Genomic DNA, 55842 nt, shown 5'->3' with positions numbered 1-55842 from the left:
CGATATTCTTCTTGCCCGACTGGTGCGTCACCAGCGGGCGTTCGCCCTCAGGCATCAGCGCCAGCGCGGCAGGCAGGCTGTCGTTCAGCGCTTTCGCCCCCAAGCTGCCGCCCACCACCAGGATGCGCAGCGGCCCGCTGCGGCCCGCGAAACGCGCGGCTGGCGGCGCCATGGCGAGGATCTCGGCGCGCACGGGATTGCCCGTGACGACGGCCTTGCCGGCGGCGCTGCCGAAATCGGCGGGGAAACCGAAGCACACCTGCTGCGCCAGCGGCACCAGGGTCTTGTTCGACAGCAGCAGCGCGGCGTCGGCATTGACCAGCACCAGCGGCACGCCCTTCAGGCGCGCCATCAGGCCGCCCGGCACGGTGACGTAGCCGCCCATGCCCATCACCACGTCCGGCTTGCGGCGGGCGATGAAACGGCGGATGGCAAAGAAGCTGGCCAGCATCTTGAAGCCGCCCTTGACCGTGTGCGCCAGGCCCTTGCCGCGCATGCCGGAGAACGCGATGGCGTCCATAGGAATGCCGCTTTTCGGCACCAGCTCCTGCTCCATGCCATGGGTGGTCCCCAGCCAGCTCACTTCCCAGCCGCGCGCGCGCATCGTCTGCGCAATCGCCAGGCCCGGGAAGATATGGCCGCCGGTGCCGGCCGCCATGATCATCAGTCTTTTCGTCGTTTTCAAATTCGTCACGTTGTTCATAGCCGGCCTCCGCGCATCAGGATCCGGTTTTCGTAATCGATGCGCAGCAGAATGGCCAGGCCGATACAGTTAATCAGTACGCCCGTGCCGCCATAACTCATCAAGGGCAAGGTCAGGCCCTTGGTCGGCAGCAAGCCCAGGTTCACGCCCATGTTGATGAAGGTCTGCACGCCGATCCAAATGGCGATGCCCTTCGCCGTCAGGCCGGCAAAGGTCTGGTCGATGGCGATCGCCTGGCGGCCGATGTCGAAGGCGCGCTTGATAATCCAGTAGAACATGCCGATCACGACCAGCACTCCCACCAGGCCCAGTTCCTCGCCGATCACGGCCAGCAAAAAGTCCGTATGCGCTTCGGGCAGGTAGTGCAGTTTTTCCACGCTGCCGCCCAGCCCCACGCCAAACAGTTCGCCGCGCCCGAATGCGATCAGCGAGTGCGTCAGCTGATACGCCTTGTTCAGCGCATTGTCTTCCTGCCACGGATCGAGATACGCAAAAAACCGCTCGCGGCGGAATTTCGACAGGGCGATGATGGTGACGAAGATCGCCGTCAGCATGGCGCCGATGCCGCCGAACCAGATGGCGTTGACGCCGCCCAGGAACAGGATGCCCATGGCGATGCAAACGATCACGCCGAAGGCGCCCAGATCGGGTTCCATCAGCAGCAGCAGGCCGACGAAGCTGACGGCCAGCGCCATCGGCATGAAGCCCTTGGTCAGCTTGTGCATGTATTCCTGCTTGCGCACCGTGTAGTCGGCCGCGTACAGCACCATCACCACCTTCATCAGCTCGGACGGCTGCGGCCGCAGGCCCGGCAGGTTCAGCCAGCGGCGACCGCCGTTGACCGACACGCCCAGGCCAGGTATCAGGACCATCACCAGCAGCACCAGGGTGCCGATGAACAGCCACGGCGCCATCTTTTGCCAGGTCGCGACGGGGATGCGGAACACCAGCGCGCCGGCGATCACCGACACGCCGATGAACAGCGCCTGGCGCACGACGAAATAATTGTTCGTGTAGGCGGCAAACTTGCGCGCGTCCGACAGCGAGATCGACGCCGAATACACCATCACCATGCCCAGCAACATCAGCAGCAGGACCACCCACACCAGCGGCTTGTCATAGTCCATCATCTTCGACTGCCGCGCGCGGCCATCCAGCGGCTTGGCAGCCGAGCCGGAACCGAAGCGGAAGGGCAGCTGGAAGGCCATCAGAGATCCTGTCCGTTTTCCAGGGCGATGTCGCGCACGGCGTCGACAAACACCTGCGCGCGGTGCGCATAGTTCTTGAACATGTCCAGACTGGCGCACGCAGGCGACAGCAGCACCGCATCGCCGGCCAGCGCCAGGCTGCTGGCCCGCTTGACGGCTTCCGGCAAGGTGGCGCAGTCGATGAGGTCCACGCCAGCCGGCTCGAGGGCCGCGCGCAAGGCCGGCGCATCGCGCCCGATCAGCACCACGGCGCGCACGTAGCGCGAGACCGGTTCGGCCAGCGGCGAGAAATCCTGCCCCTTGCCATCGCCACCGGCGATCAGCACCAGACGCTGTTCCGCGCCGCCAAACGCCTTGCCCAGGCCAGACAACGCCGCCACCGTGGCGCCCACGTTGGTGCCCTTGCTGTCGTCGTAGTACTCGACGTCATTGACGGCCGTGATCAGCTCCACGCGGTGCGGCTCGCCCTGGTATTCGCGCAAGCCGTGCAGCAGCGGCGCGAACGGCAAGCCGATGGCACGGCACAGGGCCAGCGCCGCCAGCGCATTCGCCGCATTGTGCTGGCCGCGGATTTTCAGCGCGTCGGCCGGCATCAGCTTTTTCGCCATCGTCGGCACCGGTTCCGGCGCCGGATCGTTCTTCCTGCGTTTTTTCTCGATCACTTCTTCGCTCGGCACCGCTTGGGCCAGCCAGAAGATGCCGCGTTCATTGACCAGGCCAAAACTGTCCACTTCCGCCGGCTCGCCCGTGCCGAAGGTGATCGTCTCGGCCAGCGGATCGGCCATGTGCATGACCAAGGCATCGTCGCGGTTCAGGATGCGCACGGTCTCGTCGCCGAAGATGCGCGCCTTGTCCTTGGCATACGCGGCCATGTCGCCATGCCAGTCCAGGTGGTCCTGCGACAGGTTCAAGACCGTGGCCGCATCGGCCTGCAGGCTGAACGTCGTGTGCAGCTGGAAGCTGGACAATTCCAGTATCCACGCTTGCGGCAAGGTGCTGGCGGCGGGCTCGGTGACCTCTTCGCCTTCCAGCACGGGCTGCGGCGCAGGCTCGGCATCGAGCACTTCGCGCAGCACGTCCAGCGCGGCCGGGCTGATGTTGCCGGCCACGCGCGTGGCCAGGCCTGCGCGCTCGCACAGCAGGCCCACCAGGCTGGTCACCGTCGTCTTGCCATTCGTGCCCGTGATGGCGACGACTTTCGGCGCATAGCCGCGTTCCGCCTTGAGCGCGGCCAGGGCCTGCGCAAACAGTTCGATCTCGCCCCACACGGGGATATTTTTTTCCTGCGCGGCTGGGGCGATCTGCGCCAGCTCGCGGCTAGGTGCCAGGCCAGGGCTGACGGCGACGAAATCGACGCCATCGAGCAGGTCGGCCGTGAAGGCGCCGGCGATGAACTGCGCCTGCGGCACGGCGGCCTGCAACGCGGCCAGACGCTCGGGCGCCTCGCGCGTATCGGCCACGCGCACGCACGCACCGCTGCGGGCCAGCCACAGGGCCATGGCCAGCCCCGATTCGCCGAGGCCCAGTACCAGTGCGGTTTTAGCGTCGTACATCATCAGCGCAGCTTCAAGGTGGTCAGGCCGAGCAGCACCAGCATCATGGTGATGATCCAGAAACGCACGACAACCTGCGTCTCCTTCCAGCCTTTTTGTTCAAAATGGTGATGCAATGGCGCCATCAGGAAGACCCGGCGGCCCGCGCCATAGCGCTTCTTGGTGTACTTGAACCAGACGACCTGGATGATCACGGACAGCGTTTCGACGACGAAGATGCCGCCCATGATGAACAGGACGATTTCCTGGCGCACGATGACGGCGATGGTGCCCAGTGCGCCACCCAGTGCCAGCGCGCCCACGTCGCCCATGAACACTTTCGCGGGGTGCGTGTTATACCAGAGGAAGGCCAGGCCGGAGCCGGCCAGCGCGCCGCAGAAGATCACCAGTTCGCCGGCGCCCGGAATGTGCGGGATGAACAGGTAGCGCGCATAGGTGGCATTGCCCGTCAGGTAGGCGAACAGACCCAGGGCCGTGCCCACCATCACGGTCGGCATGATGGCCAGGCCGTCGAGGCCATCGGTAAAGTTGACGGCGTTGCTGGTGCCGACGATGACGCAATACGTCAGCGCGATAAAACCCCACACGCCCAGCGGATAGCTGATGGTCTTGAAGAACGGGACGATCAGGTCGGCCTTCGGCGGCAGGTCCATGGCGAAGCCGGACTGCACCCAGGCGTAGATCAGATTCCACACGTGGCCCGCGTCGGGCTCCGACACGGAAACGGAAAATGCCAGGTAAAACGCGGCGACGATGCCGATCAGCGACTGCCAGAAGTATTTTTCGCGCGAGCGCATGCCTTCCGGGTCCTGGTGCACCACCTTGCGGTAGTCATCGGCCCAGCCGACGGCGCCAAAGCCCAGGGTGACGATCAATACGGGCCAGATGAATCGGTTCGACAGGTCGGCCCACAGCAAGGTGGAAATCCCGATGGCGATCAGGATCAGCACACCGCCCATGGTGGGGGTACCGTGTTTTTTCAGATGCGTTTGCGGACCGTCCGTGCGCACGGCCTGGCCGACCTTCATGCGCGTGAGCATGCGGATCACGGCGGGACCGGCGCACAGGCCGATCAAAATCGCCGTCAAGGTGGCGAAGACGGCGCGGAACGTGATGAAGTTAAAGACCCTCAATGGGCCAATGTCGTCCTGGAAATAATGAGCGAGCCAGAGCAGCATGATTAGTGAGCTTCCTTGTTATTGTTGTTTGAACCAATCAAATGCTGCACGGCCCGTTCCATCTTCATGAAGCGGGAGCCCTTGATTAATACTGTTGCATCCGAACGGCCGGACAAATGCGCATCGAGCGCCGCCAGCAAACCGTCGAACTGTTCGAAATACTCCACGACCGTGCCCGATTCCTGGCTGGCGGCTGCCTGCGCCGCACTCACCAGATGGCGCGCCAGGCCGCCCGTCGCCAGCACGTGTTCGATGCCTTTGGCGGCAGCGTAGGCGCCGATCTCTTCGTGGAACTGCTGCCCCTGCGTGCCGACTTCGCCCATCTCGCCCAGCACCAGGATGCGTGGTGCCACGGCCTGCGCCAGTACATCGATGGCCGCGCGCGCCGAATCCGGATTGGCGTTATACGTGTCGTCGATGATGGTGGCGCCGTTGGCGGCACGTTTTTTCTGCAGGCGGCCGTTCACGGGCGCGAACGCCTCCAGGCCCTGCTTGATATGTTCGATGGCGATGCCGGCGCCCACGGTGCATGCCACGGCGGCCAGCGCATTGCGCACATTATGTTCGCCAGCCGCCTGCAGGCCGACGAAGAACTGGCGCATGGCGCCGTCCTGTGCGCGCACGCTGACGAACAAGTCGCTGCCGAAATCCTCTGCCGCGCGGTGCGTGCAGCTCACGTCCGCCTCTTTCGACAAGCCGAAGGTGATGACGGCGCGCGCGCCGGCCAGCTCGCGCCACAGGGGCGTGAATTCGTCGCCATGCGGGAAGACGGCCACGCCGTCATCGGCCAATGCCGCCAGCGCGGCGCCGTTTTCGCGCGCCACCGCTTCGACCGTATGCATGAATTCCTGATGCTCGCGCTGCGCGTTGTTGACCATCGCCAGGGTCGGCGCGGTGATCGCGGCCAGGCGGGCGATTTCGCCCGGATGGTTCATGCCCATCTCGATGACGGCCGCCTTGTGCTGCCCGCTCAGGCGGAACAGCGTCAATGGCACGCCGATCTCGTTATTCAGGTTGCCGCGCGTTGCCAGGCGCGCTTCCTCGCCAAAGGCCGCCGCCAGGATCGACGAAATCATCTCCTTGACGGTGGTCTTGCCATTGCTGCCGGTGACGCCGATGACGGGCACATTGAAACGGCCGCGCCAGAAATTGGCGATGCGGCCCAGCGCCACCAGGGTGTCGGGCACCACGATGGCCGCTACCTTGCCGCTGTCCCAGCCTGCGGGCAGGCGCTCGACCACCACGGCGGCGACGCCGTGCGCGGCCACCTGCTCGAGGAAATCGTGGGCGTCGAAACTCTCGCCGCGCAGGGCGACGAAGAGCGAATCGGCCGGGGCGCTGCGGCTGTCGGTGGAGACGCCGTCAAAAACGGCGTCGCCCGTCAGCTGCGCGCCGTCCAGCGACGGCATCAGTTCTGTCAGAGTTCCGCGCATCAGTTCGTCCTCATCATGGTCAGGCGCGCGGACAGGGCCAGCTGCGCATGGTCGGCGTCGGAGAACGGCAGTTTCTTGCCCTTGATTTCCTGGTACGGCTCATGGCCCTTGCCCGCCAACAGGATCACGTCCGGCTTGGCGGCGTGCTTGATGGCCGACAGGATGGCAGCGGCGCGGTCTTCGATGGCTTGCGGCTGCGGGCTGTCGGCGCGCATGCCGGCGACGATCTGCGCGATGATGGCATGCGGATCTTCGCTGCGCGGATTGTCGCTGGTCACTAACACGTGATCGGCCAGCTGCGCGATGGCGCCCATCTGCGGGCGCTTGCCCGGATCGCGGTCGCCGCCGCAGCCGAACACGCACCACAACTGGCCGCCCCGCTCCTGCGCCACCTGGCGCAGCGCGGCCAGGGTCTTTTCCAGCGCATCCGGCGTATGCGCGTAATCGATGACGACCATCGGCGCTTCCTGGCCGCCAACCTGCTGCATGCGGCCGGGGGCCGGCTGCAAGGATTCGATGCCATCGATGGCGGCGCGCAGGCCGGTGCCGTGCGCCAGCAAGGCGCCCAGCACGGCCAGCGCATTGCTGATATTGAAGTGGCCCACCAGCTGCGTCTTGACCAGCGCCACGCCCAGCGCGCACTCCAGGTGGAAGTCGGTGCCGGCATTGCGGCTGCGGAACTGGCTGGCGCGCAGCATCAGCACGCCTGGCAGGTCGGGCAAGGCAGCCGCATCCTGCAGGGTATAGCCGATGACAGGGTATTCGCCGGCCAGCTTGCCGTCCACGTGACGCGCCAGGCGCAGGCCCATGGGGTCGTCCAGGTTGATGACGGCCGTTTTCAGGCCGGGCCAGTCGAACAGCTTGACCTTGGCCGCCTCGTAGGCAGCCATGTCGCCATGGTAGTCGAGGTGGTCGCGCGTCAGATTGGTAAACATGGCGACGTCGAAATGCATGCCGGCGGCGCGATCCTGGTCCAGGCCGATGGACGACACTTCGATGGCGACGGCCTTGGCGCCTGCATCGCGCATGGCAGCGAGTTTACGCGCCAGCAGCACGGCGTCCGGCGTGGTGTAGCCGGTGACGTCGAATTCGATGGCGCCGCGCGGCTTGCACAGGCCCACACCCAAAGTCCCGATGACGGACGATGTTTCGCCCAGGCGCGCCAGGGCCTGCGCCAGCCACAAGGCGCACGAGGTCTTGCCATTCGTGCCCGTCACGCCGGCGCTGAACATGGCGCTGTCGGGCATGCCGTAGAAAGCATGCGCCACGGGGCCGGCCAGGCGTTTCAGGTCGCCCACCAGCAGGTGCGGCACGCTCCAAGCGGCGTTCCATTCCACGGCGTCATGCACGATGGCGGCGGCGCCCTGCGCGATGGCGGCGGCGATGAAATCGGTGGCGCCCGCATAGGCGAAAAACACGTCGCCGCGCTGCACGCGGCGCGAATCGGACGTCAGCTGCCCGGACGGGGCAGCCGCTTTGATCCACAAACTGATGTCTTGTATGGTCATGAGTGACTTCACATGGCCTCCGGGCCGGCATTGGCCGGGACCACGATTTCGGTAACGGAGGAATCGGGCGGTACGTTCATCGCGCGCAGCGCGTTGGTCGCAATCGCCGCGAAAGCGGGAGCGGCGACCTGACCGCCATAGTGGGCGGGGCCGGTCGGTTCATCGATCATCACGGCAATGATGAAGCGCGGCGCCGACATCGGCACCATGCCCACGAAAGAGCCGATATATTTGCGCGGCATCGCGTAGCGGCCGTTTTCCACCTTATAGGCGGTACCCGTCTTGCCGCCCACGCGGTAGCCGGCCACCTGGGCGCGCTTGGCCGAGCCGTGCGCGCCGGAGACCACCAGTTCCAGCATGGCGCGCATGTCGGCGGCCGTCTTCGGCTTGATCACCTGCTGGCCCACGGGCAGTTCATTGACCTTCTGGAACGACAGGGGAATCGTGTCGCCGTCGCGCGCGAACATCATGTACGAGCGCGCCAGCTGGATCAGCGAGACGGAAATGCCGTTACCGTAGCTCATGGTCGCCTGTTCCACCGGGCGCCACGATTTATACGGACGCACGCGGCCGGCCACGGCGCCGGGGAAGCCCCATTTCGGCTGCTGGCCGAAGCCGACCTTGGTAAACATTTCCCACATTTCCTGCGACGGCATGCCCAGCGCGATCTTCGAGGTGCCGATGTTCGACGACATCTCGATGATCTCGGAGACATTGATCACGCCGTGCGGCTTGGTGTCGGTGATCGTGCGGTCGGCGATCGTGTAGCGGCCCGGGCCCGTGTMGATCWAGGTGGTCGGCTTGACCCGGCCCGTGTCGAGCGCCAGCGAGACCGTGATCGGTTTCAGGGTCGAACCGGGTTCGAAGGTATCGGTCATGACGCGGTTGCGCAGCTGCTGGCCCGTGAGCTTGCGGCGGTCGTTCGGGTCGTAGCTCGGGTAATTGGCCAGGGCCAGCACTTCGCCCGTGTGCACGTCGAGCACCACGGCGCCGCCGGCCTTGGCGTTGAATTTCTCCACCGCTTCCTTCAGCTGCGTGAAAGCGATGTACTGTATCTTGCTGTCGACGGACAGGGTCAGGTCCTTGCCGTCATGCGGTTCGTGGATGAAGCCGATGTCTTCGACGATGTGGCCCAGGCGGTCCTTGATCACGCGGCGGCTGCCGGTGGTGCCGACGAGGGTTTTCTGCTGCGCCAGTTCCATGCTTTCCTGGCCCACGTCTTCCACGTTGGTAAAGCCCACCACGTGGGTCATCACTTCGCCCTGCGGATAGAAGCGCTTGTATTCCTTGCGCTCGTCGATGCCGTCGATGCCGAGCTTGGAAATCTTGTCGGCCACGTCCATCTCGACCTGGCGTTTCAGGTAAACGAAGCTGCGGTCCGAATCGAGCTTCTTGCGCAATTCGTTGACGTTCATTTCCAGCAGGCCGGCCAGCGCATTGATTTTTTCGGGCGACGCCTGCAGCACGTCGTCGGGAATGGCCCAGATGGCTTTCACGGGCACGGACGAAGCGAGCACCTGGCCGTTGCGGTCGGTGATCTTGCCGCGCGTGGCCGGCAGTTCCAAGGTGCGCTCATAGCGCGCCTTGCCCTGCTTTTGCAGGAATTGCGTCGACACGCCCTGCAGCCACAGCGCGCGCGCGCCCAGGCCGGCGAAAGCGAAGAACAGCAGGAACAGCACGACGCGCGAACGCCAGACGGGCAGACGCACCGCCAGTACGGGGTTCTTCGAGAATGGCACGCCTTTCGATGCCGCCACCCGGCCGTTGCTATTACCGCCCAACTTCATTATTCGCCCTCCGTCAGGTATTGCGTACGCGCCGCCGTCAACGGCGTCATGCTCAGGTCGCGCCGTGCGATCGATTCGATGCGTTCATGCTTGCCCAAAGTGGACTGGTCCAGCTGCAGTTGCGCCCAGTCGATGTCGAGCTGGCGCGACAGCGCTTGCGCGCGTTCCAGGTCGATCAGCAGGTGGCGCGACTGGTACTGCGCGTTCACCAGCGACAGACCGCAGCACACCAGCAGGGCCGACAGCACGACACACAGCTTGCCAGTCATCGGGCGCCGCCACTAACTGGAATCGGCAAACGCTGCGCCACGCGCATCACGGCCGAACGCGAACGGGGATTGCCCTCGATCTCGGCGTCGGACGGCTTCATTTTCGAAATCAGCTTCATTTCCGGCTGCGGCAAGTCGACCGCGCGGATCGGCAGACGGCGGTCAGGCTGCTCCACGTTCGCCTTCGAGGCGAAGAAGCGCTTGACCATGCGGTCTTCGAGCGAATGAAAACTGATCACGGCCATGCGCGCGCCGGGCGCCAGGCAGGCATACGCCTGATTCAGACCGATCTCGAGATCCTCGAGCTCTTTGTTAATGAAAATGCGGATTGCCTGAAAGGTGCGGGTAGCGGGGTCCTTACCCTTCTCGCGGGTCTTGACGGCGCCTGCCACGATGCCGGCAAGCTGTCGTGTGCTTGAAATTGGCTGGACTGCCCGGCCAGCAACAATCGCCTTTGCAATCTGAAAAGCAAACCGTTCTTCCCCATAATCGCGTATCACTTTCTCTAAATTCTGCTCGGTTTCCACCGCCAGCCACTCGGCCGCGGAGACGCCGCGCGTGGTATCCATGCGCATGTCCAGCGGTCCGTCGTTGCGGAAGCTGAAACCGCGCGCCGCGTCGTCGACCTGCGGCGACGAGATGCCCAGGTCGAGCAAAATGCCGTCCACCTGCTGCACGCCGCGTTCGGCCAGGCTGGCCGTCATGGTGGCAAAGCTGTCATGGACGATTTCAAAGCGGGGGTCGCCGATCTGTTCGGCCGTGGCGATGGCTTGCAAATCCTTGTCGAAGCCGATCAGGCGCGCGTCATCGGCCAGGCGCGACAGAATCAAGCGGCTATGGCCGCCGCGGCCAAACGTCCCATCGACGTAAATGCCGTGCGCGCGGTCGCCCGACAGGTCGAGCGCATCGACCGCTTCATCGAGCAGCACCGTGCGATGCTGAAATTCCGGCACCGTGAGTTGTGTCATTACGGAGCCTTAGAAAGAAAAATTGGAAAGTACATCGGGGGTGCCGGCATCGATCGCCTGCTGTTCTTTGTCGGCCAATTTGGCGGCATCCCATATTTCAAAGTGACTGCCCATGCCGATCATCATCACTTCGCGCGCCAGCCCGACGGCATTGCGCAATTCAGGCGAGATCAGCACGCGGCCCGCCGAGTCCAGCTCGACGTCGACGGCGTTGCCGAGGAAGATGCGCTGCCAGGCGCGCGCCGACATAGGCCAGGCGGCGATTTGCTGGCGGTGGCTTTCCCACACGGGACGGGGGAAAAACAGCAGGCAGCCATCGGGGTGTTTGGTCAAGGTCAAACGGCCTTCGCATTGAATCGCCAGCGCGTCACGGTGCTTGGCAGGGATAGACATCCTGCCTTTGGCATCGAGATTGATTGCGGACGCGCCTTGAAACACGGAAGACCTTTTTTTGAGCTTGGCTTGCAACGCTTGCGCATCGCGATGGAAAGGGAAAATTTCCCACAAAAACACACTTTTTCACACAGTTGCCCACTTTAGAGGAAGCAAAGATAGTGGTCAAGCGGTTTCCGATTGGCAAAACAGGAATTTTATTAATGAAATTAAGGACTTAGCGCAGATCGTTGAAGGAGTCTCAAATAAAAATATATCGATAAATTAGATACTTATGAAAGATAGTGAATGTGCTACCTCATCTGCACACATGTGTTTTCCTACCGTAAACATCGAAAAAAACGAAATCAAAAAATTGAATTTTTTACAGTTAGTTGACACATGACAATACTTTCGTCATCCAGACACAACAGCCAACAGCGGCAGAGAAAGACTTGGTTTAAAGCAAAAAACAATCGTCCATGGCGCATACCTGCCCTGTTTTCCGGGCCTGGCCTGAGACGGGAAAATTATTTTTGCACTGCAGCAATTAATTAGAAACAAGAAACTTTAACCAATTGTTCATCTTTAGTTGTATATACAACTTTATCTTCACCGCTATATTTTTAGAAACAAAAAAAGCCCCTTTGCGGGGGCTTTTGTTTGGTGCGCAGCATGCAAACTGCCGTGACCAAGGGACTCCCCCGGCAAGCCTGGGAGCAGGAATTCAAGTGAAGCAGGCCGATAGGCCGGATTTTGTTACGGCGCCTTCCCTCGCAGGTTGGCGCTATGACAGTCATTCCTCTAGGCGCCAGATTGCTCGGGCGCTCAAGCTTTCTACCCGCACGCTCCGCGAGCAGCATCATCGCGTGCCTATTTGAAATTGCACCAGGTGGAGGTTACCGCGTTTCACCGTAACTTAATACGCTCGTCTCTGTGGCCCTATTCCTCGCCTTATACCTTGCGGCTTTCGACGGACGGCCGTTAACCGTCACCCCGCTCTATGGAGTCCGGACCTTCCTCCCGCCAGCGCATTGCTGCGCCGGCCAGCGACTGTCTGGCCTGCTTCACCCGCCATTGTACCGCGCCGCAGCATGTTTCTGCAAAAGCGCGCCGCACCCGCCGGGGGATTGTGTAATTCGGTGTCGCCATTTCAAAAGCCGGGCCAAATCGACTCACATAGAATGAATGGGGCAAGCTGCCTGCACGCAGGCGCATGCGCACCGCTTGCCCCATTTCTTTGCCACCCAACTAGAATATAAAGAGCCGAATATGACGCAACAACCCCGTACCGGCGGCCAGATCCTGGTCGATGCCCTGCAGATCCACGGTGTCGACACCGCTTTTGGCGTACCTGGCGAAAGCTACCTGGATGTGCTCGACGCCCTGCACGACTCGGGCATCCGCTTCATCATCAACCGCCAGGAAGGCGGCGCCGCCTTCATGGCCGAAGCCTACGGCAAGCTGACGGGCAAGCCGGGCATCTGTTTCGTCACGCGCGGTCCGGGCGCCACCAACGCCTCGATCGGCGTACACACGGCTTACCAGGACTCCACCCCGATGATCCTGTTCATCGGCCAGGTGGGCAACGATTTCGTCGACCGCGAAGCGTTCCAGGAAATCGACTACCGCCGCATGTACGGACAGATGGCCAAGTGGGTGGCGCAGATCGACCGCGCCGAGCGCATCCCCGAATACCTGGCGCGCGCGTTCCAGGTCGCCACCAGCGGGCGCCCCGGCCCCGTCGTGCTGGCCCTGCCGGAAGACATGCTGATCTCCATGGCGACTGTCGCCGACACGCGCGCCTACCAAGCCGTGCAGGCGGCACCATCCGACGCCCAGCTGCAGCAGCTGCGCAGCATGCTGGCGGCCGCAAAGCAGCCGCTGGTCTTGCTCGGCGGCACCACATGGACGCCGCAAGCGTGCGCCGACCTGCAGCGGTTCGCGGAAAGCAACCACCTGCCTGTCGCCTGCGCCTTCCGCTTCCAGGACTTGCTCGACAATGCACACCCGAACTACATCGGCGACGTCGGCATCGGTATCAACCCGAAACTGGCCGCGCGCGTGAAAAACGCCGATCTGGTCATCGCCATCGGCCCGCGTCTGGGCGAAATGACGACGGGCGGCTACACCCTGTTCGACTCGCCCGTGCCGCGCCAGCGCCTGGTGCACATCCATACGGACGCCGAGGAGCTGGGCAGCGTCTACCAGGCCGAGCTGATGATCAACAGCGGCATGCCGCAAGTGTGCGCCATGCTGGCCGCCATGTCCCCCGTCGACGCATCCGCCTGGCAACATACGCCCGCGGACGCCAAGGCCGAGCTGGCCGCCTACCAGGAGCAGCCGCCCATCTTCCGCGATGGCCAGGCGCCGCTGGACCTGTGGCAAGTGACGCAGGAGATCATGGCGCAGGTGCCGGCCGACACCATTCTGACGAACGGCGCCGGCAATTACGCCTCGTGGGCACACCGTTTTTATCGCTACGGCGGCATGCGCACCCAGCTGGCGCCGACGAACGGCGCCATGGGCTACGGCGTGCCGTCCGGCGTGGCGGCGAAGATCGTGCATCCGGAACGCACCGTCATCACGTTCGCCGGCGACGGCGAATACATGATGAATGGCCAGGAACTGGCCACGGCCGTCCAATACCAGGCGGGCGTGGTCATCATCGTCTTCAATAACCAGATGTTCGGCACCATCCGCATGCATCAGGAGCGCGACTACCCGGGCCGCGTGTCGGGCACGACCCTGCACAACCCGGATTTTGCGGCGCTGGCGCAGGCGTACGGCGCGCATGGCGAAGTGGTGAATACGACGGACGAGTTCGCCCCTGCGCTGCAGCGGGCGCTGGCGCATGCCAGGGCGCACAACTTGCCGGCCCTGATCGAGCTGCGCTACGACGGCAACCTGATCACGCCGAACGCGACACTCGCCACCATCCGCGCGAATGCGGAAAAGGCGCAAGCGGCCAAATAAGCCCCTTGCAAGGCGAGAAATAACAAAGGCCCGGTCGATACCGGGCCTTTTTCATGGGCGAATCACAACCGCGTCAGGCGGCAGGCGCCTCGGCGCTGTCCTGCGCTGGCGCCTGCGCCGGCGTCTCCGGCATCGGCGGGCACGGCGTGCAGTTTTTCAGCGGACGGCCGAAATCGCGCACGCGGCTCAGCTTCATCGGCATGCGCACGTTGCCGCCGCAGTAATCGCCTTCCAGGGTCAGGGTCTGGCCATCTTTGGAAAACTTGCCGACGATGGTGCGCTCTTCGCTGTCGGCGCCGGCGATGGTGAAGTCGAAGGCGCCCGTGGCGGCGTCCAGGTTGACGTCGTTGGCCACGATAGGCCAGCTCAGGGCGCCTGCCGTGAATTCATAGATGACGGAATCGGCCTCGGCAAAGCGGTGCAGGGTGACGCGCTGGCCGCCGATTTCGCCGCTATCCTTTTGCAGGCACAGGTCGGAGTAGACGGCCACGCCATAGCGCTCCAGTCCGGCCGGCTTCTTGCCCTTGACGGCGGCAAAAGCGGCGCCGGTGGCGCCAGCGAGCAGCAGCGCGGCCAGCATGGCGGCCAGGCGCGGCGAGGTGAATGAATACATGGCATTCCTTTACTTGGGTAACGGCGCCATTATAACTGGCGCCGCACATGCAAAAACGCGCCGCCAGGACTAGCCTGGAGACGCGTTTCTTTGCTGGCAGACATCCCCGGAGGGATGACTGCAGCGGTACTAAGCTTCGCTTGCGCGAATATTAGAACGAGTGACGAACGCCAACGTTGAAGGCTTTGTCGCCCGTACCAACATTGCTGTTGTTACCAACGGTGTAGCCAGCGTTGTTTTTGTTCTTGATTTTAGCGTACGAAGCGTAGGTGCTGGTGCGCTTCGACAGAGCGTACGAGTAGCCCAGTGCCCATTGATCAGCATCAGCGTTCGTACCAGCTTTGTCGTTCGTGCGGATGAACGAAGCCATTACGGTGCCAGCTGGGCCAACAGGTACGGTAGCGCCAACCAGGATGTTGTTGCTGTCGTTGCTGTAAGCAGCGGTATTGTAGTTGAACGAGTTGACAGTCGAGAACGTGCCGTCAGCGTTTTCCTTGGCGTTGTTAGCTACAGCGCTGTTGTTACCTTTGTTGGAACCGTATGCGATGTAAGCTTTAGCAACTGCGAAGTCGTAGTTAGCTGCAGCCAACCAGTTACGTGCGCTACCGGATTCGGTCGTTGCGGTGTCGTTGCTGGTGGTGTTGTAAGCCAGACGTGCATTCAAAGGACCGTTCGAGTAGCCAACCGACGCGCCGATTTGACGACCGATTTTGTTCGACTCAGCTTTTTCGCCGAAGGTGTAAGCCACGTCAGCGTCAAAGCCGTTGAAGTTTGGCGTGGTGTACAGCACGGTGTTGCTGGTGCGGGTCAGTGCTTTCGATGGGAACAGGTTCTTGGCGGAACCAGCGTAGCCCACTGCGAATGGATCAGCAACTTTCGACAGGGTGTTGTACCAAGGGGTGTATTGACGACCCAGGGTCAGGGTACCGGTCGTTTTGCTGCTCAGACCAACGTACGATTGACGACCGAACAGGGATTCGTTTTTACCTTGTGCGCCGGTGTCAACGCCGAAACCAGCTTCCAGAACGAACAGTGCCGACAGGCCGCTGCCCAGATCTTCGGTGCCTTTGAAGCCCAGACGGGAAGCCGAAGCAACGCCGCTGTCCAGTTTGTTAACGTTGCCGTTAACACCGCCGCGCTCGCTGACGAAACCAGCGTCAACGGTACCGTAGATAACAACGCTCGATTGAGCTTGGGCTACGCCAGTGGCTGCTGCCAGGACTGCCAGGGTGATCAGAGTTTTTTTCATTGCGATTTCCTTTAATTTTGAAGCAAAAAGTAATACAGCCTATGCATCTCGAGCTGCGCTCTAGCAGAGCGCTTTTTATGAGTGAGGGCAAGGTCTCCACCTGCCACATTGCTGTTCCGGTCAGAGGAACATTCATATCGGTATCGGCACGCTATTGCACCGATAAGCTTGAAGGCTGCATAACGACCGTCATTCGTGCGCCGGTTCGGTGCTCAAACGGCACCGGAAGCGGCACTATAACGACCGTTTCACATTCCATCAAGTTCCAACATGTTACTTCCGGTACCAGGCCAGGGGCTTTTTCAGGCATCCCGACCATCGCCAACCGTACTACGCGACAGAGCCAGTGCCCCTTGCCAACCAATGCATTGGCCTGATTGACCATTCCATCATAGCGCATGCCTAGTCGACACTCGTTGTATTAGTGCAACAGTATCAGGCGAGTGATTAAAACGTCAACATGCTTTACCCCTCATTTGCCCTCCAATTTTTACGCGACAAAGCGCACAATTTGTCAGGCGATAATGGATAAACGGGACGAAGCATACACGGCATCGGCAATGTTTGCTGCCGAATGCCCAAAAACGGGAATGCATGCGCCCATTTTTGGTGCGTTGCCGCATTATTCAGGGGCGTAGGCGCTAATTTCGACGTCGGCGCACGCGTCGAAAAAATAGGCAGAGTATCAACACAATTACTGACTTTCCGGTAATTTAAATTGCTCACATAGAAATGTTTTCCATGTTTTCCAGACTACGTTTCCACCAGCCGCTTGGAACGGATGAGTACGACTCTTGCTTGCAAATTGCGCATCACTTGAAACAATTTCTTACAATGTTGCCTTCTCAATATTTTGATATTTTTGTGTCTAAAAAACGACACTTTGACCGAGATCAAGTTTTCGACACCCCCATTCCACGCCTTTTACCTTTTCTTTTTTACATTTTTTTCTTAAAAGCATAGAGAAACAAGCTTAGCGCTGGCTTGCGCGCCGGAGCAGGCGCATGAAAGGGCCCAGCAACGGCAGTTTTTCATACAATTCTTCCGCCACATCCCAATAATCGCGGTGCACGATCACCCGTCCCTGCGCATCGAAGCGCACATGGGTCGCGCCGCGTATGCATTGTTCGCCAGATACCAGTCGTTTCATGCGGAAGCGAAACTCCCAGGTCAGGAAGGCTTGCTGCCCCTGCCCCAGGCTTTCCAGCACGACAAACCGGGGCGCATCAACCTGCACGAACATGTGCTCGAAGATGGCCAGGATGGCGGCATGCCCCGCCACCTCGTTGAACGGGTCCTTGAAATGGGCGTCCGGCGCGTACACGGCACCCAGCTGGGCCAGGCTTTCCAGGCTCAGGTGCTCGTAAAATGCCACCAGACGCGCCACCGCCTGTTGCACGCCTTCCGTGTCCAGCATGCTTGTGTTCATACGCCCGTTACCTTGCGGACCAGCCAGAAATAGGCGCGGTACGGCAACAGCCGCGCCAGGCGCAGGGTATTGGTAAAGCGCTTGGGAAAGTGGATGTGAAACTGCCCCCGCTCGATGCCGTCGAGCATGGCAGCGGCCGCGTCCTGCGCCGTCATCAGGGCCGGCATGGTGAAATCGTTGTCCGCCGTCAAAGGCGTGGCGACAAAACCGGGGTTGATTTGATACACATCAATCCCGCGTGGATGCAGGTCCAGATACAGCGACTCCGTCAAATTGATCAGCGCGGCCTTGCTGGCGCCATATGCGAGCGCCTTGGGCAAGCCGCCATAGCCGGCCACCGAGGCGACGATGCCGATGCCGCCGCTGCCCTGGCGCAACAGCCACGGCAAGGCCTGTTCCAGGCAATTGAAGACGCCGCCCACATTCAGGGCCAGCAGGCCCTGCGCCGCCTCGAGGTCGAAGCTATCGGCGCGCATGGCCTGATAACCGCCAGCGACCACCAGTATCAGGTCGATATGCGTCCACTGCTGCTGCAACTCTACGCAGACGGCCCGCAGCTGCGCGTGCTGGGTGATATCGAGCGGCAATGCCTGCGCCAGCGGCTGCCCCTCGCACAACTGCTCGAGGCTGGCGCGGTGACGGGCCGACAAGGCCACGCTGGCACCCTGCTCCAGCAGCAAGGTGGCGCAGGCGGCGCCGATGCCGCTGGAAGCGCCGATGATCCACACGTGCTTGCCGGCCCAGCTGCTGATCTTGCGATTCATGGGGCCGCCTGCGGACGCTTGTTGAACGATAAAGTGACGGCGCCCAGGCTGAAGCCGAACTTGCTCATGGCAGCGCGGTTCAGCATGACCTTGTCATCCATCAGGAACATCCAGTCCTCGAAGTCGACGTGGTAGACCGTGCCATCGACGGGCAGCGCCAGCACATATTGCCAGCGCAGCGCATTGCCGGCCACTTCGCCGACGGCCTCGCCGATCACGTCGGGCGCCGTGCCGATGAAGCGCCCGGGTGCCGTCTTGCGCAAGGTCCATACGCGCCGTTGGCGGCTGCCGTCCGCATACGTGAAATCCTCGTCCAGGGTACCCGTCTCGCCCGCCCAGCTGGCCCGCATCACGACAGTGAAGCGTTTCACGACCTTGCCGGAGCGGTCCTGGAAGATGCCGTGCGCATCGAGCGTGCCGTTGAAGTACTGCTGCAGATCCAGCTTAGGGGTTTCCTGCGCGTACATAGCCGGCGTGGGCGGCGTGGAACAGGCAGCCAGCGCCAGCAGCAAGGCGGCGGCCATCATGCCGCGCCGGCAGCATGTCATGAGGTACATGGTCGATACTCCCCGGTTTCACTATATATATGTTGTAGAGGCGCGCGCCACAGCAGCAGTGCCGCCAGCAGTTTCAAGGCGCAGGGCAGCAAGGCATAGGCGGCAGCCAGGGCCGGCAAGCCGCCGCCGCTGTTGCCAGGCACATAGCCGAGCCAGGCCAGCAGGGGCAAGGCGATGCCGGCCGCCAGCGCCAGGCTCATTTGCACGCCCCAGTTCCACCAGCCGAAATATGCCGCTTCGTGCCGCCCGGCATGGCCGGCCGCGCCGATCAATCCCGCCAGCAAGGCCGGCGGCAAGGCCAGATCGGCGCCCAGCGCAAGGCCCGACAGCAGGCAGATGGCGGCAAATCCCCAGACGGCGCCCGCGCCCAGGCCATATGCCCAGACAAACACGGCCGCGGCCAGCAGCATGGCGCCGCCCCATGCGCGCGCCTCGCCAAAGCGGCGCGCCAGCGCCACCCACACGGGCATCGAGGCGGCCGCCGCGCAAAAATAGACGATCAGGAACGGTCCCGCGTAATGCCCCAGGCGCAAGTAGTCGCCGGCAAAGAACAGGAACAGGGTGGCGGGGATGGCGGCCGCCACGCCATTGACGAGCAGGACGGCAAACAGCCAGCGAAACGCGCGCTGGCGAAACGGCAGCTTCCAGCCATTGCGGGAAACCGTTTCCCCGGCGCTGCGCAAGGCGGGACGCGGCGCGCGCACCAGCAGTAGCGCACCCGCCGCCAGCAGGCAGACGGCAAAGGCCAGCGACAAGCCGTCATAGCCGAGCACGGAAGTCAGTCCGGCAGCCAGGATCACGCCCAGCAAGCCGCAGCCTTCGCGCACGGCCGCCACCCGCGCCCGTTGCGCGCGCAGCTGGCTCAGGGCCGCGCCCCAGCTCTGGTGCGCGATGCCGGCCAGGCCATAGGCGGCGTAGACGAGCAGCAAGGCGGCCAGGAACCAGGCCAGGGTGGCCGCTTGCGGCATCGAGGGCGGATGGAACAGGGCGCCAAAGCCCAGCAACAGCAGGGGCAACGCGGCGCCGACAAGCACGGCATAGCTGCGTCCGCTGCGCGCCATCCAGGCGCCCAGGGCCGGATCGATGAAGGCGGCGGCGATGCGGGCCGCCAGCAGCACGGCGCCGATCTGCGCCAGGTCAAGATTGCTGCGCTGCGCATAAAACGGCGCCACATAGATATAGATGGGCAGCGCCAGCATGGCCAGCGGCAAGCCGAACAGGCCATAACTGAACAAGGCAGGCAAGTTCAAGGCGCTGGCCCCGGCAGTCATGGCAGCGGCGCCGCATTCTGCAGCAAGGCCGCGCGCAGCTTGGGCGCCGTGGTCGACGGCGCGAGCCAGATGGCGAAGAAGGCGCGCGCGAAATCGCCATCGCTCACGTCGGCCAGCACCTTGCCATCGAGGTAAAAGCGCACGCCGGGCGCGATGCCGGCCCGGTAGACGCCAGCGATACGCTGGTCCTCTTTGACGTCAGGAAAGATGCGCTGCATGGTGGACAGCCAGGCCAGGCGCTGCTCCGGCGTGCCGGCACCGATTTTCTGCATCTGTTCATAACTGGCTTCGGCGATCTTCTTGCCGTCGAGCGAGCGCGCGTAGCGCAATTCCAGCATGAAAGGCGCCGTTGCCGACGCCGCGCCCTGGTAGCCTTGCGGTCCCACCCACAGTTGTGCCCGATAAATACGCATGCCGAACCACGTGTATTCGCCTTCCCCCGCCAGCCGGGCTTCGGGCACGTCGGCGGCGACAAACGCCGGCGGCGTGGCCGCGGCGCCCAGCATGGCCATGGACAGCACAACAGTGGCAAGCAGGCGGCGCATGGTCAGTCCTTCACCAGAGTAAATTGCATCACATCCGTATTGTGCGCCTGGAAGGCGGCCTCGCAATACGCGAGGTAAAACTCCCAGGTCAGCAGGAAACGGCCATCAAAACCCTGCTTTTCCAGCGCCGTGCGCTGAGCCAGGAAACTGGCGCGCCACTGGCGCAAGGTTTCCGCATAATCGAGGCCAAAGCGGAAGGCGTCTTCCACCCGCAAGCCCTGCGCCTCGGCGGCGCGGCGGAACTCGGCCGGCGACGGCAGCATCCCGCCCGGGAAAATGTATTGCTGGATGAAATCCGTGCTCTTGCTGTAGCGCTCGAACAAGTCGTCGGCGATGACGATGGTCTGGATGCAGGCGCGACCGCCCGGCTTCAGGTTGCGCGCCACGCAGGCGAAATAGCCGGGCCAGTAGCTTTTTCCTACGGCTTCGAACATCTCGATCGAGGCGATGGCGTCGTACTGGCCGGCGCTGTCGCGGTAGTCGCACAGCTGCAAGTCGGCCTGCCCTGCCAGGCCCGCGTCCTGCAGACGCTGGCGCGCATACGCCAGCTGCTCGGTCGACAAGGTCAGCCCCGTCACGTGGGCGCCGTAGCTGCGCGCCGCCGTTTCCGCAAAGCCGCCCCAGCCGCAGCCGATTTCCAGCACCTTGGCGCCCGGCCGCAGTTGCAGCTGATCGGCAATGCGCCCGTATTTCGCCCCTTGCGCCTGCTCCAGGCTGGCGCCTTCCGCAAACAGCGCACTCGAATACGTCATCGAGGGGTCCAGCCACAACTGATAAAAGGCGTTGCCGATGTCGTAATGGGCGTGGATATTCTTCTTGCTGCCGGCGCGCGAATTACGGTTGAGCAAATGCCGCAGCTTGTAGACCAGGTTGCCCCACCAGTTGCCGTAGATCAGCGATTCAATCTGTGCGCGGTTGCGTATCATCAGCTCGATCAAGCCCGGCAAATTGTCCGTGCGCCAGTCGCCGGCGATAAACGTTTCCGCAAAGCCGATATCGCCCGAACGCAGGACAGCCGAACACAGGCGCCAGTTGTGCAAGTCCAGGGTGACGGGATGGCTGCCATCGCCGTACAGCAAGATGCTGCCATCCGGCGTGCGCAGGCGCAGCGCGCCATGCTGCAGTTTTTGCAGCAGGCGCACGATCATGCGCCCGGAAGCGGGCATGTCCAGGTGCGTGTGGTCGGGCAAGTGCGCGGGACACGCGCTGCTGCGCGCATGCAGGCCGGTCGGCAGGGAGTCGGAACTCATCGGGACACCTTTTCTTGTGGGGGGTGGGGTTTGCTGAAAAACGGCACGCGACGCAGCCACAGGCGCAAGGCTTGCCAATGAATGCGCGCCATCACGCCAAACGTCATCAGCGGGTAGCGCAGCAGAGCCCAGGCGATGGCGCCATCGCGCAGCGGCCGCGCCGTGCCGGACAAGCTCGTCTGCAAAATAGGACCGTCGAGGTCGTCGTAATCGACCCGGGCCAGGTGGCGCTCGCCATCCACTTCACTGTTGCGCAGGAAACGGAAACGATAATTTCCTTCCACCTTGCAAAACGGCGACACGTGGAAAATCTTATTGGCGCGCAACTCACTGCCATAGGCGATGGGCCCGCCTTGTTCGAGCAAGTACAGGTGGCGCTCGCCGAAGGTATTGCGCACGTCGCAGAGCACGGCCCGCAGCGCACCGTCAGGGCGGTGGCAAAACCAGAAGCTGACGGGATTGAAGACGTAGCCGAACATGCGCGGCATGGTTTGCAGCCAGATTTCGCCACCCGCGTCCGTCACGCCGTGCTGGCGCAGCAAGCCGTCGATCCACTCCAGCAGCGGCGTGGCGCCATCGCCATGGTCGCTGTCGCGGAAGGCCAGCACATTGGCGCCGTTGCGCGAAATCAGGCGCGCAGGAAAATCGTGCGCACCCAGGCTGCGCAAGGGCAGGCGCAGATAAAACATGCCGTAAGCAAAAGCATGCGCGCGCGGACGCAGCCGCGCATGGCGCACCTGTCCCAGGCACAGCTGGGGCTGGGACAGCGGCTGGGCCGGCTGCACGGGATCACGCGGCATGGCCGAGCTCCGCCGCCGCCATGCCATTGAGTATTTGCGCCACGGCCAGGCCCGACTTCAAGCCGTCTTCATGGAAACCATAGCCCGTCCAGGCGCCCGCGAACCACGTGTGCTGCGCGCCCTGGAAACCGGCCAGGCGCGCCTGGGCGGCAATGGCGGCGCCATCGAACACGGGGTGGGCATACGAAAACGCGTCGATGACCTTGGCCGGGTCCGGCTCGTCGAGCGGATTGAGCGAGACGATGACGGGCGTCGTAAACGGCAGCGGCTGCAACTGGTTCAGCAAATAGTGGACGCATACCTGCGGCGATTCGCCCTCCTGCGCGACCGGCCGGCCCTGGTAATTCCAGGCCGACCATGCCTTGCGGCGCTGCGGCAGGCAGGAGGCATCCGTATGCAGCACAGCCCGGTTCGGCTGGTAGCGCACGGCTTCGAGCACGGCGCGCTCGTCGTCGCGGATGTCCGCCAGCAGGGCCAGCGACTGGTCGCTGTGGCAAGCGAGCACCACGTGATCGGCATGCTCGACGCCGGCAGCCGTGTGCAGCTCGACCATGCGCGCACCGCCGTGCGGCTGGCGGCGCACGGCCAGCACGGGACACGCCAGGCGCTGCTGCGGAATGCCTGCCAGCAGTTTTTCCACGTACACGCGCGAACCGCCCCGCACCGTACGCCATTGCGGCCGGTTGCTCACTTGCAGCAAGCCGTGGTTGTGGCAGAAACGGATGAAAGTGGCCAAGGGAAAGGCCAGCATCTGGCGCGCCGGGCACGACCAGATGCAGGCGGCCATCGGCAGCAGATACCAGTGACGGAACTCTTCACCATAGCCGTGCAGATCGAGAAACTCGCCCAGCGACAGGGCCGGCGCCGGCACGCTGGCCGTGGCAAGGGCGCTGGCCTGGCGGTTGAAGCGCACGATATCGCGCAGCATGCGCAGGAAGGCGGGGCGCAGCAGATTGCTGCGCTGGGTAAACACGGTATCGACATTGGCGCCCGCCCATTCCAGCACGCGGGCATCGGACGAGGTGCCCAGCGGCATTTTCACGGAAAACGACATGTCGCTGTCGGCCGCCTCGACACCGAGTTCATCAAACAGTTGCACCAGGTTCGGATAGGTGGCGTGGTTAAACACGAGAAAACCCGTGTCGACGCCATGCGTGACGCCATCGAGCGTGACATCGACCGTATGACTGTGGCCGCCAAAATAGTCGCCCGCCTCGTACAAGGTAACGTCCTGGCCCGCCTGCGCCAGGCGATAGGCACACGACAAACCTGCAATTCCTGCTCCGACGACGGCAATTTTCATGAATACACCTGTATTAAGTTTGTCCTGGACAAAATGAGCCTCATGGATAATCGATGAAATATTGATTCATGTCAATGAGCGCTCTCGACCGTTCAACAACTTATACGCCGGCAATTTCCAATCGGATTCAGCTATTTGGTCCGGGGCGGCGGAAGGCGTAAAATGCACTCCACGTTCTTTTTGGCATGCGAGCAAGCCACTGGTATGGATACTGACCTGCAACCTACTTCCGCCTTCAGCATCAGCGATGTCGAGCGCGATACCGGCCTGGCCAAGGAAACCTTGCGTGTCTGGGAGCGCCGCTACGCCTTTCCGCAGCCCCAGCGCGACGCCTTCGGCGAACGCAGCTACCCGGCCGAGCAAGTGCAAAAATTGCGCATGGTCAAGCGCCTGCTGGACCTCGGCTTTCGTCCGGGCAAAATCATGCAGCACAGCACCGTGCAACTGCAGCAGCTGGCCAGCGCCGGCAGTGCGGCGCCGTCGACGCCGCCTCCGCAGCTCGAACACTACCTGTCACTGTGCCGCGGCCACCAGATGGCGGAACTGGGCGACGCCCTGCGCCAGGCGCTGGCCGTGCTGGGCTTGAAAGCCTTCACCATCGACGTGATCGCGCCCCTGACGGGCATGGTGGGCGAGGCGTGGGCCTGCGGCGACCTGGCCGTGTATGAAGAGCATCTGTATAGCGAAACCTTGCAGACGGTGATGCGCCACGCCATCTTTTCCCTGCCACAGGCAAGCAGCCCATCGACGCGCACGCCGCGCATCGTGCTCAGTACCTTGCCGCAGGAGCGCCACGGCCTGGGGCTGCTGATGGCCGAGGCGCTGTGCGCGGCGGCCGGCGCCCATTGCATGTCGCTGGGGGTGGAAACGCCGCTGACGGACATCGTCGCGGCCGCCCGCGCGCAGCGGGCCGACATCGTGGCGCTGTCATTTTCCAGCGCCAGCAAGCAGCGGCAGACGCGCGACAGCCTGCAGCAGTTGCATGCAAGCTTGCCACCGAGCATGGAATTGTGGGCCGGGGGACGCAGTCCCGTGCTGACCAAGCAGCCGCCGCCCTTTTTGCATGTGCTGGACTTGCGGCAAGTCGACGAAAGCATCGCCGACTGGCGCCGCCGCCATCAGGCACGCGCCCTGCAAACCCATTGACCCCGTTGAAAAGCGCGGCAACTGCGGCGATCTCCGTGGATAGCGGCGCAATGTTGCCAATCGAACAGTAAAGCATGAAGGGCCGGGCGCGCTCTGGTAGAATAGCCCGTAACACAGTGTCCGGCGCCGCCGGGCCTTAGGTCAGCACCCGCCACCACACATCCATGTTTAGTTTCTTCAAGAAAAAAACCATCGCTCCCGAGGCTGCCCCAGCCGAGCCCCCCGTCCCTCCCGCCGCCACGCCGCCTGCCCCGCAGCCAGCCGCTACGTCCCTGAGCGGCGCGCCGGCCGAGCTCGTACCCGTGATCGTGGCCGCCGAGCCCGAGAAAAAATCGTGGATGACGCGCCTGAAGGCAGGCCTGTCGAAAACCTCGAACACCTTGTCCGTGCTGTTCGTCGGCGCGAAGATCGACGAGGCCCTGTACGAGGAGCTGGAAGCGGCGCTGCTGATGTCCGACGCCGGCATTGACGCCACCGACTACCTGCTCACGGCGCTGAAGAAAAAGGTCAAGGAAGACAAGCTGCTCGATGCCGCCGCCGTCAAGGCCGCGCTGAAAGTGCTGCTGATCGAGCTCTTGAGCCCGCTGGAAAAGCGTTTCGAACTGGGCCGCCACAAGCCGCTGGTGATGATGATTTCCGGCGTCAACGGCGCCGGCAAGACCACCACCATCGGCAAGCTCGCCAAGCACATGCAGTCGAACAACCAGTCCGTGCTGCTGGCCGCGGGCGACACCTTCCGCGCCGCCGCGCGCGAACAATTGATGGTCTGGGGCGAGCGCAACAACGTCACCGTGATTTCGCAGGAGTCGGGCGACCCGGCCGCCGTGGCCTACGATTCCGTGCAATCGGCGAAAGCGCGCGGCATCGACGTGGTCATGGTCGACACGGCCGGTCGCTTGCCGACGCAGTTGCACCTGATGGAAGAATTGAAGAAAATCAAGCGCGTGATCGGCAAGGGCATGGAGGGCGCGCCGCATGAAACCCTGCTTGTCATCGACGGCAACACGGGCCAGAACGCCCTCACGCAAGTGAAAGCGTTCGACGATGCCCTGCAGTTGAGCGGCCTGGTGATCACCAAGCTGGACGGCACCGCCAAGGGCGGCGTGCTGGCGGCGATTGCCCGCGTACGCCCCGTGCCCGTGTATTTCATCGGTATCGGTGAGAAAATTGAGGACTTGCAGCCTTTCGTGGCTGCCGAATTTGTCGAAGCGCTGCTCGGATAAGCCCCTACATGATTGAATTTCAGCACGTCTCCAAGCAATACTCCGCCGACGCCGTGGCGCTCAGCGACATTTCACTCAATATTGCCAAGGGCGAGCTGGTCTTCCTGGCCGGTCCGTCCGGTGCCGGCAAGTCTACCTTGCTGAAAATGATCGCCGCCATGGAACGCCCCACCTCGGGCAAGCTGATCGTCAATGGCCAGGACATGGCGAAGATCAAGCCGGCCGGCGTGCCGTTTTTGCGCCGTAACATGGGCCTGATCTTCCAGCAGCAAAAATTACTGAATGACCGCTCCATCCTGGCCAACGTCATGCTGCCGCTGCTCGTCGTCGGCGCGCACAAGGCGGCCGCCGAGCAGCGCGCACGCGCCGCCCTCGATAAAGTCGGCTTGCTGGACCGCGCCATGGCGCGCCCGCTGTCGCTGTCGGGCGGCGAGCAGCAGCGCGTGTCGATCGCGCGCGCCATCGTCAACCGGCCGCAGATCATCCTGGCCGACGAACCGACGGCCAACCTGGACCGCGCCAGCGCCAACAAGGTACTCGACGCCCTGAAAGCATTCCACTCGGTGGGCGTCACCTGCCTCATTTCCAGCCATGACGAACAGATGCTCGACGCCGCCGCCCGCGTGATCCACCTGAAAAACGGCCAGCTGGTCGCCATCGACAAGGCCACGCAGGCGCCCGTCTTCGCCCCGCCCGATCCCGATTTTGCGCCCGCTCCCGACCGGGACGACGCGCAGGGAGAACAGGCATGAGAGGCTGGTTCCGTCAACACCGCTTCGCGCTCGGTTCGGCGCTGATTCACTTGCGCAAGTCGCCAGGCGGCTTTCTCTTGAACGTGCTCGTCGTCGCCATCGCCCTGTCGCTGCCGTTCGCCGGCTTGACCATGCTCGACAATGTGCGCCCGATGTCGGAGCAAATGTCCGTCGACCCGGAAATCAGCGTCTTCCTGAAGATCGACACGCCGCGCGAGCAAGCCGCGGGCCTGGCTGGCGCGATGCGCAAGATCGTCGGCAGTCAAAAGGCGAAGATCGTCTTCATCCCGCGCGAACAGGCGCTCGACACGCTGAAAAACAAGAACGGCCTGGCCGACGTGCTCAGCACCCTGGGCGACAATCCCTTGCCCGACAGCTATGTGCTGAAACTCGACGCCTTCAGCAGCGCCAGCGAAGCGCAGGATGTCGATGCCGTGGCGGAACAGTTGCGCCACCTGCCCGGCGTGGAATCGGCGCAAGTCGATTCGGCCTGGGTCAAGCGCCTCGCGGCCCTGCTGGGCGTGCTGCGCCTGGTGCTGCTGTTGCTGGCCATCACCCTGGGTGTGGCCGTCATCGCCGTGGTCTTCAATACCATCCGTTTGCAAGTGATGCAGCAACGCGATGAAATCAGTATCTCGAAACTGATCGGCGCCACCGACACCTTCATCCACCGCCCCTTCTATTACACGGGCGCCCTGCTGGGCCTGTGCGCCGGTGCGCTGGCCCTGGGCGCCGTGGCGCTGGCCTTGCAGCCGCTCAATACCGCGATTGCCGAGTTTGCACGTCTGTACGCGTCCGAATTCCAGCTGGTGCCGCTGGCGCCGCTGCCGATGGCAGGTTTGCTGGCCGTCAGCGCCGGCCTGGGCCTGATCGGCGCCTTCCTCTGCGTGCAGCGCCACCTGGCGCGCCTGAACTGACCTTCCCTCCCATGGCGGCGCCTGCGGTGCCGCCATGCGCGCCCCCCATCTGCTGTTATCTTGATATTAAGCAAGTATTCTTAAGGTTCGCTTCAGCCAGAGGCCGTAGACTGGCTACGTTGTCGTAAAGCGCTATCTCGCGCTGTTAAGAGATATATATCAAGCATTAAATCACCATAGTATTTAGGCTATCAGGGCGATTAAATGTGCTGATTGGCACTCTCAGGCAGAGAGTGCTAATATAGGGACATACCAAGAGCAGAACCGCCATGGACGCCAGATGAAGATGGTGCCGCGATCTGCAAAGTGCAAGACCGAATACGCAAAACAGAACAGACAATCGGGCCATGTCGTGTGATGTGGCCAACTGGAACACAGCAAGATTACGAGGGAGAAAACATGACTATGATGTCCGCTACATCCGCATTGGTTCCGACCAAAAGTAATGCGCTGGGCCTCGGGTTCACTGGCAATCTGGGCAATATCGACGCCTATATTTCGGCCGTGAACCGTCTGCCCATGTTGACCCACGACGAAGAAATTTCGCTGGCGAAACGCCTGCGTGAAAAAAATGACCTGGCCGCCGCGCAAGAGCTGGTGCTGTCTCACTTGCGCCTGGTGGTCTCGATTGCCCGCGGCTATCTGGGCTATGGCTTGCCGCACGCCGACCTGATTCAGGAAGGCAATATCGGCTTGATGAAAGCCGTGAAGCGTTTTGATCCGGACCAAGGCGTGCGCTTGGTATCGTACGCCATGCACTGGGTGAAAGCCGAGATGCATGAGTACATCCTGAAAAACTGGCGCCTGGTCAAGGTCGCGACGACGAAGGCGCAGCGCAAGCTGTTCTTCAACCTGCGCAGCCACAAGACGGGCCTGGACGCGATGACGCCCAAGCAGATCGATGCGCTGGCCAAGCTGCTCGACGTGAAGCGCGAAGAAGTGATCGAAATGGAAACGCGCTTGAGTGGCCGCGACATCGCGCTGGAATCGCCGACCGACGATGAAGACGACAAGTTTTCGCCGATCGCCTACCTGTCGTCGGAGCAAAGCGAGCCGACCAAGGTGCTGGAAGCGGAACAAGTGACGCGCCTGCAATCGGAAGGCCTGGAAACGGCATTGTCCAAGCTCGACGCCCGTTCGCGCCGCATCATCGAAGCGCGCTGGCTGGCCAACGATGACGGCTCGGGCGCCACCCTGCACGCCTTGGCCGAAGAGTTCGGCGTATCGGCCGAGCGCATCCGCCAGATCGAAGTGGCGGCGCTGAAAAAAATGAAGGGCGCCCTGGCGGCCTACGTGTGATCGCAAGCAATGCCGCAATGTAAAAGGCGCCGCAAGGCGCCTTTTAGTTTTACCAATGATGTTTATCAACAGATAAACATGGCAGCGCCTTATGCTGCAGCCAGGCCCTTGACGAGGACTTCGGCAACCAATTCATTCAGATCCGCGCCGCGCTCCTTGGCCAGGGTCTGCAATTGCAAGACCAGATCGCTGTTCAGCTTGACGGCGAATGGCACCAGGCCCAAGGCCTGATCGCGCCTGCGTTGCTCGCGGCGGTCGACGACCACCGCTTCCTTACCGAATGCACCGGCGCCGGGAACATTCATCTTTCCCATCAGTTTCTTGGCATCGCTTTTGGCCAGGTCGGTTTTTTTCATGGTTGTTTCCTGATTTTCAAAACAGCCATTCTACGCAGTAATCGGCGCGCCGCGTGGCCGGCGCGTCAATTCATCGGCAGCGCGCCAATAGTGCGCCGGAAAAATATCATTTTGTTATCATTATCCCCTGCGTGGACGCCACGCCGGGACGCTCCACCTGAAAGGAAAAACATGCGCTATCTACATCAATCGTACCGAACGTGGTTGTTACCCCTGTTCATCGCCTGCCTGGCCGTGCTGGCGGGCTGCGGCGCGGCCGGCAGCGCCGGCGATGCGGAAAACACGCCGCGCAGCGTTACCCACGTGCTGTCGCCGGGCGAACAGGTCGCCATCACGGCCACCGATACCCTGAAACTCGAACGCGTCAACGACAGCCGCTGCCGCAAGGGCGCGGTGTGCGTGTGGAAAGGTTACGTCAGCTACAGTTTCAGTTTGCTCAACAGCGCGGGCGCCACCGATATCGTCCTGTCCGAGTCCATGCCCGGCGCCGCCAGTTCCGTGACCGTCAACCACCTGACGTTCACCCTGCTCGACGTCGACCCGGCCACGCCGCCCGCCCTGGACGCGGCCGCGCCCACCTACCGCGTCAAGGTCAAGATCACGCAGGGCGCGCTGCCCCGCTAGGTATCGTCGCGCTGGCGTCTGGCGCCACCGCGCCGGCCGGTGAACGACGGCTGCTGTCCGCCTTCGGCGGGGCCTGCACGGTACCGGAGTTTTGTATCTCGGAAGCAACTACCGAAAGAAAAATGCGCTTTTATCATTGTTTTCATTCATCATATGCTACGCCCTCGGGCGATCATTTGTACCTTTCGGCTATGGAAAGAATTCATCTTGAAAACAGCGTCATCCGGCACGAGTCCCGCCAGCACCTGCCATAACTGCCATACCGATGCGCCAGGCAACTTCTGCGGCGCCTGTGGCCAGGCGACGACCCTGCACGTGCCCAGCGCGCGCGAATTCCTGCATGAATTTGTCGCGCATTATGTGGCGCTCGAAGGCAAGCTCTGGCGTACCCTGGCCCTGCTGCTGTTTCGTCCTGGTGCGCTGAGCAATGAATACATCGCGGGACGCCGCGTGCGCTACGTCGAGCCACTGCGCGTGTACCTGACCTTCAGCATCCTCTTCTTTGCCATCCTCAAGTTCGGCAGCGGCGACCTGGTGCTTCCCGCCCACAATGAACAAGCCCGGGGTTCCCATCAGACCGTGGAAAACCAGCCATCGCAGATACAGGTGCGCATCCTGGGCCAGACCCCCGCCCTGCCACGCCAGTGGCAGCATTTTGTGGAACTGCCCGAAGCCGGCAAGCAAAAGCTCATGCTGGACAGCTTTTTCCATTACGCGCCGTACGCCATGTTTTGCCTGATGCCGCTGTTCGCCCTGTACCTGAAGATCCTCTACCTGGGCAGCGGGCGCCGCTATGGCGAGCATTTCCTGTTCGCCCTGCACGCGAATGCCTTCGCCTTCATCATGATGGCCCTGATGACCTTGATCCCCGTCGAGATCATCCGCCTCGCGCTCGGCGTCTGGCTGCTCGGCTATCTGCCCTGGGCCATGTGGCGCGTGTATTCGGGCGGCAAACTCGCCACCGCCTGCCGCTGGGCCCTGCTGATGGCGGCCTATGCCCTGACCATGGGCTTGGCGATCGCCGGCTGCATCGCCACGGGCGTCATGCTGTACCATTAAAGCGCCATGCCGCGCGTCTTCATGCCGGGCCGGTGCGGCGGCATCGCGTACTGGTTGCGGGGATCGATACTGACACGGACAAGTTTGCTAGAATCGCACACGTTTTCCGTCCGTATCCCAACCAATGACTACGCACAGATCCCGCATGAAGCTACATTTATTCGCCCCCTTAGTCTGCGTTGCGCTGCTGAGCGGCTGCACGGTACTCGCCCTGCGCCCCAACAGCGGCGTGGAAAACCGCACGTTCACCGTGCAGGAAGCGCCGCGCCTGCGCATCGACGCGCCCAAGGCGCGCATCCAGAACCCGATGCCGAACGACCACTTCATCGGCATCGCCCTGTCCGGCGGGGGCAGCCGCGCAGCCAATTTCTCGGCCGCCTCGCTGGAGCAACTGGAACAGTTCGGCCTCGTCAGCGGCGCCTCGGCCATTTCCGGCGTCTCGGGCGGCGCCATCGCGGGCGGCTACTATGCGCTGCATGGCAAGCAGACGGATTGGCCCCTGCTGCGCAGCAAACTGAAAACGGATTTCTTCGGCCAGACCATTTTAAAACCGGCCAATCTGACGACGATGCTGTTGACCAACAAGACGCGCACCTCGTTCCTGTCCGACGTATTTGACGATGTCCTGTACGACAAGAAAACCTACGAGGACTTGCCGCACGACGGCCCCATCTTCCTGGCCAACGCGACGGACGCCACCGATGGCGGCAAGCGCGTGGTGTTTTCCTATGAGTATTTTTACGGCACCCTGCATTCGCCGATCCAGGATATCCGCCTGGCCACGGCCGTGGCCACCTCGGCCGCTTTTCCCGGCGTGTTCGATTCCGTCACCTTCGAGCGTTTCCGCCCGAAAAATACCTTCGTGCCGGAACTCGGTTCCGAGTCGCGCGAATCGCCGTCGTACGTGCACCTGTTCGACGGCGGCGCGGCCGACAACCTGGGCGTGGAAACCCTGTGGGACGTGGCCCTGACGCAGCTGTACGGCAATGACATGGCCGTCGTGCCGCCGCGCCTGAACAGCAAGCCCTTCATCCTCATTTCGATCGACGCCAACGCGCCCAATTCCAGCGCCGTGTTCGAAAAGATGTCCGACGAGCGCCAGCCGCTGGACCGCATCTTCAACAAGAATATCTACGACGCCGTCGACGCCCTGTTTTCGCGCCAGCGCAAGGAAAACCTCGTCAAGATGGGCTTTGGCCAGGCCCGCTTCGATACGGTCACGCACGAGAATTTCGGCGACCTGAGCCAGAAATTCGTCAAGGGCAAGCGTACGTCAGCCTTTGCCATTCCCGTGCTGTGCCGGCCCCATCTGGGCCAGTACCGCTGCGAAGTCGACGCGGCCGATCCTCTGCCGGGCCAGATCCGCACGCGGCTCGAAGGTTTCGCCTGGCATATTTCCATCGACCAGATCGCCTCGCTGGCGCTGCGCCTGGCTAGCGGCGACGCCCAAGTCGACAGTGCCCGCAAGGAAGAGCGCGCCGCCCTCGTCAAGCTGCAGCGCCTGGCCACGCAGACGAAAACCCATCTGAAGCTGACTGGGCCGGAAAATTGCAGTCCGGACGTCTTGCAGTCGGCGCTGTACAGCGCGGCGCGCGTGCTGATCCTCGACGACGAGGAATCGCGCTTCGCCCTGTGCGACTACATGCTGGCGGGCAAGCTGATCAACGACGACATGGTCTGCAAGCAGCGCTATGTGCACGCCGTGCCCCGCTTTGCCATCGAAAGCGAAGATTTGCAGTACCGCAACCTGAGTTCGGACGGCAATTCCGTGAACGTGCCGATACGCTGCAAGAAGTGAGCTGCCTGTCCCGTCAAGAGTAACTCTTGATTGTAATCAAGACAGCCATGACGTCGACGAAGAAGAATGCACTGTACGGCTGTTGCGGGGATAAACCCATGCACCGCAGCCGCCTGGTCACCATTCATCGTGAAGGATAGCCCATGTTTTGCACGGCATGCGGGACGCAGCAAGCGGAAGGCAAGACGCACTTTTGCGCCAACTGTGGCGCGCGCAGTGACGCCGCCGAGGCACTGCCTGCCGGTGTGGCTGGCTGGAGCTGGGGTGCCTTCCTGCTGAACTGGATATGGGCGATCGGCAACCGCACGTGGTGAGATGGCCTGGAAAAATGGAAAATGGCAAAGTGTTGAACACTTCAACCTGGTACAACGAAAGTGGTCGCAATGGGGCATCGGTCTTACGCTAGTCATCGGCGTGATCAGCCTGTTGCTGTCTTTCGCCTTACTCGTATCGTGGTCGAAAGACATGAAGCGCGTTGACGCCAGCACCGTCGACACCCTGCTGGCGGCAGCGGAAACGTCCTCGCAAGAGGCCGCACAAGCGGCAATATGCCCCGCCGAAAGCGATGAGTAGCGCCTCGCACGCGCACAAAAAAGCCCGCACGATCGCTCGTACGGGCTTTAGCGCAAGGATTCCTGGCGCCCGGTTGATTTAGATCATTCGACCTTAAATCAAGCGACTACGCCTGCGCATGTAGCTGCGGCTTAACGCACCTTCCAGTTCCTGCTCCGTTTTATGCTGGTTCACCGTGTACAGGGCCCACAGGGCCGCCGGCGCCCAGCCGATCACAGTGCACTGCATGATCAAGGCGGCGGCACCGGCCAGCGGGCGCCCCAGCATGAAAAACGTGAGACACGGAAGTAGCAAGGCTATCAGCAATCGCATCACGACATACTCTCCTTCAATATAGAGCAGCGGACAAGGGCCGGTATCCGGTCCGTCCCCCGCCCGCTGCGTACTGCTCCTTATAGATGCACGGCAATCTGCGGCATGAGGTCGTCAAAGGTGCGACCGTTGCCGTTTTCTCCGATGGCGTGCATCTTCCATTCGCCGTTATGGCGGTACAGCTTGGCCATGATCTGTGCCGTGTGGGAACCTTGCACAGACAGGTTGAAACGCGCGACTTCCTGGTTATTGCTGGCATTCAAGATGCGGCAATAGGCGTTTTCCACCTGCGAGAAGTTCTGGCCGGTAAAGCTGTTGACGGTGAAGACCAGGCTTTTCACGTGCGCCGGCACGGTCGACAGATCGACATTGATCTGTTCGTCGTCGCCATCGCCCGCGCCCGTGCGGTTGTCGCCCGTGTGAACGATGCTGCCGTCCCGGCTTTTCAGCTGGCGGAACCAGACGATGTCGGACGTGCCCTTGTTCTCGTCGAACATCACGCACGACGCGTCCAGGTCGACGGCTTCCGTCTTCGAACCAAAACCGAGGAAACCCTTGGTCTTGGCCGCATCCCAGCCCAGGCCCATGGTGATACGGGTCAGGGTGGTACCAGCTTCTTTGTCCAGAGAAATCTTCTGGCCCTTGCTCAAATTGACAGACATACGCATTGCTCCTGTTTGGTTGCTTGCATTAACTACGTGTTACGCCGGCTTGCTTTGCGTCCAGGCGAGGAAGGCTGCGCGGTTGCGCGAGCACACGAGGATTTTTCCCGTGCCTGAAAACTTCAGCACCATGCCCTCGCCGCTGGTCTGGCTATTGATCAAATTACCCAGAAAGCCGCCGCTGCTGCCGGTCGTGATGGAAATTTCGTACTGCAGGCGGTTGTCCCAGCATACGACGTGCGAGTTATCGATCACCACGTCCTTGCCAGGCGTCACTTCCAGTTCCGACATCGCGCCAAAACCGGAGACCGCCAACTGGCCGCTGCCTGCCGTCTCGGTGATGAAAAAGCCACCGCTCTGGGCAAACAGCGCATTGCCAAGGCTTTGCGTGCGCACCTTCAATTCCACGCCAGCACTGGCCGCCACGAAGGCGCCGTCGCTGATCATGTATTGCTGGGCGCCAACCTCGAGCACCCGCATCGCGCCGGGCAAGGTGGGCGACAGAAGACAGTCACCGTCGCCCCGCATGGCCTCGATATGCTGCTGAAAGAACGATTCGCCGTTGGCAAAGGTGCGCATCAGCGCGGCGCCTATGCCGCCCGTCATCTTGCCTTTCAGCTCAAGATTGGTCTCCATCATCACCATCGCATCGGATTCGCAATAAATCTTCTCGCCCTTGGCCAGCGACACATGCAGGAACGGGTCGACGTCCCCGGTAATATTAAAAACTGGCATCTGACTATTCCTTCCTCAACAATGATGGTGATGGCGGCGGCCCGCGCTGCGGACCGCCCTTGCTATTGACGACTTATACGCCGACGCCGAACGAGGCAGCCAAAGGACCTAAACCTCCTTTGTAACCCTGGCCGATGGCCTTGAATTTCCAGTCGCCGCCATTGCGGTAGATTTCGCCGAAGACCATGGCCGTTTCCGCCGAACCATCTTCCGACAGGTCGAAGCGGGCGATTTCCGTGTTGCCGTTGGCGTTGATGCAACGCACGTAGGCCTTCGATACCATACCAAAGTTTTGCTTGCGCGCTTCGGCATCGTGAATCGTGACGCAGACGGCGATCTTGTCGATCTCGGCCGGCACCGTGGCCAGGTCGACGACGACGGTTTCATCGTCGCCATCGCCGGCGCCGGTGCGGTTGTCGCCCGAGTGGGTGACGGAGCCGTCGCTCGACTTCAGGTTGTTGTAAAAAATCATGTCGACGTCGGCGCGAACCTTGCCGTCGGCCTTCAGCAGGAACACGGAACCGTCGATGTCGAACGCGGCGCCGTCGGTGGCGCGGGCATCCCAGCCCAGGCCGATGATCATCTTCGAAATGCCGGGGGCTTCCTTGCTCAGGTTGACGTTGCCGCCTTTTTGCAGACTGATTGCCATGATGTATTTCTCCTATTGGGTTGTATATGTCCAAACACCTGGCGTCCTCCACCGGCCTGACTCCCCAGGCCGGCGGCGACGCTTGCTGCAACTTGCCGACAAACGGGTGTAGTCGTTTGCCGCGCATTCTTTACACTGCCTTGGCCGCTTCCAGCGCTTCCGTCCGGCCTTCTTCCAGGGCCATCCTGCGCTTGTAGCGGATCGACGACCACAGCGAGGCGAGAATGAAGGCCACGCCGATCAGACCCGTGAAGATCTCGGGAATGTGGAACTTCATGCTGACCAACATGATCACGGCCAGGATACCGATCGCATAGTGCGCGCCATGCTCCAGATAAACGAACTCGTCGAGCGTGCCCTTGCGTACCAGGAACACCGTCATCGAACGCACGAACATCGCGCCGATTGCCAGGCCCAGCATGATGATCACGACATCCTTGGTGATGGCGAACGCGCCGATCACGCCGTCAAAGCTGAACGAGGCGTCGAGCACTTCCAGGTACAGGAAGCCGCCAATACCGCCGCGCTTGATGATGTCGCCCATGTTGCCGTCGCCGTTATCGCCTTCCAGCAAGCCGCTGATCACATCGACGCCCACGTAGGTCAGAATGCCCCACAGGCCGGCCGTCAAGACCACCAGCTTCTGGCCTTCTTCGATCATCGACAGACTGACCATCAGGGTACCGAGCGCGATCATCACGGAAATCGACGAAATCTTGCCCAGCGCACCCAGCTTTTCTTCAATACGGCCCAGCCAGTGCGTTTCTTTCTCCGAGTCCAGCAGGAAGTTCAGGAAAACCAGCAGCAGGAAAATGCCGCCGAACGCCGCCACTTCCGCGTGGTGATTCGTCAGGTGCATCGAATACTGTTCCGGATTGCTCAGTGCCAGATTCCATACTTCCATCAATCCCAGGTCCGCCGCTTGCGCCACGATGACCAGCGGGAACAGCAACCGCATGCCGAAGACGGCGATGATGATGCCCACGCCCAGGAACAGGTTCTGCCAGAATTTGTCCCAGTTCTTCAGCACCGAGGCGTTGACCACCGCGTTGTCGAACGACAGCGAGACTTCCATCACGCCCAGGATCACCGCGATACCGAGCGCCGCCAGCATCGTCTGCACGCCACCGTGCGTGTAACCCCACCAGGCGGAAATGCCCAGGCAGATGAATGTCACTAGAAATGACACTCTGAAATGTTTCATCGATAGTTCCTCTATATCCAAATTCAATGGAACGTAGTATAGGGACATGTGACTCGTTTAAAAATAGAAGATAATGGAAGTATTACTTCGCAAAAACAGAAGATAGAGGATGCAGCAATGAAAACCACGGGCTTCAATTACCGCCATTTGTACTTCTTTTGGGTGGTCGCCAAGGAAGGCGGCGTGACGCGCGCGGCCGAACGGCTGGGACTGGCGGTGCAAAMCATCAGCACCCAGCTCGCCCTGCTGGAAAAGGAACTGGGTCGCTCCCTGCTGCAGCCGCAGGGACGCCGCCTGGTGCCGACGGAAGCGGGCCGGCTGGCGCTCGGCTATGCGGACCAGATTTTTCTCTTGGGCGAGCAGATGCAGGATGCGCTGGCCGATGCGGACGCGGAAAAGATGCGTTTGACGGTGGGCATTTCCGATTCCCTGCCGAAATTGATGGCCTACCGCATGCTCGACGCCACGCGCAGCCTGGACCAGCCCGTCAAGCTCGTGTGCCTGGAAGACGAATTCGAATCCTTGCTGGCCGACCTGGCCCTGCACAAGCTGGATCTGGTGTTGACGGACCGCGCCGTGCCGGCCGGCGCCAGCCTGCGCGTGTCCAGCCACCTGTGGGGAGAGAGCGCCATGAAACTGTTCGGCATCCCCGCGCTGGCCGCACAATACCGCGGCAATTTCCCGCACAGCCTGCACGGCGCGCCCTTCCTGCTACCGGCGCGCAACAACGCCTTGCGCGGGCGCATCGATGAATGGATGGTGCAGCAAGGCGTGCGGCCCGACGTGGTCGGCGAATTCGAGGACAACGCCATGCTCAACGCCTTCGGCCGCAAGGGCCTGGGCCTGTTCTTCGCCCCGGCCAGCCTGGCGGCCGACATCGAGGAGCAATTCGGCGCCGTGCTGGTCGGCGACGCCTCGTCCCTGCGCGAACAGTTTTATGTGATCTCGAACGAACGCAAGATCATGCACCCTGCGCTCGATGTGATCCTGGCGGCCATCCAGGGCAGCCCAAAGATTCACAAGGAAACCTGATAAATCCATTCGAAAATAACGTTTGAATAATCAATCAAAAGCGATTGTAATAAAGCCTGAGACAAACACGCGCCCATCCCTCGCCGGAAGGGCGCGACCACCATAAAAAAACAGGAGCGGCACCATGTCCACGGCAGGCAAGACGATCGATATTCCCGATCTCATCAATAACAACCGGATCGGCTCCTTCCAGATCGGCATGCTGATCCTGTGCGGGCTGTGCGTCATCATGGATGGCTTCGACGTGCAGGCGATGGGCTATGTGGCACCGGCCATCATTGCCGATTGGCATGTCAGCAAGGCCAACCTGGGACCCGTGTTTGGCGCGGGTTTGCTGGGCATGCTGGTCGGCTCGCTCGTCTTCAGCATCACGGCCGACAAGTTCGGCCGCCGCCCCGTGCTGATCGGCTCGACCATCTTCTTTTCCCTGTGCATGCTGGTCACGCCCTTGGCCACGACCATCGAGCAATTGCAGCTGATCCGTTTCATCACGGGGCTGGGCCTGGGCGCCGTGATGCCGAATGCCATGGCGCTGGCCGGCGAATACAGCCCCCTGCGCCGGAAAGTCACCCTGATGATGCTGGTCTCGTGCGGTTTTACTTTGGGCGCCGTGCTGGGCGGTTTATTGTCGGCCGCGCTGATTCCGGCCTTCGGCTGGCAATCCGTGTTTTACGTGGGCGGCGTGGTGCCGCTGCTCATCGGCATATTGATGTTCTTCCTGCTGCCGGAATCGATGCAATTCCTGGTGCTGAAAAAACGCAAGCTGGATAAAGTCGCCAAATGGCTCAAACGCATCGATCCTACTGTCCACATCACGGCCGACACGCAATACGTCGTGCATGAAAAGGAACACAAGGGCGCGCCCGTGCTGCAATTGTTTACGGGCGGCCGCGCGAAGATGACGATTTTGTTGTGGGTCATCAATTTCATGAACTTGCTGAACTTGTATTTCCTGTCCAACTGGCTGCCGACGATTGCCAAGGAAGCGGGCCTGTCGACGGCCAACGCCGTGCTGGCGGGCACGGCCCTGCAAGTGGGCGGCACCATCGGCACCCTCGTCATGGGCCAGCTGATCGACCGCTCCAGCTTCCGCCGCATCCTGCTGCCATGCTTTTTGGTCGCCGCAGTCGCCATCGCCCTGATCGGCCGCCCGGACGTCTCGCTGGCCTTCCTGTTCATCACGATTTTCATCGCCGGCTTTTGCGTGGTGGGCGGCCAGCCGGCCGTCAATGCCCTGGCGGCCAGCTACTACCCGACCACCCTGCGCTCGACGGGCATCGGCTGGAGCCTGGGCGTGGGCCGCATCGGCTCCATCATCGGTCCCGTGCTCGGTGGCGAGCTGATCCGTCTGAACTGGCCCAACAGCACGATCTTCCTCGTCGTCGCCATCCCCGCCATCGTCTCGGCCGTTATGGTCTTTGCCATGCGCGGCGGGCCGCAAACGGCGGCCAAAGGCTGAAAAGCGTGAAAAACCCGCCGCGCCCGCCCGCCTGCACGGGCGGGCCGCGCGGCTAAATTAGGCTATGCCGGCCTTCGTCGTTTAAGATGTCGTTTTTACAGCCCATCTTCCGCGCCCCCATGCACAATGTCTTGCTAGTCCTGCTCGCCCTCTTCCTGGTCGCGCTGAACGGTTTTTTTGTTGCCGCCGAGTTTGGCATTGTCACCTTGCGGCGCACGCGCATCCGCGCCATCGCCAAGACACAGGGACTGCGGGGCCGCATCCTGGCCAAGGTGCATGGCCAGCTGGACGCCTACCTGTCCGCCTGCCAGCTGGGCATCACGCTGGCGTCGCTGGGCCTGGGCTGGGTCGGCGAACCGGCGTTTGCCGGCTTGCTCGAGCCGCTGTTCGGCGCCATCGGCATCACCTCGCAAGAGTTGATCCATGGCGTGTCCTTCGTCGTCGCCTTCAGCGTGATTTCCTTCCTGCATATCGTCGTGGGCGAACTGGCGCCCAAATCGATGGCCATCCGCAACCCGGAAGCCGTCGGCCTGTGGAGCGCGATTCCCCTGTACGGCTTTTACTGGACCATGTACCCGGCCATCTACCTGCTCAACGCCAGCGCCAACTGGGTGCTGCGCCTGGCGGGCCTGTCCGGCAAGGGCGGCCACGATGCCCATTACTCGTCCGAGGAATTGAAACTGATCCTGCGCACCAGCCAGCCGGGCGAAAAATTTACGCGCGACGAGCGCAACATCCTGGCGCAGTCGCTCGATTTCGAACAGATGACGGTATCGGACCTGATGCGCCCGATCAATGAAGTGATCGCCCTGCATGCGTCGAGCACGCTGGAAGAAAACCTCGACACGGTGCTGCGCAACCGCTTCAGCCGCTACCCGTATTTCGACACGAATGAAGACGACGTGCTGGGCGTGGTACACCTCAAAGATCTGTTCTTTGCCCAGCAGGCGGGCAAACCGATCACCTCGCTCACGCCCTTCCTGCGTCCCGTCGACATCATTTCCGCGCGCACGCCGGCCCTGGAACTGTTCCGCCGTTTCCGCGACGGCGCGCCGCACTTCGCCCTGATCGGCGAAAAGGGCAAGCGTCCGCTGGGGTTCATCACCTTGGACAACTTGCTCGGCGCCATGGTCGGCGAAATCCGCGACGAATTCCGCCGCAATGAAAACGACTGGCTCAAGCAAAGCGACGGCACCCTGATCGGCAAGGCCAGCCTGCCCATCTTCTCGCTCGAACGCATCCTCGGCATCGATATCGAAAACGAGGAACTGGGGCTGGACGACGTGGAATCGGTGGGCGGCTTGATCATGGTCAAGCTGGGGGATATTCCGAAGCAGGGCCAGCGCATCACCTTCGTCGACTTCGACATCGTCGTCAAGAAGATGAACGGGCCCCGCATCGTGCTGATCAAGGTGATCCCGAAGCAGGAACGCGATCTCGACGCGGACTTAAGGGATTAGTCTTTTTTCAAGGTAAGCGTATCTTTGCCCTGCGGCACAGTGGTTTCGCCCACCGTCCACGTCTGCAGCAGGCTGTACAGCACGGCCAGCAAGGTCGGGCCGATAAAGATGCCGACAAAGCCGAAGGCCAGCACGCCGCCCAGCACACCGAGCAGCACCAGCAGGAACGGCAGGCTGCTGCCGCGGCTGATCAGCATGGGTTTGACCACGTTATCCACGCCGCTGATCAGCAGCGCCCCCCACACCAGCATGAAAATGCCCCAGCCCGTCTGGCCGTCTGAAAACAGCCAGATGGCGGCACCGCCCCAGATCAGGGGCGGGCCGACGGGGATCAGCGAAAAGATGAAAGTGGCCACGCCCAGCAGCGCGACGGCCGGCACGCCGGCGATCAGGAAGCCCACCACGGCCACCAGCGCCTGCGCCAGCGCCGTGCCCAGCAAGCCGTACATGACGCCGCGCACGGTGCGGCTGATGGTCAGCCCCACGCCCGGCGCGCTGTCGCCGATGATGCGGCCGGCGCCCGTCATCAAGGCGCGGCTCAGCTGCTGGCCGTCGCGGTAGAGGAAGAAGCTGACGAACACGGCCAGGCTGGTCTGCGCCAGGCCCGTGCCCAGCAGGATGCCGCCGGAAGCGAGGAAATGGCGCGCCGGCTCCAGCATGGTCTTACCCAAATTCAATAATTCCTCGCGGTCGTCCAGCAGCCGGCGCACATAGCCGTCGATGGTGTCGCCCACCACGGGTATGCTGGCCAGCCAGGCGGGCGGATGCAGGCCGCCCGCTTCCAGCGCGGCGCGCAACTGTTCATAGATGCGCGATACATTGTCGGCCAGGTTGTAGGTGACGAGGGCCAGCGGCAGCACGATGATCAGGAGCAATGACACGGTCATGATGGCGGCCGCCCAGTTGCGCCGGCCTTTCAGGCGCTCGAGCAGCAGCAGGTACAAAGGCCAGCTGGAAATGCCCACGCAGGCGGCGAACAGCATGGCGGCCAGGAAGGGCCGCAAGACGAAAAAGCAGCCGATCAACAAGAAGATGATGGCTGCCAGGCGGGCGTGCGGCTCGAAACGTTTGTCCATGTACTGCAAATCCTGAAGATGGCGCCCGGGGGGCGCGACCGGGTCAGGATAGCAGAAGTTTAAGATCGTGCGCGATGACGGCTGGCTTTTCGCCGTGACGCACGAACAGGCGGATCTTGCCTTCGCGGTCGAACACATAGGTGCCGGCCGTATGGTCGACCGTGTAGCTGCTGTCCGTCTCCCCCTCGACCTTGGCGTAATACACCTTGAATTCCTTGGCCACCCTGGCCGTCGCGGCCGCATCGCCATACAGTCCCACGAAACGCTTGTCGAAGGCAGGCACGTACTGGGCCAGCAATTGCTGCGTGTCGCGCTCGGGGTCGACGGTAACGAACAGCACCTGCACCTGCTCCGCCTGCGGTCCCATTTCCTGCATCACCTGCGCCATGTCGGCCATGGTCGTGGGGCACACGTCCGGGCATTGCGTGTAGCCGAAGAACATCAGCACCAGCTTGCCCTTGTAGTCGGCCAGAGTGCGCGGCTGGCCCGTGTGGTCCGTCAGCGCGAATTCGCGCGCGTAGCCGAGGCCCGTCACGTCCGTGTTCTTGAATGCCAGCTTCGGTGCGGCAGGCTTGCCGCAGCCGGCGAGGACGGCGACCAGGGCGGCCGCCAACAACAAGGTCAGGTATTTTTTCATGTGCCGAGGGGAATGTAGTGGTCGACCAGCAAGGCCGCGAACAGCAATGCCAGGTAGATGATGGAAAACGTAAACGCTTTGCGCGCGATCAAGTCCGTGTAGTGGCGGTACATCTTCCACGCGTAATACAGGAAGCCGGCGTTGAGCAGCACGGCCGAGACCAGGTAGATCAGGCCGCTCATGCGCACGGCGTACGGCAGCAAGGTGGTGGCGGCCAGCGCGATCGAGTACAGCCAGACGTGGAATTGCGTGAATTGCATGCCGTGCGTGACGGGCAGCATGGGCAGGCCCGAGCGCGCGTAATCGTCGCGCCGGTACATGGCCAGGGCCCAGAAGTGCGGCGGCGTCCAGACGAAAATGATCAGGACCAGCAGCCAGGCCTGCATCGGCACGTCGTTGGCGACGGCGGCCCAGCCCAGCGCGGGCGGCATGGCGCCGGACAGGCCGCCGATGACGATGTTTTGCGGCGTGGCCGGTTTCAGTACCATGGTGTAGATCAGCGCATAGCCGACAAACGTGACAAAGGTCAGCCACATGGTCAGCGGATTGACGAGGTGGTACAAAATCGCCATGCCCAGGCCGCCGATCACGAGCGCGAACACCACCGTCTGTTTTACCGTGATGTCGCCCATGGCCATGGGGCGGCGCGCCGTGCGGGCCATGCGCGCATCGATCTCGCGCTCGGCCAGGCAATTGACGGCAAACGCGGCGCCCGCCAGCAGCCAGATGCCGATGGTGCCGAACACCACCGCGCGCCAGTCGGGCAACTCCTCGCTGGCCAGGAACATGCCGATGACAGCGCAAAATACGGCCAGCTGCGTCACGCGGGGCTTGGTCAGCGCCCAGTACTGGGCGATGCGGGGGGAGGGTTTACGGCTGATGGTCTGAGTAGTCATTTATGCGGTACGGGAAGGACTGGCTGGTGCCGGGGGCACTGGCGCGGAGGCGCAAGCGCGCTGAACATTGCGCGCAACATCGAGTTGGAATTTAGCCTTGTAGTTTAACATGGTCAGCAACAACACGAGCAGCGCCGCCCCGCCGTTATGCAGGACGGCAATCGACAATGGCCAGTTCAGGTAAATCGTCGCCAGGCCGGTGCATGCCTGCAGGCCCAGCACCAGCGCCACCCAGCGCGCCGTGCCGCGCAAGGAAGGCAGCTGCCATGCCCGCAACACCGTGTAGCCGACACCGGCCAGCACGACAAAGGCGAAGTTGCGGTGCACCCAGTGGATGGCCGTCAGCGCGGAAAACGGCAGGTAATGGCCGGCGGCCGTCTTGCCCAGCTCGCGCCACAGATGGAAACCATGCTCGAAATCCATTTCGGGAATCACCTTGCCGCCGCACAGGGGGAAATCCGTGCAAGCCAGGGTCGCGTAGTTGGTGCTCACCCAGCCGCCCAGCGCGATCTGCATGGTCAGCAGCACCAGCGACATGACGGCCAGCGCGCGCACGGGGCGCAGCACGGACGCATCCGCATCGGCGCGCAGCAAGGGTTTGACGGCATGATCCTGGCGCCCGCCCAGCCAGGTCAGCATGGCCAGCAAGCCCATGCCCAGCAACAAGTGGATGGTGACGATCACCGGCTGCAGTTTCAGGGTCACCGTCCAGGCGCCGAACGCGCCCTGCAGGCAGACGAACAAAAACAGCGCCGTCGGCAGGGCCGGCGCGAATTCCTCGCGTTTGCTCTTGCGCCACTGGCGCCACGCCTGCACCATCATCGCCACGATCAGCACGCCGATGGCCATGGCCAGGTAGCGGTGCGTCATTTCAATCCACGCCTTGATCACCGTGACGGGGCCCGTCGGCATCAGGGTTTCCGCCGCCACGATGTGCTCGTGCGCGAGGAAAGGATTCGCGGAACCATAACAGCCTGGCCAGTCGGGACAGCCGAGGCCGGAATCGGACAGGCGCGTAAAACCGCCAAACATGATCAGGTCGACCGTCAGGAAGACGGCGATCCACACGAGCTTGCGGTATTTATTGGCGTCCGCGGACACCCAGACCATGGTCAGCGGCAGCAGCGCCACCAGCAAGCCCGTCAAACCCAGCTGGGCCAGCGCGGAGAGATGCATCGTCGGCATGCAGACTCCTCAACCGATCGCCGAAGCTTTGAGCAGCTTGGCGATATCTTTCTTGATCTTGTTCGGGTCCGCGTCTTTCGGGAAGCGCATCATCAGATTGCCCAGCGGATCGATCACATACAAATGGTCGCTGGTCTTGCCACCCGGCTCCACGGGCAGCCAGGCTTTCAAGGCGTCATTATTGACGCGCAGCATGCTGGTGCCGTCGAATTCGCGCATCACGAGGGTGTCGAGCGGCTGGGCATCCGTCACCAGCCAGACCCGTTCCAGGCGTTCGCGTTCCTTGCCCTGCATGAGGCGCAGTTGTTGCATGTCAAACAGCTGCTTCTTGCACGTTTGCTGGCAATCGGACGGTCCCGTCTGCAGCAGCACCCACTTGCCCTTGAACTGGGCCAGCGGCGCTGGCTTGCCGTCCAGTTCCGTCACCTGCAGCTGCGCTTCCGGTATCGGGTGCAAGCGGGGGTCGATCAGGGCGCCATAGTTGTTGCGGCCTGTGGGCTTGATGATGTAATACGTGAAATACGAAGCGATGATGGGAAAGGCGCACACGGCCACGACGGCCAGCAGTTTCCACCGTCCCGTATTCTGTGCCTGTTTATTGGTGCTGTCTTGCGTTGCTTCAGGGTTGTTTGTTTGCACGTCGAAATCCTGTAAAGACAAAAAATAAAAAGGCCATCAGTGCCAGTGCGTACCACTGGAAAGCATAGCCGCGGTGCTTGTCGGCGCCCAGGTCGGGTGCCGGCCAGTCGCGCACGGGAAGCTGGCCGGACGCTGGCGCCGCTGCAGTCCGGTCACCTTCGGCGCCTGTCTGTTCGAGTATGAAGGGTTGCAAGGCCAGGCCGCTGGCCTGTGCCAGCTGGCCGATATCGGTATTTTGCACGATGGCGTGCGGCGCCAGGGCCGGCGCCGTGCCCAGTTCCATCACATGGCCCGCGTTCAGACGCGCGATACCGGTAATCGTGACGGTGCCGGCCGGTGTGGCGTAATCGGGGATGCGCGTGCGCTCGGCATTGTTGCGCGGCAACCAGCCCTGCGCCACCAGCACATGCATGGAGGAACCGTCTATTTGAAAGGGCGTGAGCACGTGGAAGCCGGCCTGGCCCTTGTAGGGGCGGTTGTCCAGGTAGACCGTCCAGGCGGGCACGAAATGGCCCGTGACGGTAAGGCGGCGGTATTCGATCGCTTGCGCATCGGCCGGCAGCAGGGGCGCGGACGTCAAGGCCAGCGGCGCGGCCTGGTTGCCCGCCTCGAGCCGGGCGGCGCGCGCGACTTTGTCATCGGCACGGCGCTGCTGCCATTGCGCCAGCGACACGCCCAATGCCACCAGTAGCAGCATTACAACAAATGGAATCCATCTAAAATGGAAGCGGATACGCATTACAATGAAACCTCCTCAAGCCTGGCGCTACCATCCATGAAAATCCTCGTTGCCATCGCCTTCATCCTGATCCTGGGCAGCCTGGGTTCGGCCCTGTTCTTCCTCATGCGCGACAAGGGCAAGAGCAACCGCACCGTGCAGGCGCTGGCCCTGCGCGTGGGCTTGTCGATCACCCTGTTCCTGCTGATCCTGCTGGCGCACCATCTCGGCTACATCCAGCCGACGGGCATACATTAACGTCCGGCATTGCCTGATTGGCAAATTCTTCACACTAAGAAAAAAGCCGTACCCAGGATGTCCCGGTACGGCTTTTTTTATGGTGCAGGCGCAAGCGCTAACTGCGCGCGCCCTGCCCCGCCATTATAACCAATACACGACCACGTACAGGCCCAGCCAGACGACGTCGACGAAGTGCCAGTACCAGGCGGCGCCTTCGAAGCCGAAGTGGTGCTCGGGCGTGAAGTGGCCTCTCAGCACGCGGTACAGGATGACGGACAGCATGATGGCGCCCAGGGTCACGTGGAAGCCGTGGAAGCCCGTCAGCATGAAGAAGGTGGCGCCGTAGATGCCGGACGTCAATTTCAAGTTCAGTTCGCTGTAGGCGTGGATGTATTCGTAGACCTGGAAGCCCATGAAGATGGCGCCCAGCACGATGGTGGCGAACAGAAACAGGGCCGTCATGGCGCGATGGCCGGCGCGCAGCGCGTGGTGGGAAATCGTCAAGGTGACGCCCGACGTCAGCAGCAGGGCCGTATTGATGGTCGGAATCCAGAACGGCGTCATGGTGGTAAATTCCTGCACCGTGCCGGCCGGGCCCGTGTTGCCCCAGTGGGCGGCGAAATCAGGCCAGATCACCTTGTGGTCGAGGTCGGCCAGCCACGGCATCGAAATGCTGCGCGCATAGAACAGGGCGCCGAAGAAGGCGGCGAAGAACATGACTTCCGAAAAGATGAACCAGCTCATGCTCCAGCGGAAGGAGTGGTCGATGCGCTCGCTGTACAGGCCCTGTTCCGATTCGCTGATGGCGTCGCCGAACCAGAAATACAGCACCAGCAGGATGCCGGCGATGCCCAGGTAATTCACGTACGGGCCCCAGGAGACGTCGTTGACCCAGGCCGAGGCGCCGATCATGGTCAGCAACAGGCTGGCGCCGCCCAGCATGGGCCAGCGCGACGGGCCGGGCACGAAATAATAGGGTACGGCGGCGTGGTTGGAACTCATCATCATCTCCTCAAAAACTTGTAGGGTGGTTTTTATAATTTATAAAACGACGAATTTAACAATTGAAATCAGGATGCCGATCAGGCAAGCCACCACCAGGAAACCGGCGATGACGATGTGCACGGGATTGAGCTTGGCCGAATCCGTGTCGAAATCGCTCTTGCGGCGCAGTCCCGTGAACGACCAGACGACGGCCCGCAGCGAATACAGAAACGATGCTTTTTCCGGTTTGGCGGGTTCGCCCATGGCACTCTCCTATTGGACGGCCGGCGTCTGAGCCTGGCTCAGACCGGCAATCTCGAAAAACGTGTACGACAGGGTAATGGTCTTCACCTCTTTCGGCAGGGCCGGATCGAGGAAGAACACCACCGGCATCTGCCGCGCTTCGTTGGCCTTCAAGGTCTGCTGCTTGAAGCAGAAGCACTCGACCTTCTTGAAATGCGGCGTGGCGCTCTGCGGCGCGTAACTGGGGATGGCTTGCGCATTGACGACGCGGTTTTGCGTGTTGACGACCTCATACATGACGGTCACCAGCTCGCCCGGATGCACCTGCATGCTCGACACGGTCGGGCGGAAGCGCCATGGGCCCTGCGCATTGCCGTCGAACTCGACGGTGATGCTGCGCGTCGTATCGACTTGCGTGTTGTTGTCGTAGGCCACCGTGCCATCTTTTTGCGTCAGCACGTTGATGCCCATCACTTCGCAAATCTGCTTATAGACGGGAATCAGGGCATAGCCAAAGCCGAACATCAGCACGGCAATGACGAGCAGCTTGCCCAGCATCTTGCGGTTCAGGCCGCGTGTTTCCTGTTGCGCGGGCGTCGTCACGTCAGCCACAGCCGCTTGGCGAACACGGACAGGAAGAAGAAGGCCGCCAGGGCGGCCAAGATCAGCCCGGTACGCAGGTTGTTCGGTTTTTTACGTTCGGTCATGACAGGCACTTTATTCAGGACGGGCCGCGCAACACGCCGGCCCGGGATACCTTATTTCACTGTCGGCGGCGTTTCAAACGTGTGGAACGGCGCCGGGCTCGGCACGGTCCATTCCAGGCCTTCCGCGCCTTCCCATGGTTTCGCCGGCGCAGCCTTGCCGCCGCGAATCGTCGGCAAGACCACGAAGAACAGGAAATACACCTGCATCAGGCCAAAACCGAAGCCGCCGATCGAGGCGATCATGTTGAAGTCCGTGAACTGCGCCGGATAGTCGGCGTAGCGGCGCGGCATGCCGGCCAGGCCCAGGAAGTGCATCGGGAAGAAGGTCACGTTGAACGTGATCAGGGACAGCCAGAAGTGGATCTTGCCGCGCGTCTCGTTGTACATGTGGCCCGTCCATTTCGGCGACCAGTAGTAGAAGCCGGCGAACAGGGCAAACAGCGAACCGGCCACCAGCACGTAGTGGAAGTGCGCCACCACGTAATAGGTATCCTGCAGCTGGATGTCGATCGGCGTGACGGCCAGGATCAGGCCCGTGAAGCCGCCCATGGTAAACACGAAGATGAAGCCCACCGAGAACAGCATCGGCGTTTCGAACGTCATCGAGCCCTTCCACATGGTGGCGATCCAGTTGAACACTTTCACGCCCGTCGGCACGGCGATCAGCATGGTCGCGTACATGAAGAACAGCTGGCTCGTCACCGGCATGCCGGTGGTAAACATGTGGTGCGCCCAGACGATGAAGGACAGAATCGCGATGGAAGCGGTGGCGTAGACCATCGAGGCGTAGCCGAACAATGGCTTGCGGGCAAACGCGGGCAGGATCTGCGAAACGATGCCGAAGGCCGGCAGAATCATGATGTAGACCTCGGGATGGCCGAAGAACCAGAAGATGTGCTGGTACATGACGGGGTCGCCGCCGCCTGCCGCGTTAAAGAAGGAGGTGCCGAAATGGCGGTCCGTCAGGGTCATGGTGATGGCGCCGGCCAGCACGGGCATGACGGCGATCAAGAGATACGCGGTAATGAGCCAGGTCCAGCAAAACATCGGCATTTTCATCAGGGTCATGCCGGGGGCGCGCATGTTCAGGATGGTGACGATGATGTTGATCGAGCCCATGATGGACGAGGCGCCCATCAGGTGCATGGCGAAAATCGCCATGTCCATGCCAGGGCCCATCTGCGTCGACAGCGGCGCATACAGGGTCCAGCCGGCGGCCGTGGCGCCGCCCGGCACGAGGAAGGACGTGGCCAGCAGCAGCGCGGCCGGCGGCAGCAGCCAGAACGAGAAATTGTTCATGCGGGCAAACGCCATGTCGGACGCGCCCACTTGCAGCGGAATCATCCAGTTGGCATAGCCGACGAAGGCCGGCATGATGGCGCCAAACACCATCACCAGGCCGTGCATGGTGGTCAGCTGGTTGAAGAATTCAGGGTGAAAGAATTGCAGGCCTGGATGAAACAGTTCCGTGCGTATCATCAGGGCCAGCACGCCGCCCGACAGCAGCATGATGAACGAGAACCACAGGTAGAGGGTACCGATATCCTTGTGGTTGGTGGCAAACAGCCAGCGGCGGTAGCCGGTCGGGTGGTCGTGGGCATGGTCGTGATCGTGACCGGCGTGGTCCAAGGTGCTCGTGCTAGTACTCATCTGCGGCTCCTAATTACTTGCGTGCAGCCACGACTTCGGCTGGTTGAACGATGTTCTCTGCGGCCTTGTTCGACCAGGAATTGCGCGTGTAAGTGATCACTGCGGCAATTTCCGTGTCGGACAGCTGTTTCCATGCTGGCATTTCGGCGGGATACTTGCCGCTCTTTTGCCCGTTCAGCAAGACGTGGATCTGATCGGCTTTCGGACCGTTCACCACGGCCGAGCCGTCCAGCGGCGCAAATGCCCCCGGTACGCCCTTGCCGGTCGCCTGGTGGCAGACCACGCAGTTGGCCGTATACACTTTCTCGCCCTTGACCTTCAATTCGTCGATGGTCCACACCTTGCTTGGATCATCAGCCAATGCGGCCATTTCCTTTTGTTTTACATCAACCCAAGCCTTGTAGTCGTCGGCGGAGACGACCTTGACGACGATGGGCATGAACGCGTGTTCCTTGCCGCACAGCTCGGCGCAATTGCCGCGGAAGGTGCCGATATGGTCGGCCTTGAACCAGGTGTCGCGCACGAAGCCGGGAATCGCATCCTGCTTGACGCCAAAGGCGGGCACGGACCAGGCGTGGATGACGTCATTGGCCGTCAGCACCACGCGGATCTTCTTGTTGACCGGCACGACGACTTCGTTGTCGACTTCGATCAGGTAGTTTTCGCCGCGTTTTTCCGTCGGCGGCGCGCCCGGCGCACCCACTTGCGAGCGCGGCGTAGCGAGGTTGGAGAGGAAGGAAATGCCTTCGCCCTCGCCTTTCAGGTAGTCGTAGCCCCATTTCCACTGCATGCCGGTGGCCTTGATGGTGATGTCGGCGTTCGAGGTGTCCTTCATGCCGACCACGGTGCGCGTGGCAGGCAGGGCCATGCCGATGACGATCAGGAAAGGCACGACGGTCCAGGCGATCTCGACGGTGGTGCTTTCGTGGAAGGTGGCCGGCTTGTGGCCCAGGGACTTGCGGTGCTTGAAGATGGAATAGAACATGACGCCGAACACGGCCACGAAGATCACCAGGCAGATGATCATCATCAGGGTGTGCAAGTCGTAGATTTCATGGGCGATCTGGGTCGCCGGCGGTTGCAGATTCATTTCGAGCGGCACGGGACCGCCGGTGCCGGGATAGGTGCTGGCAGCCGGTGCCGCCGTGGCCCATCGCCCGATGCCAAACGCTGTCAAAGACAGCCCGAGCAGCAACGATTGAAGTCGCTTTGCATGTGTCATGTTTTCCCCAACCACCCAAAAATAATGATATTTTAAACGGCTGCGGATTTCTCCGTACTGGACCGCTGCCGCTCCTCCATGAAAGCAACACGGCCGGAAAACGGCCATGCGCGTCAAGCACCAGCGAATTCCATGCTGGCTGTCGCAGCAAAAACGGCGGCGCGCAACCATGCTGGAATCCTGTTTTTCTTCCCCACATCGAAATGGCCTCGTGTGGAAGATGGTTACTATACTAATGCAGTAACTTCGAATAAGTCTCGCTTTGTTTTTTTTATTTTGTCCGCGGCCCTTGTTTTTTCTACTTAACAAGCTGACAAACAATCAACGATTATAATCAAGTAAACTTGAATCCATCAAGCAATAATCGGCTTTGTGCGCGCCCTTCTCATGGCCGCCGCGCGCTTTGCAACGCTTGCCGCGATGGCAACGCGCGAATGGCGACCGAGTGTCGGTTTCTTTGGCCTTTTATTTAGGTTTTCTGGGCAAGTCAAAACGGATGATGGCCTCGCCATTGCGCGTCACGCGCGGCGCGGGACGGAAGGCGTGGCCATAGATGACCTCGAAACTCAGGCCCAGCTTGCCATCGGGACGGCGCATCTTTTCCAGCGCGGCCAGCATGCGCTGCCACGCCGCCTTGCCCATCAGGCCGCGCCGGCGCGTGGTGAGCGGGTTGCCGCCAAAGGCGCGCACGTCGGCCAGCAGTTTTTCCGCCGTATCGTAGGTGACGGTGATGATTTCCATGTCCAGCACGGGCGTGGAAAAGCCCGTCTCGACGAGCATGTCGCCAAAGTCGTGCATGTCGACAAAGGGCAAGGCGTGCGGGTATAAATCGGCCTCGGCAAACGCGTCGCGCACTTCGCGGAAGGTGTCGGGGCCGAAGCAGGAAAACATCAGCAAGCCATCGAGGCGCAGTGCGCGCCGCCATTCGGCAAACACGCGGTCGGGCTGGGCATGCCAGTGCAGCGCCAGATTCGACCACACGAGGTCGATGCTGTTGCCTGCCAGCGGCAGGTCGCCCAGGTCGCCGCACAATAAATCCACGCCCGCCTTGGCCGGCAGCAACTTGCTGAGGAACTGGTTCAGGCTGGCCAGTTTCGACGCGGGTGCGCGCGCCGCCTGCATCATCGCTTGCGCTGCATCGAGACCGATAATCTGCGCGGCGGGATAATCCTTTTGCAACTGCGCCAGGTCCGCGCCCGGACCGCAGCCGGCGTCAAGCACGCGATGCGGCGTGATTTTCACCAGCTCCAGGCGCTCGTGCATGCGTGCCGACACTTCGCGGCGCAGGAAGTCCGACGGCGCGACGCGCGCGGGACGGGAAAAGAAATCGCGTACTTGCACCGCATCGATGGGCGCACTCATTTTGGGTGGATTGGCGGGAACTGGCATGTTGAAACCGGTGAGGTGAGATAATGTCGGCAGTGTACATGGAACGACGCCATCGCGATGCGGACCGGCACCCCGCCCCGCCTTGAGGCCGCCTGGCAGGCGCTGCGACTGTGGCTGGGCGCCACCTTGCTGCCGGCGCAGTGCGCGCTGTGCGGCATCGGCTGCCCGCAAGTGCTGTGCCCGCCTTGCCGCGCCCAATACCTGGGACAGGCACGGCGCCGCTGCCGCCAATGCGCCAATCCGCTCGATGGCAACGACGTGGCGCAGCTGTGCGGGCGCTGTTTGCGCCAGCGGCCCGCATATGACGCCACGATCACGGCGTTTGACTATGCGGCGCCCGTCGACCAGTTGCTGCTGCAGCTGAAATTCGGCGCGCGACTGGCGCTGGCGCCCCTGTTGGCCGAACTGCTGCATGTTGCCATTCAGCAACAAAACGAATGGGAGAGGCCGCAACTGCTGTGCCCTGTGCCGCTGGGCCCGGCCCGGCTGGCCGAGCGGGGCTACAACCAGGCGCTGGAAGTTGCTCGCCCGCTGGCGCGCCTGCTGGACATACCTTTACAGTCCCGGCTGGCGCTGCGGGTGCGCGAAACGCGGGCGCAAAGCGGCGTGGCGACGCAGGAACGGCAAGCCAACCTGGCGCACGCCTTCGCCATCGCGCCTGACTACGCGCCGTTATTGCCAGGATGCCATGTCGGCATCGTCGACGACGTGATGAGCAGCGGCCATACCGTCAACGCCCTGGCGGCCGCCTGCAAGGGCGCGGGGGCGGCCAGGGTCAGCATATTGGTCGTGGCGCGCACGCCGCCGCACTAGATTAGCCACATATTAGATACAGATAGACCCAAGGAGAGCATTTTGTTTCACGTTGTTTTGGTAGAACCTGAAATCCCGCCCAATACGGGCAACGTCATCCGCCTGTGCGCGAACACGGGCGCGCAGCTGCATCTGGTCGAACCGCTGGGCTTTCCCCTCGATGATGCCAAGATGAAGCGCGCCGGCCTCGATTACCACGATTACGCGAAGATGAAGGTGCACAAGAATTGGGCAGCCTTCCTGGCCGACACCCAGCCCGACCCGGCCCGCATGTTCGCCATGACGACGCGCGGCTCGCGCCCGTTCGGCGACGTGGCCTTCCTGCCGGGCGACGTGTTCGTGTTCGGCTCGGAAACGAAAGGCCTGGATCCGGCCCTGCGCGACGGTTTCCCGGCAGAGCAACGCATCCGCCTGCCGATGCGCCCCGACAACCGCAGCCTGAACCTGTCGAATACGGTGGCCGTGGTCGTGTATGAAGCCTGGCGCCAGCATGGCTACGCCGGCGGCGCGTAGCTGATGCCTCACCCAGTCTACTGCGCGGCGCGCTTTGCGGCCGGCGATGCTCACGCTACTAAAGTAGCGCTGCGCTTCTCGGCCACAAATCATCGCCGCTCGCTACGACTGGATGAGACGTTGATACTCCCGCAATTTAACGCAGCGCCAGCCGCGCCGCGCCGCTATTCTCGTCCAGCATCACCAGCTGCGTGCGCAAGTCGCGCGTGGCGGCCAGCTTGCCGTTGACATATAAATTCGTCTTGACGCCGTACACGCCTTGCGACACGCCGGCCGGCAAGGTCAGCTCGAACGAGTTCTCGAAGCGCCCGCCCGATTTGTTGTTGCTGGCCAGCGCCTTCGAGCCGGACTTGAATGGCTGGCCTTGCGGGTCGAGCACCACCAGCTCTTCGCGCACGTCGCTGACGCTTTGCGCGCTGCCGTTGACCAGCTCCACTACGGAATTCACCTTGAACGGCTGGCCGCGCTTGACGGTCGACGCGCTCAGCTGTGGCGTGTACGACACCACTTGCGGCTCGCGCGGCAAGGCGCCACGCGTGCGGATGTAGTCGCGGTCCGCCTGCGCCGCCGTCTTGGTCTGGCGCGAATTGACATTGATGGCCAGGCAACCGGCCGCCGCCAGGCCGCCGCCGATGGCCGCGCCCTTCAGCGCGCCATTCTTGCCGCCCGCCAGCGCCCCCAGCAGCGCGCCCACGGCCGCGCCGGCCGCGGCCGACGTGCCCACGCTGCACGGATCCTCATCCGTGGCCGCCTGGGCGCCGCCTTGCGGATAGGAACTGTCCTGGCGCACGCCGTTCGGGCTCATAGTCGCCGTGGCGCAGCCGGTCAGCATGGCCGCGATGGTCAGCGCGGCGGCGGCGCGCAAGGTGGTGTGATTCAGCATGGTGACTCCCCAGATGACTAATTGATCGTTGTTTCCGTCTGCAGCACTTGCCGTTCGCGCTCGCGGATGCGGCGCGACAGATTGTCGATGCGCGCATTGCCGGGATCGACGCGGCGCGCGCTTTCCAGATACGTCTTGGCCGCATCGAACTTACCTTCCAGCAAAGAACGCTCGGCATCGCGCAGGAACGATTGCGCCATCTCGTTGCGCATGGCCGCGCCGCTATCGCCGGGCGACGTTTCCAGCGGACGGCGTTCGGCCACCGCTGGACGTTCGACCGCGCGCGCGGGCGCCGGTTCCTGCTGTGCCGGCATGGCTACCGGCGCCGGGGCAGAAACGGTCGCGGGAGCAGGCACAGCGGCCGCCGACAGCGCCTGCACATCGGCCTTCAGCTGCGGCAATTCCACCGCTTCGCGGTCAATCGCTTCCAGCCTGGCGATGCCATTGCGGGCCGCCGTCGCATCCTTGCCATCGAGCGCCTGGCGCACCCCGACCAGCACGGAGGCGGCTGCCGCCTGCTGGCGCGCCAGCTGCTTACGCAAGGAATCCACGCTGGCAGCGCCCGCGCAATCAACATCGAGTCCGGCAATGCCCCTGGCCGCGCTTTGTAATTGATGGCCATCAATATTGCGCTCGATGGCGCGCACGCCGCGCTGGCAACTGCCCGAGGCGGCCCCGGCCTTGCCGATCGCCGCCTGCAAATCGTCCGCCTTGGCGCTGGACTTGCCCGTGCACACATTTTTCGCCGTCGCCAGCTTCTGGCGGGCGCCGTCCAGGCTGCCATTCGCCACCAGTTTCAAACCGCTGTCGATGGCGTCATTGCAGGCCGATTCATTCTTGCCGCCCGGCTTGCCATTCATGTAGACGATGACAGCTGCCAGCACGGCGATGCCGCCCAGCCAGCGCAGCCATTTGCGTGGCGCTGGCGGCACCGGTGCCGCCGGAGCTGGCGCCGGCGGAGGCACGGGCTTCGGCACGGCTTTCGGCTGGGCCGGCTTCGGTGGCGCGGGCGGCGGCGCGGCAGCCGGTGCGGACACCGGCGGCGCTTTCG

General features: G+C 62.3%; 59 protein-coding genes and 1 other RNA gene (1 of these 60 only partly in view). 18 read left to right on the top strand and 42 right to left on the bottom strand.

Annotated elements, in window-relative coordinates:
- The 11 genes from murG to rnpB form a co-directional block, all read right to left on the bottom strand.
- Window positions 1-703, bottom strand: the 5' portion of a protein-coding gene (murG, locus tag CBW66_RS20880; RefSeq protein ID WP_086139096.1) for an undecaprenyldiphospho-muramoylpentapeptide beta-N-acetylglucosaminyltransferase. Its footprint begins 392 nt before the window's first position; only the first 703 of its 1095 coding nucleotides appear in the window; its start codon is at window positions 701-703; the stop codon falls past the left edge of the window.
- Entirely contained in the window at window positions 700-1911 is a 1212-nt protein-coding gene (ftsW, locus tag CBW66_RS20875) for a putative lipid II flippase FtsW (RefSeq protein WP_086139095.1), read from the bottom strand. The genes murG and ftsW overlap by 4 nt, the downstream gene beginning before the upstream one ends.
- Window positions 1911-3467: a UDP-N-acetylmuramoyl-L-alanine--D-glutamate ligase gene (gene murD, locus CBW66_RS20870; RefSeq protein ID WP_086139094.1), complete on the bottom strand. Its 1557-nt coding sequence runs from the start codon at window positions 3465-3467 to the stop codon at window positions 1911-1913. The genes ftsW and murD overlap by 1 nt, the downstream gene beginning before the upstream one ends.
- Entirely contained in the window at window positions 3467-4642 is a 1176-nt protein-coding gene (mraY, locus tag CBW66_RS20865) for a phospho-N-acetylmuramoyl-pentapeptide-transferase (RefSeq protein WP_034748886.1), read from the bottom strand. The genes murD and mraY overlap by 1 nt, the downstream gene beginning before the upstream one ends.
- 2 nt (window positions 4643-4644) lie before the next feature.
- Entirely contained in the window at window positions 4645-6075 is a 1431-nt protein-coding gene (gene murF / locus CBW66_RS20860) for a UDP-N-acetylmuramoyl-tripeptide--D-alanyl-D-alanine ligase (RefSeq protein WP_086139093.1), read from the bottom strand.
- Window positions 6075-7583, bottom strand: a complete 1509-nt coding sequence (locus CBW66_RS20855; protein WP_086139092.1) for a UDP-N-acetylmuramoyl-L-alanyl-D-glutamate--2,6-diaminopimelate ligase — start codon at window positions 7581-7583, stop codon at window positions 6075-6077. Before CBW66_RS20855 ends, murF begins: the two co-directional genes overlap by 1 nt.
- Before the next feature lie 8 nt (window positions 7584-7591).
- Entirely contained in the window at window positions 7592-9370 is a 1779-nt protein-coding gene (locus CBW66_RS20850) for a penicillin-binding protein 2 (protein ID WP_086153666.1), read from the bottom strand.
- On the bottom strand, window positions 9370-9639 hold the full coding sequence (ftsL, locus tag CBW66_RS20845) for a cell division protein FtsL (protein ID WP_034748894.1): 270 nt from the start codon (window positions 9637-9639) through the stop codon (window positions 9370-9372). The genes CBW66_RS20850 and ftsL overlap by 1 nt, the downstream gene beginning before the upstream one ends.
- Window positions 9636-10607, bottom strand: coding sequence for a 16S rRNA (cytosine(1402)-N(4))-methyltransferase RsmH (gene rsmH, locus CBW66_RS20840; protein ID WP_086139091.1), 972 nt, complete (start codon window positions 10605-10607; stop codon window positions 9636-9638). Before rsmH ends, ftsL begins: the two co-directional genes overlap by 4 nt.
- Before the next feature lie 9 nt (window positions 10608-10616).
- Window positions 10617-11045, bottom strand: a complete 429-nt coding sequence (mraZ, locus tag CBW66_RS20835; RefSeq protein WP_034748899.1) for a division/cell wall cluster transcriptional repressor MraZ — start codon at window positions 11043-11045, stop codon at window positions 10617-10619.
- Window positions 11046-11708: 663 nt separating this feature from the next.
- An RNA gene (gene rnpB, locus CBW66_RS20830) (RNase P RNA component class A) lies at window positions 11709-12048 on the bottom strand.
- Window positions 12049-12251: 203 nt separating this feature from the next.
- Between rnpB and CBW66_RS20825 the strand changes: the two genes are divergently transcribed.
- Window positions 12252-13955 carry a thiamine pyrophosphate-binding protein gene (locus CBW66_RS20825; RefSeq protein ID WP_086139133.1) on the top strand — a complete coding sequence of 568 codons (1704 nt, stop codon included), beginning with the start codon at window positions 12252-12254 and terminating at the stop codon, window positions 13953-13955.
- Window positions 13956-14028: 73 nt separating this feature from the next.
- Here the strand turns inward: CBW66_RS20825 and CBW66_RS20820 are convergent, their stop codons facing one another.
- The 10 genes from CBW66_RS20820 to CBW66_RS20775 all read right to left on the bottom strand — a co-directional run bounded on the left by CBW66_RS20820 (window position 14029) and on the right by CBW66_RS20775 (window position 23736).
- Window positions 14029-14568, bottom strand: a complete 540-nt coding sequence (locus CBW66_RS20820) for a hypothetical protein (RefSeq protein WP_086139090.1) — start codon at window positions 14566-14568, stop codon at window positions 14029-14031.
- Window positions 14569-14719: 151 nt separating this feature from the next.
- Window positions 14720-15817: a porin gene (locus CBW66_RS20815; protein ID WP_086139089.1), complete on the bottom strand. Its 1098-nt coding sequence runs from the start codon at window positions 15815-15817 to the stop codon at window positions 14720-14722.
- Between the two features lie 973 nt (window positions 15818-16790).
- A complete protein-coding gene (locus tag CBW66_RS20810) occupies window positions 16791-17246 on the bottom strand; it encodes a nuclear transport factor 2 family protein (RefSeq protein WP_086139088.1) in 456 nt (151 codons plus the stop codon).
- The gene (locus tag CBW66_RS20805) at window positions 17243-18010 is read right to left on the bottom strand and encodes an SDR family oxidoreductase (protein ID WP_086139087.1); all 768 of its coding nucleotides are present in this window, start codon (window positions 18008-18010) and stop codon (window positions 17243-17245) included. Before CBW66_RS20805 ends, CBW66_RS20810 begins: the two co-directional genes overlap by 4 nt.
- A complete protein-coding gene (locus CBW66_RS20800) occupies window positions 18007-18567 on the bottom strand; it encodes a DUF3833 domain-containing protein (RefSeq protein WP_230492242.1) in 561 nt (186 codons plus the stop codon). The genes CBW66_RS20805 and CBW66_RS20800 overlap by 4 nt, the downstream gene beginning before the upstream one ends.
- A complete protein-coding gene (locus CBW66_RS20795; protein ID WP_086139086.1) occupies window positions 18555-19838 on the bottom strand; it encodes an MFS transporter in 1284 nt (427 codons plus the stop codon). The genes CBW66_RS20800 and CBW66_RS20795 overlap by 13 nt, the downstream gene beginning before the upstream one ends.
- Complete coding sequence (locus tag CBW66_RS20790) at window positions 19835-20383, bottom strand: chalcone isomerase family protein (protein ID WP_086139085.1); 549 nt, start codon at window positions 20381-20383, stop codon at window positions 19835-19837. The genes CBW66_RS20795 and CBW66_RS20790 overlap by 4 nt, the downstream gene beginning before the upstream one ends.
- A gap of 2 nt (window positions 20384-20385) precedes the next feature.
- The gene (locus CBW66_RS20785; protein ID WP_086139131.1) at window positions 20386-21549 is read right to left on the bottom strand and encodes a cyclopropane-fatty-acyl-phospholipid synthase family protein; all 1164 of its coding nucleotides are present in this window, start codon (window positions 21547-21549) and stop codon (window positions 20386-20388) included.
- Window positions 21550-21629: 80 nt separating this feature from the next.
- The gene (locus tag CBW66_RS20780; RefSeq protein WP_086139084.1) at window positions 21630-22433 is read right to left on the bottom strand and encodes a DUF1365 domain-containing protein; all 804 of its coding nucleotides are present in this window, start codon (window positions 22431-22433) and stop codon (window positions 21630-21632) included.
- The gene (locus tag CBW66_RS20775; protein ID WP_086139083.1) at window positions 22423-23736 is read right to left on the bottom strand and encodes an NAD(P)/FAD-dependent oxidoreductase; all 1314 of its coding nucleotides are present in this window, start codon (window positions 23734-23736) and stop codon (window positions 22423-22425) included. The genes CBW66_RS20780 and CBW66_RS20775 overlap by 11 nt, the downstream gene beginning before the upstream one ends.
- A 204-nt stretch (window positions 23737-23940) precedes the next feature.
- Between CBW66_RS20775 and CBW66_RS20770 the strand changes: the two genes are divergently transcribed.
- The 5 genes from CBW66_RS20770 to rpoH all read left to right on the top strand — a co-directional run bounded on the left by CBW66_RS20770 (window position 23941) and on the right by rpoH (window position 29073).
- Window positions 23941-24882, top strand: coding sequence for a MerR family transcriptional regulator (locus CBW66_RS20770; RefSeq protein ID WP_086139082.1), 942 nt, complete (start codon window positions 23941-23943; stop codon window positions 24880-24882).
- A gap of 164 nt (window positions 24883-25046) precedes the next feature.
- Window positions 25047-26105, top strand: coding sequence for a signal recognition particle-docking protein FtsY (ftsY, locus tag CBW66_RS20765; RefSeq protein ID WP_086139081.1), 1059 nt, complete (start codon window positions 25047-25049; stop codon window positions 26103-26105).
- A gap of 8 nt (window positions 26106-26113) precedes the next feature.
- Entirely contained in the window at window positions 26114-26857 is a 744-nt protein-coding gene (locus CBW66_RS20760) for a cell division ATP-binding protein FtsE (protein WP_086139080.1), read from the top strand.
- Complete coding sequence (gene ftsX / locus CBW66_RS20755) at window positions 26854-27774, top strand: permease-like cell division protein FtsX (protein ID WP_086139079.1); 921 nt, start codon at window positions 26854-26856, stop codon at window positions 27772-27774. Before CBW66_RS20760 ends, ftsX begins: the two co-directional genes overlap by 4 nt.
- A gap of 399 nt (window positions 27775-28173) precedes the next feature.
- On the top strand, window positions 28174-29073 hold the full coding sequence (gene rpoH / locus CBW66_RS20750) for an RNA polymerase sigma factor RpoH (RefSeq protein ID WP_170932923.1): 900 nt from the start codon (window positions 28174-28176) through the stop codon (window positions 29071-29073).
- 89 nt (window positions 29074-29162) lie between these two features.
- Here the strand turns inward: rpoH and CBW66_RS20745 are convergent, their stop codons facing one another.
- Complete coding sequence (locus CBW66_RS20745; protein WP_086139078.1) at window positions 29163-29429, bottom strand: hypothetical protein; 267 nt, start codon at window positions 29427-29429, stop codon at window positions 29163-29165.
- Between the two features lie 171 nt (window positions 29430-29600).
- On the opposite strand from CBW66_RS20745, the gene CBW66_RS20740 reads away from it, so the two are divergent.
- The 5 genes from CBW66_RS20740 to CBW66_RS29275 all read left to right on the top strand — a co-directional run bounded on the left by CBW66_RS20740 (window position 29601) and on the right by CBW66_RS29275 (window position 33483).
- On the top strand, window positions 29601-30053 hold the full coding sequence (locus CBW66_RS20740) for a hypothetical protein (protein ID WP_086139077.1): 453 nt from the start codon (window positions 29601-29603) through the stop codon (window positions 30051-30053).
- Between the two features lie 207 nt (window positions 30054-30260).
- Complete coding sequence (locus CBW66_RS20735; protein ID WP_230492241.1) at window positions 30261-31112, top strand: DUF3667 domain-containing protein; 852 nt, start codon at window positions 30261-30263, stop codon at window positions 31110-31112.
- 145 nt (window positions 31113-31257) lie between these two features.
- A complete protein-coding gene (locus CBW66_RS20730) occupies window positions 31258-32910 on the top strand; it encodes a patatin-like phospholipase family protein (protein WP_170932922.1) in 1653 nt (550 codons plus the stop codon).
- Window positions 32911-33053: 143 nt separating this feature from the next.
- On the top strand, window positions 33054-33224 hold the full coding sequence (locus tag CBW66_RS29280) for a hypothetical protein (RefSeq protein WP_205701154.1): 171 nt from the start codon (window positions 33054-33056) through the stop codon (window positions 33222-33224).
- 1 nt (window position 33225) lies between these two features.
- Window positions 33226-33483: a hypothetical protein gene (locus CBW66_RS29275; RefSeq protein WP_205701153.1), complete on the top strand. Its 258-nt coding sequence runs from the start codon at window positions 33226-33228 to the stop codon at window positions 33481-33483.
- Window positions 33484-33576: 93 nt separating this feature from the next.
- Here CBW66_RS29275 and CBW66_RS20720 read toward each other — a convergent pair whose 3' ends face one another.
- The 5 genes from CBW66_RS20720 to CBW66_RS20700 all read right to left on the bottom strand — a co-directional run bounded on the left by CBW66_RS20720 (window position 33577) and on the right by CBW66_RS20700 (window position 37045).
- Window positions 33577-33795, bottom strand: coding sequence for a YqaE/Pmp3 family membrane protein (locus CBW66_RS20720; RefSeq protein WP_086139074.1), 219 nt, complete (start codon window positions 33793-33795; stop codon window positions 33577-33579).
- 80 nt (window positions 33796-33875) lie between these two features.
- Window positions 33876-34457 (bottom strand): TerD family protein, encoded by a 582-nt coding sequence (locus tag CBW66_RS20715; RefSeq protein WP_086139073.1) that lies wholly within the window; start codon window positions 34455-34457, stop codon window positions 33876-33878.
- A 39-nt stretch (window positions 34458-34496) separates the two neighbouring features.
- Complete coding sequence (locus CBW66_RS20710; protein WP_086139072.1) at window positions 34497-35192, bottom strand: TIGR00266 family protein; 696 nt, start codon at window positions 35190-35192, stop codon at window positions 34497-34499.
- 73 nt (window positions 35193-35265) lie between these two features.
- Entirely contained in the window at window positions 35266-35841 is a 576-nt protein-coding gene (locus tag CBW66_RS20705) for a TerD family protein (protein WP_086139071.1), read from the bottom strand.
- Between the two features lie 130 nt (window positions 35842-35971).
- Complete coding sequence (locus CBW66_RS20700) at window positions 35972-37045, bottom strand: DUF475 domain-containing protein (protein WP_086139070.1); 1074 nt, start codon at window positions 37043-37045, stop codon at window positions 35972-35974.
- A 117-nt stretch (window positions 37046-37162) separates the two neighbouring features.
- Between CBW66_RS20700 and nhaR the strand changes: the two genes are divergently transcribed.
- The 3 genes from nhaR (at window position 37163) to CBW66_RS20685 (ending at window position 40996) form a co-directional block, all read left to right on the top strand.
- On the top strand, window positions 37163-38077 hold the full coding sequence (gene nhaR / locus CBW66_RS20695) for a transcriptional activator NhaR (protein ID WP_086153665.1): 915 nt from the start codon (window positions 37163-37165) through the stop codon (window positions 38075-38077).
- Window positions 38078-38201: 124 nt separating this feature from the next.
- Window positions 38202-39536, top strand: a complete 1335-nt coding sequence (locus tag CBW66_RS20690; RefSeq protein ID WP_086139068.1) for an MFS transporter — start codon at window positions 38202-38204, stop codon at window positions 39534-39536.
- 119 nt (window positions 39537-39655) lie between these two features.
- A complete protein-coding gene (locus tag CBW66_RS20685; protein WP_086139130.1) occupies window positions 39656-40996 on the top strand; it encodes a hemolysin family protein in 1341 nt (446 codons plus the stop codon).
- On the opposite strand, the gene CBW66_RS20680 is transcribed toward CBW66_RS20685, so the two are convergent.
- Genes CBW66_RS20680 through CBW66_RS20655 form a run of 6 tightly spaced genes read right to left on the bottom strand, consistent with a single transcriptional unit; the run spans window position 40993 to window position 46168 of the window.
- Window positions 40993-42072, bottom strand: coding sequence for an AI-2E family transporter (locus CBW66_RS20680; protein WP_086139067.1), 1080 nt, complete (start codon window positions 42070-42072; stop codon window positions 40993-40995). The genes CBW66_RS20685 and CBW66_RS20680 overlap by 4 nt on opposite strands.
- Before the next feature lie 43 nt (window positions 42073-42115).
- Entirely contained in the window at window positions 42116-42709 is a 594-nt protein-coding gene (locus CBW66_RS20675; RefSeq protein WP_086139066.1) for an SCO family protein, read from the bottom strand.
- Window positions 42706-43605: a heme o synthase gene (cyoE, locus tag CBW66_RS20670; RefSeq protein WP_086139065.1), complete on the bottom strand. Its 900-nt coding sequence runs from the start codon at window positions 43603-43605 to the stop codon at window positions 42706-42708. The genes CBW66_RS20675 and cyoE overlap by 4 nt, the downstream gene beginning before the upstream one ends.
- A complete protein-coding gene (locus tag CBW66_RS20665; RefSeq protein ID WP_086139129.1) occupies window positions 43606-44781 on the bottom strand; it encodes a heme A synthase in 1176 nt (391 codons plus the stop codon).
- A gap of 18 nt (window positions 44782-44799) precedes the next feature.
- Window positions 44800-45429 (bottom strand): cytochrome C oxidase subunit I, encoded by a 630-nt coding sequence (locus CBW66_RS20660; protein WP_086139064.1) that lies wholly within the window; start codon window positions 45427-45429, stop codon window positions 44800-44802.
- The gene (locus CBW66_RS20655) at window positions 45410-46168 is read right to left on the bottom strand and encodes an SURF1 family protein (protein ID WP_086139063.1); all 759 of its coding nucleotides are present in this window, start codon (window positions 46166-46168) and stop codon (window positions 45410-45412) included. The genes CBW66_RS20660 and CBW66_RS20655 overlap by 20 nt, the downstream gene beginning before the upstream one ends.
- Before the next feature lie 36 nt (window positions 46169-46204).
- On the opposite strand from CBW66_RS20655, the gene CBW66_RS20650 reads away from it, so the two are divergent.
- Window positions 46205-46405: a twin transmembrane helix small protein gene (locus CBW66_RS20650; RefSeq protein ID WP_046683386.1), complete on the top strand. Its 201-nt coding sequence runs from the start codon at window positions 46205-46207 to the stop codon at window positions 46403-46405.
- Between the two features lie 123 nt (window positions 46406-46528).
- Here the strand turns inward: CBW66_RS20650 and CBW66_RS20645 are convergent, their stop codons facing one another.
- From CBW66_RS20645 to coxB, 6 genes are read right to left on the bottom strand one after another with little or no spacing between them, the layout of a single operon-like run.
- Window positions 46529-47389, bottom strand: a complete 861-nt coding sequence (locus tag CBW66_RS20645; protein WP_086139062.1) for a cytochrome c oxidase subunit 3 — start codon at window positions 47387-47389, stop codon at window positions 46529-46531.
- Window positions 47390-47428: 39 nt separating this feature from the next.
- The gene (locus CBW66_RS20640; protein WP_086139061.1) at window positions 47429-47635 is read right to left on the bottom strand and encodes a DUF2970 domain-containing protein; all 207 of its coding nucleotides are present in this window, start codon (window positions 47633-47635) and stop codon (window positions 47429-47431) included.
- A gap of 9 nt (window positions 47636-47644) precedes the next feature.
- Window positions 47645-48217, bottom strand: a complete 573-nt coding sequence (locus CBW66_RS20635) for a cytochrome c oxidase assembly protein (RefSeq protein ID WP_086139128.1) — start codon at window positions 48215-48217, stop codon at window positions 47645-47647.
- The gene (locus CBW66_RS29270) at window positions 48214-48321 is read right to left on the bottom strand and encodes a cytochrome oxidase small assembly protein (protein WP_216354567.1); all 108 of its coding nucleotides are present in this window, start codon (window positions 48319-48321) and stop codon (window positions 48214-48216) included. Before CBW66_RS29270 ends, CBW66_RS20635 begins: the two co-directional genes overlap by 4 nt.
- Window positions 48322-48372: 51 nt before the next feature.
- Window positions 48373-49971: a cytochrome c oxidase subunit I gene (ctaD, locus tag CBW66_RS20630; RefSeq protein ID WP_034749009.1), complete on the bottom strand. Its 1599-nt coding sequence runs from the start codon at window positions 49969-49971 to the stop codon at window positions 48373-48375.
- Window positions 49972-49984: 13 nt separating this feature from the next.
- Window positions 49985-51193, bottom strand: a complete 1209-nt coding sequence (gene coxB / locus CBW66_RS20625) for a cytochrome c oxidase subunit II (RefSeq protein WP_086139060.1) — start codon at window positions 51191-51193, stop codon at window positions 49985-49987.
- A 78-nt stretch (window positions 51194-51271) separates the two neighbouring features.
- Between coxB and CBW66_RS28670 the strand changes: the two genes are divergently transcribed.
- Entirely contained in the window at window positions 51272-51499 is a 228-nt protein-coding gene (locus CBW66_RS28670; protein WP_139841687.1) for a hypothetical protein, read from the top strand.
- 159 nt (window positions 51500-51658) lie between these two features.
- On the opposite strand, the gene CBW66_RS20620 is transcribed toward CBW66_RS28670, so the two are convergent.
- Window positions 51659-52555 carry a methyltransferase domain-containing protein gene (locus tag CBW66_RS20620; RefSeq protein WP_086139059.1) on the bottom strand — a complete coding sequence of 299 codons (897 nt, stop codon included), beginning with the start codon at window positions 52553-52555 and terminating at the stop codon, window positions 51659-51661.
- Window positions 52556-52639: 84 nt separating this feature from the next.
- On the opposite strand from CBW66_RS20620, the gene CBW66_RS20615 reads away from it, so the two are divergent.
- Both CBW66_RS20615 and trmL read left to right on the top strand, forming a co-directional pair.
- On the top strand, window positions 52640-53395 hold the full coding sequence (locus CBW66_RS20615; RefSeq protein WP_086139058.1) for a phosphoribosyltransferase family protein: 756 nt from the start codon (window positions 52640-52642) through the stop codon (window positions 53393-53395).
- Window positions 53396-53437: 42 nt separating this feature from the next.
- Window positions 53438-53908, top strand: coding sequence for a tRNA (uridine(34)/cytosine(34)/5-carboxymethylaminomethyluridine(34)-2'-O)-methyltransferase TrmL (gene trmL / locus CBW66_RS20610; protein ID WP_070222564.1), 471 nt, complete (start codon window positions 53438-53440; stop codon window positions 53906-53908).
- Window positions 53909-54044: 136 nt separating this feature from the next.
- Here trmL and CBW66_RS20605 read toward each other — a convergent pair whose 3' ends face one another.
- Window positions 54045-54791: a hypothetical protein gene (locus CBW66_RS20605; protein WP_086139057.1), complete on the bottom strand. Its 747-nt coding sequence runs from the start codon at window positions 54789-54791 to the stop codon at window positions 54045-54047.
- A 17-nt stretch (window positions 54792-54808) separates the two neighbouring features.
- Window positions 54809-55842: hypothetical protein (locus CBW66_RS20600; protein WP_216356464.1), on the bottom strand; the 1034-nt coding region annotated here is incomplete at its 5' end.

Source organism: Janthinobacterium sp. GW456P, assembly GCF_002127655.1.
Classification (GTDB): domain Bacteria; phylum Pseudomonadota; class Gammaproteobacteria; order Burkholderiales; family Burkholderiaceae_D; genus Janthinobacterium.
The sequence above is the reverse complement of the archived record's forward strand: the minus strand, read 5'-3'. Positions and strand labels throughout refer to the sequence as shown.

Coding starts and splice junctions, on each gene's coding strand:
- ftsW (WP_086139095.1), bottom strand. CDS start 1,911: ATGGCCTTCCAGCTGCCCTTCCGCTTCGGTTCCGGCTCGGCTGCCAAG.
- murD (WP_086139094.1), bottom strand. CDS start 3,467: ATGATGTACGACGCTAAAACCGCACTGGTACTGGGCCTCGGCGAATCG.
- mraY (WP_034748886.1), bottom strand. CDS start 4,642: ATGCTGCTCTGGCTCGCTCATTATTTCCAGGACGACATTGGCCCATTG.
- murF (WP_086139093.1), bottom strand. CDS start 6,075: ATGCGCGGAACTCTGACAGAACTGATGCCGTCGCTGGACGGCGCGCAG.
- CBW66_RS20855 (WP_086139092.1), bottom strand. CDS start 7,583: ATGACCATACAAGACATCAGTTTGTGGATCAAAGCGGCTGCCCCGTCC.
- ftsL (WP_034748894.1), bottom strand. CDS start 9,639: ATGACTGGCAAGCTGTGTGTCGTGCTGTCGGCCCTGCTGGTGTGCTGC.
- rsmH (WP_086139091.1), bottom strand. CDS start 10,607: ATGACACAACTCACGGTGCCGGAATTTCAGCATCGCACGGTGCTGCTC.
- CBW66_RS20825 (WP_086139133.1), top strand. CDS start 12,252: ATGACGCAACAACCCCGTACCGGCGGCCAGATCCTGGTCGATGCCCTG.
- CBW66_RS20820 (WP_086139090.1), bottom strand. CDS start 14,568: ATGTATTCATTCACCTCGCCGCGCCTGGCCGCCATGCTGGCCGCGCTG.
- CBW66_RS20815 (WP_086139089.1), bottom strand. CDS start 15,817: ATGAAAAAAACTCTGATCACCCTGGCAGTCCTGGCAGCAGCCACTGGC.
- CBW66_RS20810 (WP_086139088.1), bottom strand. CDS start 17,246: ATGAACACAAGCATGCTGGACACGGAAGGCGTGCAACAGGCGGTGGCG.
- CBW66_RS20805 (WP_086139087.1), bottom strand. CDS start 18,010: ATGAATCGCAAGATCAGCAGCTGGGCCGGCAAGCACGTGTGGATCATC.
- CBW66_RS20800 (WP_230492242.1), bottom strand. CDS start 18,567: ATGTACCTCATGACATGCTGCCGGCGCGGCATGATGGCCGCCGCCTTG.
- CBW66_RS20795 (WP_086139086.1), bottom strand. CDS start 19,838: ATGACTGCCGGGGCCAGCGCCTTGAACTTGCCTGCCTTGTTCAGTTAT.
- CBW66_RS20790 (WP_086139085.1), bottom strand. CDS start 20,383: ATGCGCCGCCTGCTTGCCACTGTTGTGCTGTCCATGGCCATGCTGGGC.
- CBW66_RS20785 (WP_086139131.1), bottom strand. CDS start 21,549: ATGCCCGCTTCCGGGCGCATGATCGTGCGCCTGCTGCAAAAACTGCAG.
- CBW66_RS20780 (WP_086139084.1), bottom strand. CDS start 22,433: ATGCCGCGTGATCCCGTGCAGCCGGCCCAGCCGCTGTCCCAGCCCCAG.
- CBW66_RS20775 (WP_086139083.1), bottom strand. CDS start 23,736: ATGAAAATTGCCGTCGTCGGAGCAGGAATTGCAGGTTTGTCGTGTGCC.
- CBW66_RS20770 (WP_086139082.1), top strand. CDS start 23,941: ATGGATACTGACCTGCAACCTACTTCCGCCTTCAGCATCAGCGATGTC.
- ftsY (WP_086139081.1), top strand. CDS start 25,047: ATGTTTAGTTTCTTCAAGAAAAAAACCATCGCTCCCGAGGCTGCCCCA.
- CBW66_RS20760 (WP_086139080.1), top strand. CDS start 26,114: ATGATTGAATTTCAGCACGTCTCCAAGCAATACTCCGCCGACGCCGTG.
- ftsX (WP_086139079.1), top strand. CDS start 26,854: ATGAGAGGCTGGTTCCGTCAACACCGCTTCGCGCTCGGTTCGGCGCTG.
- rpoH (WP_170932923.1), top strand. CDS start 28,174: ATGACTATGATGTCCGCTACATCCGCATTGGTTCCGACCAAAAGTAAT.
- CBW66_RS20745 (WP_086139078.1), bottom strand. CDS start 29,429: ATGAAAAAAACCGACCTGGCCAAAAGCGATGCCAAGAAACTGATGGGA.
- CBW66_RS20740 (WP_086139077.1), top strand. CDS start 29,601: ATGCGCTATCTACATCAATCGTACCGAACGTGGTTGTTACCCCTGTTC.
- CBW66_RS20730 (WP_170932922.1), top strand. CDS start 31,258: ATGAAGCTACATTTATTCGCCCCCTTAGTCTGCGTTGCGCTGCTGAGC.
- CBW66_RS29280 (WP_205701154.1), top strand. CDS start 33,054: ATGTTTTGCACGGCATGCGGGACGCAGCAAGCGGAAGGCAAGACGCAC.
- CBW66_RS29275 (WP_205701153.1), top strand. CDS start 33,226: ATGGCCTGGAAAAATGGAAAATGGCAAAGTGTTGAACACTTCAACCTG.
- CBW66_RS20720 (WP_086139074.1), bottom strand. CDS start 33,795: ATGCGATTGCTGATAGCCTTGCTACTTCCGTGTCTCACGTTTTTCATG.
- CBW66_RS20715 (WP_086139073.1), bottom strand. CDS start 34,457: ATGTCTGTCAATTTGAGCAAGGGCCAGAAGATTTCTCTGGACAAAGAA.
- CBW66_RS20710 (WP_086139072.1), bottom strand. CDS start 35,192: ATGCCAGTTTTTAATATTACCGGGGACGTCGACCCGTTCCTGCATGTG.
- CBW66_RS20705 (WP_086139071.1), bottom strand. CDS start 35,841: ATGGCAATCAGTCTGCAAAAAGGCGGCAACGTCAACCTGAGCAAGGAA.
- CBW66_RS20700 (WP_086139070.1), bottom strand. CDS start 37,045: ATGAAACATTTCAGAGTGTCATTTCTAGTGACATTCATCTGCCTGGGC.
- CBW66_RS20690 (WP_086139068.1), top strand. CDS start 38,202: ATGTCCACGGCAGGCAAGACGATCGATATTCCCGATCTCATCAATAAC.
- CBW66_RS20685 (WP_086139130.1), top strand. CDS start 39,656: ATGCACAATGTCTTGCTAGTCCTGCTCGCCCTCTTCCTGGTCGCGCTG.
- CBW66_RS20680 (WP_086139067.1), bottom strand. CDS start 42,072: ATGGACAAACGTTTCGAGCCGCACGCCCGCCTGGCAGCCATCATCTTC.
- CBW66_RS20675 (WP_086139066.1), bottom strand. CDS start 42,709: ATGAAAAAATACCTGACCTTGTTGTTGGCGGCCGCCCTGGTCGCCGTC.
- cyoE (WP_086139065.1), bottom strand. CDS start 43,605: ATGACTACTCAGACCATCAGCCGTAAACCCTCCCCCCGCATCGCCCAG.
- CBW66_RS20665 (WP_086139129.1), bottom strand. CDS start 44,781: ATGCATCTCTCCGCGCTGGCCCAGCTGGGTTTGACGGGCTTGCTGGTG.
- CBW66_RS20655 (WP_086139063.1), bottom strand. CDS start 46,168: ATGCGTATCCGCTTCCATTTTAGATGGATTCCATTTGTTGTAATGCTG.
- CBW66_RS20650 (WP_046683386.1), top strand. CDS start 46,205: ATGAAAATCCTCGTTGCCATCGCCTTCATCCTGATCCTGGGCAGCCTG.
- CBW66_RS20645 (WP_086139062.1), bottom strand. CDS start 47,389: ATGAGTTCCAACCACGCCGCCGTACCCTATTATTTCGTGCCCGGCCCG.
- CBW66_RS20640 (WP_086139061.1), bottom strand. CDS start 47,635: ATGGGCGAACCCGCCAAACCGGAAAAAGCATCGTTTCTGTATTCGCTG.
- CBW66_RS29270 (WP_216354567.1), bottom strand. CDS start 48,321: ATGACCGAACGTAAAAAACCGAACAACCTGCGTACCGGGCTGATCTTG.
- ctaD (WP_034749009.1), bottom strand. CDS start 49,971: ATGAGTACTAGCACGAGCACCTTGGACCACGCCGGTCACGATCACGAC.
- coxB (WP_086139060.1), bottom strand. CDS start 51,193: ATGACACATGCAAAGCGACTTCAATCGTTGCTGCTCGGGCTGTCTTTG.
- CBW66_RS28670 (WP_139841687.1), top strand. CDS start 51,272: ATGAAAGCAACACGGCCGGAAAACGGCCATGCGCGTCAAGCACCAGCG.
- CBW66_RS20620 (WP_086139059.1), bottom strand. CDS start 52,555: ATGAGTGCGCCCATCGATGCGGTGCAAGTACGCGATTTCTTTTCCCGT.
- CBW66_RS20615 (WP_086139058.1), top strand. CDS start 52,640: ATGCGGACCGGCACCCCGCCCCGCCTTGAGGCCGCCTGGCAGGCGCTG.
- CBW66_RS20605 (WP_086139057.1), bottom strand. CDS start 54,791: ATGCTGAATCACACCACCTTGCGCGCCGCCGCCGCGCTGACCATCGCG.